We start from the raw sequence: 57,671 nt of genomic DNA on the forward strand, positions 1-57,671 counted from the left end.
ATCATTGCACCTCTTCAGCGGGATTCGTCCAACAGCGCGATCTGCTCCAGAATGGTCTCATAAAAGCTGCGCCGGTCTCGATCCATGCAGTTAAGCTCATTGAATATCCGTCCGTCTTTAAATATCAAGATTCGCTTAGCGAAGCTTGCCGCGTAAGCATCGTGAGTAACCATCATAATCGTTGTGCCCAATTCCTCGTTAGCTTCGCTTAAGGTACGCAGCAGTTCGGTTGCCGAACTGGAATCCAGCGCTCCAGTCGGTTCGTCCGCGAATAAGATCGCCGGTTTCTTGACGATGGCTCTTGCTGCCGCAACTCTCTGTCTCTGTCCGCCGGATAGTTCACTCGGATATTTCCCTAGCTGCTGGGTTATGCCGAAGCGCTCGGCCAAAGCTCGTATGGAGCGATCGATTTCAGAAGGGGGGAGCCCTTTCAAAGCAAGTGGAACAGCAATGTTTTCCATTACCGTTAGACTGTCCAGCAAGAAGTATTCCTGAAATATAAACCCTAGATGCTCATTTCGGAAATCGGCAGAACGAGTATCGTCCAGGTCGCTAATATCCATATCGTTAATGGTGATTTGTCCTCCGGTTGGCGTGTCGATGGTGGACAATACATTAAGCAGCGTAGTTTTTCCTGAGCCGGAAGCCCCCATGATACCGATGAACTCCCCCTCATGAACTTCAAAAGAAATCCCGTTCAAGGCAGGTCTCTGCGCGGGATTATAGAGTTTGGTCACGCCTTTCGCTTGTAACAGGCTGCGCATAACAATCTTCCTTTCTGTATGTTTGTTCAAATACACGATATCTTCTTTTTGACCAAAGGACATGAGCAATTAACGCAATCCTATGATGATCCGTTCATTATCTAATGTTGATATGCTTTTTAAGCCAATCGATAGGGTATTTTCGCTTCGTTGTTTGGGATATCATCAGACAAGGGGGAGTTTTGAAAGTAATAACATGCAACGAAAACCGAGCTCCGTATAGCTCCCAGGAAGCTATTTGAAGAAAGGTGCAGTGAAGAGGATGACAAAGACGAGCAAAACCGTATTGTTTCAAGGAGACTCCATAACGGACGGGAATTGGGGGCGCGACAACGACCTTAATCATATCCATGGACATGGCTATGTGTATCTGATTGCCGCAGAGCTGGGATTTGAACTAGCGGAAAACCAGCCAAAGTTCATAAATCGAGGGATCAGCGGCAATCGTGTCTCGGATTTGTACGCGCGTTGGAATGAAGATGCGATTAGTCTGCAACCTGACCTGATCAGTATGCTGGTTGGAGTTAACGACGCAGGTCGGATCATCGAAGGCTCGCCAAGCGGTGCTACCGACAGGTTCGAGAAAGCCTATCGGAACATACTGGAGGAAACGAAAGAAGTGCTACCACACACGGGGTTGGTTTTATGTGAGCCATTCGTGCTGGAAACGGGCGCAACTGTGCAAAATTGGGACAAATGGCGTCAACGGTTGAATGAATATAGCCAAATTGTCCAGCAATTGGCTCAAGAGTATGAAACGCTGTTTGTCCCTCTGCAAGAAGCGTTTGATCATGCAGCAAAAAGAGCAGGAGCCGAGTATTGGATATGGGACGGCATTCATCCCACGACAGCCGGGCATCGATTGATCTCACGTGAATGGCTGAGAGTCGTTCAGAATAGTCCATTGGCTATTCGTTGATACAGGTACATAATAAGGATCTTTGTCGTGAGTCCACAGATAACCCAGTCAGTTTTGTTCTCAGATGCAACTCTTTCGCCGTGAGGTTGGGGGAGTTTTTTCTTGCACTGAAGTGGCCTCAACAATGGGTTGGTAGACTATCTATAAATATATTTATGGAAACACCGTAATAATCTAATTTGTCTTATTGAAGAACGGATTGTAGAATAATCTCTGTAAACAGCCAACAAAATAAGGGAGGAAGAAAAATGGAGAAAAGCATACTGATTGTAGTTACCAATCATTCAGATATACAAGACGGAAGAAAAACGGGCATCTGGTTATCAGAGTTCGCTGAAGCTTATATTGAGTTTGTTAAAAATGGCTATCAGGTTGCAGTGGCAAGTCCTCTCGGCGGACAAAGTCCAATCGATCCGAACAGCGTGAATGAGGATACTTCGAAGGATATATGGGAAGCAGCAGTACACCTTGAAAACACGGTTCGCATCCGTGATGTTTTTGCAAATGATTTCGATGCTGTTTTCCTGCCGGGTGGTCATGGAACGATGTATGACCTGCCGGATGAACAAATGCTTCATCAATTAGTCCGTGACTTTTATGAAGCTGGAAAAATAGTCGCTGCAGTGTGTCATGGTCCTGCGGGATTGACAGGAGTCACATTATCGGATGGACAGCCCCTAGTTGCTGGGAAACGGGTGAATGCTTTCACAGATAGGGAAGAGGCGGAAACCGGACTAAGCGAAATTCTTCCTTTTCTACTTGAAAGTAAACTTCGGGAACTGGGAGCCGTTTTTGTGGCTGCGCCAAACTGGACTAAACATCATGAAGTTGACGGGAATTTGATTACAGGCCAGAATCCTCAGTCTACCCTGGCAGTGACCAAAGCTGTTATTGATAAACTCGGCTAAGAAGCATGGAGGCTGCTGCTTGTATAAAGTAGTGGCCTTCATGCTTTTCTTTTGTATAAAATGAGTAGGAAATCATTCATTACAGAAAACAAGCCGGTATCGAAAAGCACAGCATGGACCGTCATTGCGCTGATATTAGGGGCATTCACGATTGTATCTATATGCAAAGGGGTAAGAATAATGGTGGATTTTGAATGGTACCGAAGTTTTATCAGTATCTATAAACATAGATCCGTATCGGAAGCCGCCAAAACTCGGTTAATGACTCAACCCGCAATGAGCCAGCATCTTGCCGCATTGGAAGCCGAGCTGGGCGAAACATTGTTTACGAGAACCTCAAGAAAGATGGTTCCGACCGAGAAAGGAAAAGAACTTTATACTCAAGTGGTTCCGCTGATCGAAGCCTTGGAAGAAGCAACGCAAACATTCAAGATGAACACTTCTGCAACAGCTCCCGTCGTCCGAATTGGGACAGCCCACGAATACTTTCGGGAGAATCTTGCTCCCCGTTTGGGAAAGTTGCCGTTTCGAATGATTGCTCATTTTGGCGTTGCCTCACATATTTTGGAGTTATTATTGGAAGAAAAGGTCGACATAATCATAACGTCCCAAAAAATATCTGCCCCCGGCATTGAATATATCCATTATGTTCAAGAAGAGTTTGTGCTGGTTGCACCTTATACCTTTAAAGAAATCGACTTCGAAGATCCCGACCAGTTCGAAGCCTGGCTGTGCGCGCAAGATTGGATCAGCTATGGCAGTGATTTACCGATCATACGCAGATTATGGAGGGAACACTTCAAGAAAAGGCCGCATATGCAAATCATGCACGTTCTGCCGGACCTGCATTCCATATTAGCCGCCATAGAACACGGTTCGGGAATAAGTGTCCTCCCCACTTATATGCTGGAAAAATCATTACACAATCATCAGGTAAAGATCATCTATCCTTCGTTCAAGGTAAGCAACGAGCTGTATCTGGCTTATCCTATCAAATTTCGAAACCTTCCGATAGTGAAAGCGATGATTGAAGCATTGCGAAAAAATCACGATACGACGTGAAGAGACCCGGAACAAAAAAACACCATATAACTATCTAAACCGCTAATTCGATACGGAATTCAGTGGTTTTTTTGTTATGTCAAAAGGGGAAATCAATTACGATATCAAGTCTTACCGGAACGATGCTAATGCAATCTAAATTCAAATCCATGGAAATAATTGTTGACGATTACAAAATGCCATGCTATATTCTTTTCAGTTTTAATCGTAATAATTACGATTAAAACATTGGTCAAGCCAACTACCATAATTCGGCGTAGAGGGGAGCCCGTGTTACGTGATGAAGCAGAAGATCAATTTTGTGAAATGTAATCCGACGCAAAATATGACGATTCTAATTAACACCATGCTTCCGTCCGATGAACATAAACGCATTGCTTCTAAAATTATGTCATATGACAACGTTTATGCTGAACAAGTTGGTTTCATTGAGCCATCCATGAACCAGGAAGCTGACGTGTTACTGCAAATGGCGGGAGGTGAATTTTGCGGTAATGCCTGCATGGCCTTGGCGGCATACCTGGCTGAGCTGCAGGAGATGGATCGTCATGAAACAACCGAGTTTCGATTAGAGGTTTCAGGATCCGAGCAATTAGTGGCATGCCGCATAACAAAAAACAGGGAGGATTATCGCTGCCGGGTCAACATGCCGCTCCCGGTGAAAATGGATCAAACGGTTCTTCAGGAAGGGGGGGCCCCTGTTAACGCGTTTGCCGTCCGGTACAGTGATTTTATTCATTTCGTGATTGAAGTGGAACACATCGATGCAAATATGAAGAACCAAATGTTATCCTTGGCCAAGCGCATTGGACCCTTTCTAGATACAAGCATGCTTGGGATTTTGCTATACAACGCCAGCTCAAGTCAGCTAACACCGCTTATATACGTCCCGAAGTTGAATAGTGCGGTGTGGGAAAGAGGGTGTGGCTCCGGTACGGCTTCCATAGGCGCTTACTTAGCCTGGAAGAATAGGCGCAATATCGAAGCTCATATCCATCAACCCGGCGGGACGATGCTTGTAAAGGCACTGTATGACCAGGACCGACTGACCCATCTGGAAATCGAAGGTTCCGTTGGAATCGTAGCACAAGGCACAGCGTTTATTGATATGGATTTTAACCTGTCTGTGGGAGAGGATATTCATGAAATTAGCAACGTTTGAGCAATCCTTACGTGATTACTTAACTAGGTTTGAGTACTTCGCTGACCGATTCGATTATTCTCATCGTCACCGAACCGAGCTGGAACGTCTAATTGACCAATACTCGGGGTTTATAACAGACGAAACGAACATCAAAGTATGGGATGAACTGGAGCAACAGGGGATCGGCCGAATAAGCGATCTGATCGATGGACTAAGAAAAAATTCGGCGCGCTGCGTCGCGATCCTGGAGAAATATCGTGCGCTCAAATTGCAAAAGGGAGATACGGAGATCACCGATTATTTCAAAAATATCGAGGATTGCATCGAGAAAGAGTTTGGAAGTTTCCTGATCACTTCTAAATCGAGAGTATTGCTGGTTGGCTCTGGCTCTTTCCCGATGACGGCGCTATTGATCGCAAAGCGTACAGGAGCTCCGGTGGTCGGGATCGACATTGATGTTGAGGCAATTGAGCTTGGTGAGAAGGTTGTAGAGAAATTGGGTCAGGGGTTGAAGATCCGTTTGGAAAAGACATCGGTTGAATTCCTTGATGATTTGAAAGAGATCACCCACATCATTTTTAGCTCGACGGTGGCTGATAAGTACGCGTTGTTGGAACAGTTATATCCATTGACGAATGAACAGGTTGTTGTCGCCATGAGATATGGAAACCGATTGAAGTCTTTATTCAATTATCCAATGAAAGAGACGGATGATCGTAAATGGGAATTAGTGGATAACGTACTACGCCGAGACGATATATTTGACATTGCTTTATATAAAAAAATCATAGCTTAGCTAACGGTAACCGAAGTGAGGTGTCTAATGAGAGAGATGAAGCATGTCTTGTTGTTGGGAACAGGCCCTGCAGCCTTGCAGCTGGCAGTAACTCTTAAAAAGGGATTCCATTGTCGCCTGGGGATTGCCGGACGGGAATCGGTCCGGTCTGCTGAATTCTTCGACTCGCTTGCGGCAAATGATCAAAGGGTTCTCGCAAGCATCCAAAATGAAAAGCATCGTTCCATGGAAGGCGAGTGTCGCATTGACGATGTGTTTCGGGGGTTTGAAACCATTGAAGGCGAATGGGACACTTTATTTTTGGCGGTGACCACCGACGCTTATATGGAAGTCATGCGACAGATTCACCATAACGTTCTGCGTAAGATCAAATGTTTCGTACTGATATCACCGACTTTCGGTTCCAACAGCTTAATATCCGGTTATATTCGAAGCTTGAATCCGAATGCGGAAGTCATTAGTTTTTCTACATATTATGGAGACACAAGGTGGATGGGGGGCCGAGTTTCTAATCATGTCATCACCGCGGGGGTCAAGAAAAAGGTTTATATCGGCTCGACACGGGGGCGCTCCGGTCTAGTTGACAGTCTCTGCGGTCTCTATGAGCAATTGGATATTGCTCTGGAAGTCATGAAGACGCCGCTGGAAGCAGAGGCGAGAAATATTTCGTTATATGTTCATCCTGCTTTGTTCATGAATGACTTCTCATTAAACGCCATTTTTGATGAGTCGGGTTCGCGCAAGTACGTCTACAAGCTTTTCCCTGAAGGCCCGATTACGCAAGATCTGATCCGCAATATGTTATCCCAGTGGAAAGAGATGATGAACATCTTAGACCAATTAGGGATGACGGGCATCAATTTGCTAAAGTTCATGACGGATGACAACTATCCGGTGAGAATCGAGAGCTTACCGCGCCAGGATATCGATCGCTTTGATCAATTACAATCGATTCATCAGGAGTATTTATTGTATATACGTTACGCCTCATTGTTAATTGATCCTTTTTCCCAGCCGGATCCAGATGGAAAGTACTTTGATTTTTCGGCAGTTCCGATCAGGAGTTTGTTTATCAATCAGGAAGGCTGCTTGGATATCCCGAGAATGCCCAAGGAGGATTATTATCGGATCAAGATCATACAAGGGATAGCCGGATTCTTAAAGGTGGATTGTCCGACGATTGATCATTTCATACAAACGTATGAAGACAAAATCGTAAATGTTTCACTTGCTCACAAGAACCGGTTGTTATCCAATGCATTCACGGTTCAGAGCTTCAAGCATGATCTGGAGCTGATATGCACGGAATTATCAAACAGATGAACGAAACAATAAACAAGTGGGTAGCAGGAGGAAAACCGTGAACAGAAAAAGTGTCAAGCTATGGTTGTTGTTGATGATCTCGATCGCGCTTCTGGCAGGGTGCGGCGAGGCGAATCAGGGAAGTAAAGCCGAATCGGCAATCCAGAATGAACTCATCTATGCAACAGCAAAAGATATTCATGATATGAATCCTCATTTATACACCGGATCCATGCCAGCTCAGGGTATGGTATATGAATCGCTGGTGGAGAACACAAAAGAAGGGATCAAGCCTTTGCTGGCGGAATCCTGGGACATTTCGGAAGACGGGAAAACCTATACCTTTCATTTGAGGAAAGACGTGAAGTTTCATGACGGGGAACCGTTCAATGCCGAGGCTGTCAAACTGAATATCGACGCCGTACAGCATAACGCCGAAAAACACGCCTGGATTAAGCTGTCGACCAAAATCAAGAGCGTGAAGGTAGTAGATGCATACACCGTCCAATTGGTTTTAAGCGAAGCCTATTACCCTGCACTGGTCGAACTGTCCATGACGCGGCCGTATGTATTCCTCTCACCCAAGGATTTCATTCAAGGGGAAACGAAGGATGGCGTTAACGGACACCATGGTACGGGTCCTTACCAGTTTACGGAACATAAAATCGATGAGTACGCTACCTTTACCGCCAACGAGGAGTATTGGGGAGGTCCGCCAAAAATCAAAAAAATTACGGCCAAGGTACTGCCTGCAGGGGAGACGACATTTTTGGCTATGCAGAAAGGGGAGGTGAATTTTGTGTTTACTGATGATCGGGGGGCTGACAGCATCGATGTGCAAGCGATGAATCGCCTGGTTGAATCCGGAGCATACCAGCTGGTTCGCAGCGAAGCCATGAATACGAAAATGATTGTGGCCAACAGCAGCCAATCGGATAGTCCGGTAAGCGAAACCGCCGTGCGTGAAGCGATCTGGCATGCGATCGATCGCGAAACGATCAGCAAGGACATATTCGAGGGGAGCGAGGCGGAAGCGAATCAACTGTTCTCGTCCAACGTGAACTATGCGGATGTCCAATTGAAGGAACGCGAATATGACCCGGGAAGGGCTGAGCAACTTCTGGAGCAGGCCGGATGGGAGAAGGGCAGCGATGGCGAGACCAGGATCAAAGCCGGGAAGAAGCTGGCCATGAATTTATACTATGACAGTAATTCATCTTCGCAAAAAACACAGGCGGAATTCATCCAAAATGCGGTAAATGGGATCGGAATCAAGCTGGATATCATCGGCGAAGAGTCGAGTTCCATCGCGAATCGAAGATCCACGGGGGATTATGAGCTGTTGTTTAATCAAACCTGGGGATTGGCGTATGACCCTCAGAGCACCATCTCTGCCTTCACTTCCGAGGCTTCTTATCTACATACAACCAAAGGGATCGCGGAAGCGGATCATCTTTATGAGCATATTCAGGAGGTTATGGTATCCAAGGACGAGGAGACCCGCAAGTCGTTATACGCTGACATCATAACAATGGTTCACGATGAAGCGGTGTTTATCCCGATTTCAAGCGGAAGCGTCACGGTTTTGGCACCCAAGGATTTAAAAGGCATTGCATTCAAACAAACCCAGTTTGAGCTGCCCTTTGAGTTAATGCATTTTGAATAGGTCGCGAACTCAATATTGGATAAGGAGTCATTATGGGAAGTTATATCGTTAAACGGTTGTTGCTGTCAGTTCCGATTTTGCTCATCATTTCGTTTTTGACCTTTCTGTTGATCAATCTGTCCCCCATGGATCCTGCCGAAGTGGTGCTCCGCGCCCAGGAGGTTCCGGAAATCACGGAAGAGCTGATCGCACAGACGCGTGAAGAGCTTGGGCTGAATCAGCCGTTCTTAAAGCAGTATGCCGATTGGGTGATGGCCTGCCTTCGATTGAACTTTGGAGAATCCTACGTGACGGGACAGACGGTTTGGTCCATGATCAGCCCGGCATTTCTCAATACCTTAAAGCTGACTATGGTTTCGTCTATCATTATTATCGTCATGTCCATTATCTTGGGGGTTGTCTGTGCATTAAACCAAGGCAAAATATGGGATCGATCGGTGAGAGGCGTTTCCTTCTTTCTGACGGCGATGCCTTCCTATTGGCTGGCATCGATCATGATCTGGTATTTTTCCGTCCGATTGGACTTGCTGCCCACCAGTGGCATGGATTCCTATCGAAGCTATATCCTTCCCGTGACGGTCATATCGGTGAGTTATGTCGGGATATATTTCCGAAGCGTAAGAAGTTCGATGCTGAATAACTTACATGAAGACTATGTTGTATACGGGAGAGCCTGCGGTTTGCCCGAAAAGAAGATTACCCTGCGCATCCTGAGAAATTCGCTTCAAGTTGCCGTATCCATATTTTGCATGGCCATCCCCATTATTCTGGGCAGTACCGTCGTTATCGAAAATGTATTTGCATGGCCGGGACTTGGGCGGCTGAGCGTTAAATCCATTCTGAGCAGGGACTTTCCGGTCATCCAGGCGTATGTTCTTATTTTGGCGGTAGCCTTTGTACTATTTAACACCTTGTCTGACATGATCAATGCTGCATTGAATCCGAAACTAAGGAAGGAAATCTGATGAACGTACTTAAAAGTCTAAGCAGAGACAAGCTGGCCAGCCTGTCATTGGTCATCATTGCCGCCATCGTAATCGTCGGCCTGTTCGCCCCTGTATTTGCGCCGCACGATCCGAATCAAGTCGATATGAAGCTGCGTTATGCCGGGTCTTCCTGGTCGCATTGGTTCGGTAACGATCATCTGGGAAGATGCATCTTATCCCGGCTGATTTATGGCATACGTCCCAGTATTTTATGGGTTCTGGCAGCTTTGTTGGCGTCGGTAGGAGTTGGAGGGATCGTTGGTTTCATCGCAGGTTACTTCAGAGGAAAAACAGACGCAATCCTGATGCGAATTTGCGATATCATGCTTTCATTTCCCGGCTATGTCATGACGTTGGCGGTTGTCGGCATTCTGGGAGCAGGCCTTGAGAACATCCTGATTGCCTTTGTCGCGATGAAATGGGCGTGGTTTGCCCGCGTTATCCGAACGTCGGTCCTGCAGTACGCGGAAATGGATTATGTGAAATTTTCAAAAGCAGCCGGGATCAGCAATCGAAGGATCATTCTGAAGCATATCGTTCCCGTGACATTTTCGGATATTGCCGTCATTGCAAGCGGTTCAATGTGTTCCATGATTCTGCAGATCTCCGGATTATCATTCTTAGGGCTGGGCATCAAGGCTCCCAACGCCGAATGGGGGATGATGCTGAATGAAGCGAGAGAAGTGATGTTCTCACGCCCGGAGCTCATGTTAGCACCCGGCTTGGCTATCGTGATTGCCGTATCGGCTTTTAATTTTCTGGCGGATGGGCTTCAAGTCGTGCTTGATCCCAAACGGATGAACTCCGGTAAACAGCCGCGAACAACAGAGGTGGAGAAACCGACTTATGAATATGCTAGAGGTTAATCATCTGAGGGTATGGGATGCGAACGAGGGAAAAGAGATTATCCATGACAGCTCCTTTCAATTGAAGGCGGGAACCTGCCTGGCGATTGTGGGGGAAAGCGGGAGCGGAAAATCCCTGACGTGCCGATCGATCATAAGGCTGCATAAACCCTGGATTCGACAATCCGGGGAGATTATCTTCAAGGGAGAACATTTGAATCAGCTTTCAGAAAGGGACATGAGGAAAAGAAGGGGAAAGCAGATTGGCATGATCATGCAGAACGGCATGGGAGCATTCGATCCGTCCAGCGTCGTCGGCGTTCATTTCCAAGAAACGTTGAAGGCGCATTTCGGTTGGAGCAGGGGCGAGGCTGAAACCAACATGAAAAAAGCCATGGAAAGCGTCATGCTTCCCCATCCTATGGAGATCATGAATAAGTATCCTCACCAGCTATCAGGCGGCATGCTGCAGCGTTTGATGATCGCGCTCACGCTGGTGCTGGAACCCGATATCGTAATCGCTGACGAACCGACGACCGCACTGGATACAATCTCGCAATACGAGGTCGTGGAACAATTCATCCAGCTTCGCGAAAGAATGGGAGGCTCCATGATCTTTGTTTCGCATGACTTGGGTGTCGTGAAGAAAATCGCCGATGAAGTCTTGGTTATGAGAAGCGGTGTTATTGTAGAAAGCGGAAGTATTGAATCGGTATTTACGGAACCCCGGCATCCTTACACGCAATACTTGGTTTCTACGCGCCTAGAACTCAGCAGCCATTTCAATAAGATCATGAACGGGGGATTATAACGTGCTGAAAGTTGAGAACGTCCATAAATCCTACCGGGTAGGCGGCTTGTTTTCGGGGAAAAGGCAACGCATTTTGGAGGATGTAAGCTTTGAATGCGGAAGCGGGGAATGCCTCGGCATCATCGGTGAAAGCGGAAGCGGTAAATCAACCCTTGGACGACTGATCTTGGGAATAGAAAAACCGGACCTTGGACACGTCTTATTGGAAGGGAAACATGTCATGAATCGCCATGTGCGTTTTGGCAATATAAGTGCCGTATTTCAGGATTATACTTCGTCTATCAACCCGTTCTTTACTGTGGAAGAAGCGATCATGGAGCCTTTAACGGCGCAGGGGTCATTGAATAATGACCATAGGGCCAAAATCGATCTGCTGCTGAATCAGGTCGGGTTGGACGCTTCCTATAAAACGAAATATGCTCATGAGCTGTCCGGTGGTGAGGCCCAGCGAGTCTGCATTGCCAGGGCAATTGCCACAGAACCCAAGTGCATCGTACTCGACGAGGCGATCAGCTCTTTGGACGTGTCCGTCCAGATACAAGTCCTTCGATTATTGAAGGAGCTTAAAGACATTTATAAGATGAGTTACATCTTCATCACGCATGATATACAAGCTGCTGCTTATCTATGCGACAGGGTTCTGATTTTCAAAAGCGGCAGGGTTGAGGAAACGGTTCGAATGGAGCAATTAAAGCACGTCCAGTCGGACTATGCCAAAAAATTAATGGAGCATTTGATTACGTTTTAAGGATCAGTCGCTAGCAGGAGGAGAGAAATAGTGAGTGGAGCAATGTCTTGGCCATTTTTGCGTTTATATATGCTGGCACTGCTTTATTTCAGTGCGAATGCGTTACTCAATGTATTAATTCCGCTGCAAGGAGCCGCTTGGGGAGCCAGCAGCTCTACCATCGGTCTCGTCATGGGAGCTTACATGTTTACGACGATGTTCTTTCGGCCCTGGGCCGGACATTTGATTCAAAAGCATGGTCCGGTCAAGGTGCTGCGCCTGATCCTTTTGGTCAATGGCGCTGCCTTAATTCTGTACACATGTACGGGATTAGGAGGATATCTGATTGCTCGAATACTGCAAGGGGTATCAACGGCTTTTTTTTCGATGGCACTCCAGATCGGCATCATCGATGCGCTGCCCGAGAAGGAACGTTCGCAAGGAATCTCGTTCTATTCCTTGTTTTCCTATATTCCCGGCGTCATTGGTCCCGTTGTCGCATTAGGCCTCTGGCAGACCGGAGGCATGGATTCATTCACCATCATCTTCGTAGCTATTGCCATTTGTACCGGTGTATTCGGATATAGCGTCAAGATGGATAAAGAAACGATTCCAGCGGAGCAATCGGCAAACCGTTCAGGCATGTTTCATTCCTTCGGACAAATCGTAAAGAACCCGTTTCTGTTCAAATGCAGTGTCTTAATGTTGTCGGCATCGATCGTATTTGGAGCCGTAACAACGTTTATGCCTTTATACGGCTCGCAGTTACGCAGCGGCAGTGCCGGCATTTATTTGATGCTCCAGGCTGCTGTCGTTGTCGCTTCCCGGTTTCTTCTAAGAAAAAGAATCCCGTCGGATGGCAAATGGCATTCGTTTTTTATCATGGGTACCATGCTTCTGCTCACCCTCGCTGCAGTATGCATTAGCATTTCCTCAGAACAGGGAGCGGTTCTTCTATATACCGGCGCGATTCTTATGGGCATTGCGCAGGCGCTCCTATACCCGGCGTTAACTACTTATTTGTCCTTTGTACTTCCCCCATCAAACCGCAATGTGTTGATCGGACTGTTTATTGCAATGGCTGACCTTGGGGTATCCATGGGCGGGGTTGTGATGGGACCGATCGCCGATTATTATTCATACTCCGTCATGTATATGATTTGCGCTGTATTAAGCATGATTATGGTTGTTGTTGCGTACGAGCGAAGAGGAAGCTTGGCTGCTTCGAACCAAAACCATGCAAGGGAGAGTGAAGGGGATGCTTAGCTGTTTAGGCATGTTCAAGGCTGGCGGTGGGTGTCTGTGATTGAAGCATCAGTCAAGGCACGCCGGAAGGTTCATAAAATCTCTGCTCGTGGGTTGAGCAGAGATTTTTTTTATGAACATCATTTCTTTCATTATGATCCCTGAACAGGCGCGGAATAATGTTGGAGCTCATCCCAATGGGGTGTCGCCATGTTCGCGCGAATTTTCAATTGATCAAAAGCTTGCTGTAAAGCAGTCACCTCGTTTGCTGACACCGCCTTATCACTTAACAGGATTCTGCCAATGGGGTTCGACAGCATCATCTTCAACAGGATGTAGAACAGCTTTCTTTTTTTAAGGGCGAATTCCTTTTGAGCGGCAGGCGTAACCGTAAACCCGTTTTTCTCCAATACTTGATGTCCCTCATCAACAGCATGGATGACAAGATTCAGCAGCTGCTTGTCTTTTGCGGCTTTGCGCAAATCCCCGTGATAGGTAGAAGCAATGGAATTCAATGCCAAGATCATGACAAAATGACTTTTCAGCCATTCATTCATATTGTTCTGGTAGGTCCACTTATATTTGGTGTTAACCAAAGCCTGATCGATCACTGAACGCCAAGACAGCTCCTCACCTAAACCGCCGATATTGATTTTGGTTCTTGGTCCGCGTATGCTAATGACCCGGCCATTCTCTCTCCAGCCAGCGATCGTCTGAAAAGCGAAAGCAACCTTTTTCGCTACCGGGCTATGGGTTTGCAAATACTCCTCCATTTCCCCAGGACTCGCATTGTTGCCCATTATAACGATGTAGCTGCTATGGTTCGCTGCAAGTACAGGCAGTACCGCTTCGAAATCCGGATATTTCATCACAACAAAAATAAGATCATAAACATCGTCAGGCTGTAGTTCCCGGATCACCCTTACGTTATGAACCGTTGTTTGGAACTGAAAATAATGCCGAATGACATTGCCGCTCTTTTCCAACTCATCCGCTCGTTGTCCTCTGGCCAGCATCGAGACGTTGTGACCTCCACGCACCAGCTCGTGGGCTAAATAACTGCCAAGAACCCCAGCACCATAAACCAATATTTTCATAGTAGTTCCTCCATTCGAGTTATACGATTTGATCAAACCGTGTTCTCAAACACTTATTTTTGTTATTAATATAGTTTTTAAATAATCGTCGTGATATTTAAAAATTACAGCTTGATTCTATATGGACATCGGCCGGACTGTCAAGAAGTTTTTAAATATCGATCCCAAAATTAAAAAACCACTCTTTTTATGGTAAACTACTTGTAGCGACGAATACGGGAAGTGAGTGAAAACGGATGAATAAATTCGAAATCAGAACGCAGCAAAAGAAGGATGCGATCATTCATGCCGCGTTAAAGCTTTTTAAAGAAAAAGGCTTCGTCCATGTCAGCATCAAGGACATTGCCGAAGAATCCGGTGTATCGTCTGTATCGCTGTATAACTATTTCGGCAGCAAAGAAGGGGTGGTCAAAGAATGTGCGAACGTTCTGATGCAAAATACCATCCATATGGCCAAGGAGCTGTTGAAACAAAATATCGAGTTTAAAGACAAGCTGTCCCAAGTGCTGGAGATCTGTGCTGACCAAGACTATCAATTGCTGGGTACACCGGGTGCAGTTGAGGATCAGGTTCTGGCGAGCTTATATAGTGAAAACACCAATAAAATCAGAATGGAGCTTATTCGGGAACTTATTGAGCTGGGGAAGAAGGAAGGGGCGATTCATTCCTCTGTTTCTCTGGAGACTCTTTTGGAATTATTAAGTGTTGTCGGGACACTTCAAGCTTCCTGGGCAAAATCCGGGAATTATACCAATAAGATGGCTGAACTTAACCAGCTTCTCTTGTTTGGTTTTATTGGACGCCAATAAAATGAATCATAGAATGACCTCCGACGATCCAGGCAGGAGGTTATTTACGCTTAACGATGCTGACGGAAACAACGCAAAAAAGGAAATTAGCCTCCCAAGGAGAACCATATACTACTTGAAGGAGGATGCTTTTTATGCCTAAAACCATACTTGTTGTCGATGATGATCCGGATATTATAGATATGCTTAAACTTTATCTGGAGGCAGAAGGATATAGGACTTTGGAGGCTTTCGACGGGAAAGCAGCCCTGGAGCATCTACAAAGCAAGCATGTGGATCTCGCACTCCTCGATATCATGATGCCGTTCATCGACGGATTCCAGCTGCTCCGCATGATGCGGCAGGATTACAAAATCCCGGTCATTCTCATTTCGGCCAAAAATCAGGAACTTGATAAAATAACCGGGCTCAAGCTGGGGGCTGACGATTATGTGTCCAAGCCGTTCAGTCCGCTTGAAGTGATGGCGAGAATTCAGGCCCAGTTACGACGTTTCTATGAGTTCAACGAGCCTTCGGAAGCTCTGCCGTTATCCGAAACCTGCGTCGGGGACTTGCTGCTGAATCACCGCGAATGCATGTTGTACATCAAGGGAACACCGATTTCACTCAGCGCTATTGAGTACAAATTGTTAAAATTGTTTATGGGGGAACCGGGGCGCGTATTTACGAAAAAGCAAATTTTCGAACAAGCCTGGGACGTGCATTATCTGGCTGACGATAACGCCGTCATGGTACAAATCAGCAGGCTGCGCGATAAAATCGAAGTTTGTCCGAGGAAGCCTGTCTATATCAAGACCATTCGCGGACTCGGTTACCGATTTGCGAAGAAAGATGAGTTGCAGCCATGAAACCCCCTAATCGCCTGCAGCGTTCGCTGATTCGCCAATATATTTATTTTTTTGTTACCTTAGCACTCATCGCTGCGGCTTCTCTGTATATATTAAATGCGCAAATCTTGAATTATTTTATGGATATATCCGGACAGATCAAGGCAGAGGATACCGCCCTTGGCACTCCTACCGCCGTGCTTGACGTCGCCAGCGATCAGCACGAGTTGGTGTTTTATAGAATGGCTCTTCAAACCCTGCTTCTGTTTCTCGCTTTGTTTGCGATCACCGTGTACGCATTCGGAAGATGGACGGCTTCCCGGCTCACAACCCCGCTTCGATCGATTACGGACGGCATCCGAAACATCGCTCGTGGGCACTACCACCAAAGATTAAATTTTCAAGCGAGTTACGAACTGGCGCAAATCCAGGAAGATTTTAATGATATGGCGGAACGCCTTGAACGGATGGAGAAGGAAAATCGGGAGCTTGCGGAGAGCAAGCAGCGCATGCTGATCGACATTTCCCATGACCTGAAGACACCGATGACCACCATTAAGGGTTATATCGAAGCGATGGAAGTGGGGCTCGTTGATTCGGAGGAGAGAAGGCGGCAAATCCTGCGTATGATCTCCGACAAAGCCAGTCTGATGTCGGAGTTGATTGACGGCATCTTCGAACTGTCCAAGCTGGATAGTCCCGACTATCCTTTTGCCGTTGAGGCATCCGACCTTACGGAATTTATGAGGGAAATCGCAGCCGAGTATTACGAGGTTTTTGAAGAAAAAAAGTTTCTATTCCAGTATGATATTCCCGATCGTGTAATCATCGTCCCCTTCAACGCGACCTGGTTATACCGGGCGGTTTCCAATATTCTGTCCAATGCCATCCAATACAACCCGCCTGGCACAACCGTTGGATTGAAATTGGCAACGAGGGGAAATGGAGTCGAAATTCACGTTTCAGACGATGGCATCGGAATTCCGGATGTTATGAAGGAAACGATTTTTGATGCCTTTGTCCGCGGAGACCAAGCCCGTAAAAGCGATGGGGGTACGGGTCTAGGTCTTGCCATTGCCAAACAAGTGGTAGAAAAACATGGGGGTAACATCACGCTGACCACGAACGGGCAAACGAAATTCATTCTTTTTCTGCCCGATGATTTGTAAGATTACTGAAAGGTTCGGGAAAGTGCAGAGAAATAATGATCCGGTAACCTCAGAAGTAGAACCAATAACGATAAGGGTATACAGGAGGACTGGAGAGATTGGAAACACAAAAAGAGAAAGAATTTGAGAAGGGCGGTACCTTTTTTCGAGGAATCATTGCAAACCGGAAGCGCCGGGTGCCGTTATCCCCTGCATGGAAGGGTGCGTCACTGGGGCTTGGCGCCATCGCCTTTACCCTGATTATGATACAGGCCAATTATCTATTGACGGGGCATGGTTTCGGTAAATTCATCGTGGGTACATTCCTGTTTGTCTTAGCGGCAGCGCTTATAAGCGGCCTGGCTGCATTATTGCTGCACGGAGTCAAGAAACTGCCAAGCCGTTATATTTGGGTGTTGCTGAACTCCCTGATCATGCTTTTATTCTGTTTCATTGGGCCGCTGGAAGTATCGGTCGTTTTCATCGTGTTGTTTGCCGTTGTTTTTTCTATGTTTGGTGCATTGGTTTATAAATTTGCAACGGGAAGCTACAAGCAAGCGTCCAACACTAGGAAGATCGGCGCCGTGGCCTGTTTGTCCCTGATCACTGTCGTGATCGGAGCTGGCAGCTTCTGGTTGATTCGGGCCGGGGATGAAGCCGCTCCGGACGTGACCTTGAAACAGCTGAAGACTTCAGCCCGATATGATGGCGCCTCGATGAAAAACCCTGCCGAAGAAGGCGAGTATTCCGTCAAGGGCCTGTTATACGGAAGCCCCGACAACTACAGGAAAGAGTTTAACCAAAGCGGATCCCTGGCTACCAAAACGGTGGATGCCTCCGAGTTTGTGGCCAAATGGTCTTCTGTGCGAACGAAATCGCTTGGATTCGGACCGGATGCCATGCCGTTAAACGGTAAAGTGTGGTATCCCGAAGGGGAAGGCACCTTTCCGCTTGTCCTGATTGTACATGGAAACCACTTAATGAACGATTACTCCGATCCGGGTTATGAATACCTGGGCAAACTGATGGCGAGCAAAGGGTATATTTTCGTCTCCGTGGATGAAAATTTTCTTAATGTTTCCCCTTATGAAGATCTTTTCCTGATCAGCCCGCCGCAGAATGAAAATCCGGCAAGAGGCTTGCTGCTGCTGGAGCATTTGAAAACCTGGAAAGGCTGGAACAGTGAACCGGACCACCCGTTTTATCAAAAGGTCGATATGGAACGAATCGCCCTCATCGGGCATTCCAGAGGTGGGGAAGCGATCGCGATTGCGGCTGCCTTCAACAAACTCGGCAATCACCCAGATCACGGCCATGTCAAGTTTGACTATAACTTCTCGATCCGCTCGCTCATTTCCATAGCGGGCACGGACGGGCAGTATAAACCTCAAGGCAAACCGCTGCCGCTGCAGGACGTGAATTATCTGGCTTTGCATGGAGCTCATGATATGGATGTCAACAGCCTGGACAGCGCGAAGCAATATCACCGGATTCGTTATACTAAGGGCACAAATTACATGAAATCGCTGGTCTATATTTATGGAGCTAACCACGGCCAGTTTAACGGAGGCTGGGGCAGAGGGGATCTGGCAGGCATGGGGAACCAACTGTTTAACCTGCGTCAAATTATGCAACGGGATGAACAGGAAACGATTGCAAAAGTGTTCATATCTTCTTTTCTGGATGCCACGCTGAAGGACCAGCGGCAATATCGCGAGGTGTTCAGAGATTTGGGTTATGCCAAAGAATGGCTCCCCGATACCCTGTACATCGGCAATTATTACGGTTCGCAAACGATCTTACTCGCGGATTATCAAGAAGATATTGATTTACAGAGCACCACGATTCCCGGTGGCAGCCTGATGGGCGAGAACCTCCAGCAATGGAGGGAGGAAAAGGTGAAGGTCAAAATGGGTGAAGCGGCTTACAGTGCGGTTCGCTTAGGCTGGAATTCAAACGGATCGACTGAACCGGCATCCTATACCGTTACTTTGCCGGATCAGGGGGCAAAAACAGGGAAGGAAAGCTCCATCGTATTTTCGCTTGCGGATGCCCGCAGGAAAGAGGAAAACGGCAACCCGAAAGAGTTTATCAATTTTACGATTACCGTCGAAGACAAGAAGGGCCATCAGGCAAGTCTTCCCCTTAGCCATATATCCAAACTGCCGCCTGTCATTGAAGGTAAACTGCTGAAATGGCCATTTTCTAAAGCAGGGAATACCTCGGAACCCGTATTTCAAAGCTATGATTTTCAGCTAGGCGATTTCTACAAAATGAATCCGGATTTCAATCCGGAGCAGTTAAACAAGATCCGTATGGAGTTCAACCTGAACGAGCGGGGAACCATACTGCTTAGTGATGTGGGCATCCGATTATAAAAGGTAAAAAAGTCGCCATTTAGGGCGACTTTTTTTGGTTTATTGATATACATTCATGTGCAGGTTCAAACGGTTACAGCAAGCTGTGATACGTATCCGTTTTAGGAAAATGGATTGTGACCTTTGTATACGTTCCTGCCTCCGACTGGATAGACAAATTATGACCCAGCTTATGCGCCAATTGATTTGCAAGGTATAGTCCCATGCCGGTCGATTTGGGATGGCTTCTTCCGATAGATCCGGTAAATCCTTTCTCAAAGACGCGATGAAGATCCTCCGGCTGGACCCCGATCCCGGTATCTACAATGTTCAAGCGTTTTTCTTTACGGTCTTCTTCGACCGTGAATGTAATGTTCCCGCCTTCGTCCGTATATTTCAACGCATTTGCAACGATTTGATCCAGGATGAATCCGAGCCATTTGCGGTCGGTATGGATGGTTTGCCGAAAGTCCTCCATCTGTATCCGAATCTGTTTATTGATGAAGGTTTTGGCGAATTTTTTCGCGCAGGTTTTAATGATCGAGTCTAACGGTTCTTCCGTGATGAAATAATCCTTGGAGAACGAATCGATTCTAGAATAGTACAGTGCCTGCTCCACGTAATTTTCTATTTTATCCAGTTCATCCTCTAGCTTATCGGCAAGGGAATCTGCCGTTTCCCCCGTGCTGTTTTCCATGAGCAGACGACTTGCTGCAATCGGCAGCTTTACCTCATGAATCCAGGACATGATAAATTCCTGGTGATCTATTTTCTCTTCATTGAGTTTCCGGAGGTCTCGTTCATGTTGACGGCGCAATTTGGCAAAAAGCTCAAGGTACAGCCGTTGCTGCGAATTTTGCGGTTCAGGGGCAGCGACAGGCCAATCTTCGCGGTCAAGATCGATCAGCTCCTGCAGCTTGCGGTAATAGGATCTGCGATAAGCATAGCCAATCAGTAAGTAGGCTGTGGTGAAGGCAAAACAAACGATTTGAATATACAGAATGCTGCCTGCGACTTGACCCGGGGCGACCGACAGGGCAAGGATCATTGAAATAAAGCCCATCATCCCCGCGTACAGCAACAAAAAATAACGTTTGTCCTTTATGTATTGAATGAAACTCATGGGATCATATAACCTTGCCCTTTCTTGGTCACAATCCAGTTTTCCTTGCCGATGCCGGCCAGTTTTTTGCGCAAGCGGACGATGTTGACGGTTAACGTGTTTTCGTCCACGAAGCTTTCATCCTGCCAAAGATGACGCATGATTTTCTTGCGGTCTACAACGGTTCCTTTCTGCTGCATCAGAATCTTCAATATACTGACTTCGGTTTTGGTAAGCTCCGCTTGTTCGGTTTCATAAGTGAGCATCCCTTTGTCCGGAAGGAACATGACCCCCTCATGCTCGAACACATTGGAAAGCAGGTCCGAATAGGAATACGTTCGGCGCAGCAGCGCATTGACTTTAGCGGTCAACACATCCATATGGAACGGCTTCTGAATATAATCGTCCCCGCCCATATTCACCGACATGACAACATCCATGGGCGAATCGCGGGACGAGAGAAAGAGCACCGGTACATTGGAGATGTCCCTAATTTTTTGACACCAGTAAAATCCATCATACGATGGCAAGTTGATATCCATGATCACAAGATGGGGCTGGTCATGAATAAAGCACTGTGCAACATGGTCAAAGTTTTCGACGATGACCGTTTCCAGGCTCCATTTAGACAATGCTAACTGGATCATCCCGCGAATGGTCGGGTCATCCTCTACGATCATAATTTTCATAAACGATCCTCCCGGGCGTTACTAGCGGCAAATTAAACACATTGTATACGATCTTCCCGCGGCAGACAAGCAAGTTTCCGGGGCTGCTTCCTTTGTCTAATGTGACAGGAATGTAAGGTAGAGGGGGAAGTTGTAAGCTAAAGTAAAGGTGACCTGTATTAAGATTAGGATAAGAAATCATGATTTCGAAATCGTGCTGATATTGTTTCATATTGATAACCAGGAAGGATAGATCAACATGAAAATGGTAGTGAACGCGGCTCAGGTACGAAAGGTTTATGGCGTGAAAGGAAATGTCTATACCGCCTTGGATGATATCGATTTGACCGTGCAGGAGGGAGAGTTCGTGGGGATCATGGGGCCGTCGGGCGCAGGCAAATCGACGTTGCTCCATGTGATTGCTACGATCGATCAGCCTACCTCCGGAGACGTTGTCGTTGACGGGGTCGACGTGCTGAAGATGGATGAGGAACAACTATCCGCTTTTCGCCGGGATAAACTGGGATTCATTTTTCAAGATTACAATTTGCTGGACACTTTAACGGTGAAGGAGAACATCTTGCTGCCCTTGGCGCTGGCCAGGATGGATGTCAAAGAACTGGAGCAGAGGGTGGGGGAGATCGCGGACAAATTCGGCATCACCCCGATTTTGGACAAATACCCGTATCAGATTTCCGGAGGTCAAAAACAGCGGACGGCGGCTTCACGCGCCATGATATCCGGTCCCAGCCTGCTGCTGGCCGATGAGCCGACCGGCGCTCTGGACTCGAAATCGGCGACCGACCTGCTGGAGAGCCTGAAGGATCTGAATGAATATGATCAGGCAACGATTCTGATGGTCACTCATGACACGTTTGCGGCAAGCTATTGCAAGCGCGTGCTGTTTATTAAGGACGGTCGCATTTTCACGGAACTGACGAAAGGCGAAACATCCCGCAAACACTTTTTCAAAAAAATATTGGATGTATTGACCGCTCTGGGAGGGAATGCAAGTGACCTTGTTTGACATCGTGAAAAAGAACATGAAAGGGAACTTCAAAAACTACTCGATCTATTTCATTTCCATCCTGTTCAGCGTCATCATCTATTATACGTTTCTTTCTTTGCAATACAGCCAAGAAATTGCGAGTTCAATCGAATCGTCGCAGAGCATGCAATCCGTTTTCATGATAGCGTCCATCCTATTGATTGTGTTTGTTGCCGTCTTTATTCTTTACTCCAACCGTTTTTTTTCGAGACAGCGTAAAAAGGAAGTAGGCTTGTACGCGTTACTTGGTTTGCCCAAAAAAAAGATCGGAAAAATGCTGTTTTATGAAAACCTGATCATTGGGGTGACGGTTTTAATCATAGGAATCATGATCGGCACATTGTTGTCCAAGCTGTTTGCCATGATATTAATCAAGCTGCTGGGGACACCGGTACAGGTAGGCATGGCTTTCTCCCTTCGCGCGCTGGTTCATACGCTCATCGTGTTCATGGTGATTATTTTGGCGACATCGATCCAAGGCTATCGATTGATCTACAGCTTTAAACTCATCGAATTGTTTCGCGCGGAGCAGGAAGGGGAGCAGGAACCGAAAGCGTCATTTCTCTCGACGGTGGGTGCAGTCCTCTGTCTGGCTGCGGGATACGGATTCGCCTTCCGCGATTTTTCCGTCACCGAAGAAATCCTAGTCAATCTGAGCGTGATGACCGTCGGTATTGTAGCTGGAACGATTCTGCTCTTTTCCTCCTTGGTCATTGTCTTGTTAAGAACCGCCAAGAAGAGAAAACGAAGTTACTATAAAGGCATGAATCTGGTCATCACCTCTAATTTGGTGTACCGGATTAAAGGAAACGCTCGTTTGTTAAGCGTCATTTCCCTGTTATCCGCTGCGGCTTTGTGCGCCTTCAGCGTCGGATTAGGTGCGTATTTCACTTTTGACAAAACATCGAAGCTCACAGCACCGTTTAGCTACATGTATATTGCCCAGGACCATGCCTTTAATCAGAAGGTAGACGATGTCATACGCGGGGATGAAGCGCATCCGATTATAGCGCAAATGACGATTCCGGTGCTGGAGACGAAAGGGGAGGCTTCCGATCCCGAGATCTTTCCGGAGAGAATGATCGAAGCAGATAATACCCCGCTCAAAGTGGTTTCAATCGATCAATACAACCAGGTGGCCAAGGCACTGCGTCTCCCGAAAATGGATTCGATCGAACAGGATGAAGCTGTTGCGATCCGGCCCATGTATACGGACTATGAATGGTCGGATTATGAAGGCGAAACGATCGACATCGAATTGCCTGATCAACGGATAACCCTTGCTTTTGCGGGGATGACCGAAGAACGAATCATCCATTGGAGTTATCCGGATGTGATGATTGTTGTAAGTAACGGCACGTACGACAACATCGAGGCGCAAGTTTCGCCGACCCGCTATGTCGGTTATGCCGTGCAGGAACAGAAGACGACGAAGCACACGGCCGATGCGCTCGCGGCGCTGAAGACACCGGAATCGAACTTGTCTTCTTTTTATTCCGAATACCGGCTAGGAATCGAAGAAGCGGCCTTTAATGTGTTTATATTGGGATTTCTCGGGCTCGTTTTTGTCATGGCGACAGGAAGCATGATCTATTTCAAGCAATTGACCGAAGCGGCGGCAGACAAACCTCGGTTCGATATTCTTAAAAAAATCGGCGTAAGCGGAAAAGAAATCAGCATGGCCATTATCAAACAGAACGCCTTCATTTTTGCTCTGCCGCTCGCGATCGGGCTTGCTCACTACATGGTCATCCTGCAATTGTTGAAAAGGTTATTCAGCAATATGGCAGGCGCCAGTCTCATGCTGCCCATCCTGATCTGCGTCGCTGTGTTTGTCCTGATCTATTCGGTTTATTATGTGCTCACGGTCAACTCCATCAGCAGGATCGTCCATGGAAAAGCGGCCCCCGTGGTAAGAATTGCGGCTATTGCAATCATGGTCTGTCTACTGGTTCTGATTGGCATATTCTTAAGCACGGAAACCCCGACAACGCAGGATGAGAGGGGGCAGGCAGAGAAAATCCAGTTACAGCTTCCGAAACCTACTGGAGATTATTCTGTGGGGACGATGGAGATGCACTTCAAGGATGACAACAGGGTGGACCCATGGAAACAGGATAGAGACAGGGAGCTGATGGTCAGCATATGGTACCCTGCTTCGGGGAAAAGCGAGCAGAAGGCTTTGTACATGCAGCCCGGGGCAGCAAAGTATTACGATGAAAACACGATTTCAACGATCGGAGTGGATCCGGGGAGGGTCGATCTATCCGGTATCGGGACACATTCTTGGGTGAATGCACCTCCAGTGAACAACAGTGAGGGGTGGCCTATCCTCATCTACACACCTGGAGGATCTGTTCCAAGAAACTTCGGGACGGCTGTAGTTGAAGATTTGGCCAGCAGAGGTTATGTGGTTGTTGCCGTCGATCATACGTATGAAGCCTCTGCGGTCCAATTTCCCGATGGACGTGTGGCAACCGAGTTATTACCGTCTTTCAGCGCAGAAGTGATACTGAAGATGCTAGAGGTAAGAGTGGATGATATCCAATATGTGTTGGACCAACTTGAACTCATTAAGGAAGGCCGTCATCCAGGCGATCAACCTTTACCCGCTGGACTTCAAACAACATGGAACCTGTCAAAGATCGGAATATTCGGACATTCCGCCGGCGGGGCTACCGCTGCTCAGGTGATGTATGAGGATGACCGGGTTGACGCAGGCATCGATATGGATGGAACGATGGGCCACATGCCCGATAACCCGCTGCCGGTGGCGCAGCACGGATTGGATCGCCCGTTCATGCTCATGAATTCAGGCTACAATAAGGAGGGCGAGGTCGATTCCCATCTTACCGCGATGGACCGTCAATCGTTCTGGCAGCATTCGACCGGGTGGAAGCTCGATTTAAGCATACCCGAGGGAGCACATTATACGTTTACAGATTATCAGTCGCTTCTCCCACAGCTTCAAGAGAAGCTAAGTCTTTCGCCGCGAGTTGTCCAGCAGTTTATCGGAACAGCTGACCCACAGCAGACGATCGCTGCCCATCGAGATTATGTCGCTGCCTTTTTCGATTTCCATTTAAAGGGTGCTCCACAGCCACTGCTGGACTCCCCGTCTGCAGACTATCCTATGGTTGATTTTATTAAATAATGTCGAGCCTGAAGCGCCGTGGCGCTGCTGACCGCACAAATTAAACACACTTGCGAAGTCGCCATTTTGGCGGCTTTTTTTTATGAATTAAGAAAGTATAACTTCGGGGGCGTAACCATCCTTAACTCGCAAGAAAAGCTTCAGCTAAACGCGGTCTGTCTACTTATAGAATGTACGTCGATAGACGTTTTTCTTCTCGATATCAGTTCATGACCTAAACTAATAAGAATGATTACGATTTTCTGAAAATGATTGACATAAACGTATAATCGGGATAGAGTATATTTTGTTAATCGTAATAATTACGAATAATATTACCTCTGAAGACCAAACGCAAGATTGGTAGCTTAGAGACAAACTTATCATCGGGAGGGGAAGTAAATCCATGTACTTCAGATTCAACCAACGCAAGAAAACAGCTTATGTCGTAGCTGTCAGTTCATTTCTCTTATTCTTCGCATTCATCATGTCAGCTTGTGGGGGGAATGAGACTTCCAGCAGTCCGGAAACCAAGCAAAGTGACAATGCATCAATACCGGTACCGTCCGATACCGATACTTCCGCAGTTCAGGAAGATTACATAACATTCCAGGATGCGACGGATCGCACTATTACGCTTCAGCAGCAGCCTGAGCGCATCGTCGTGCTATCGCCCGAATTCCTTGATCTATTATACGAGGTCGGCGGAGAGGCAGTAGGACGGATGGAGGCTACCGGCGTTTCGATTCCTGAACAGGCTGAAGCGATATCGTCCGTTGGCAGCGTCAGCCAGATCAACCTGGAACAAGTTGTAGCGCTCAGACCCGATCTGGTTATCGGGCAGGTACGGTTTCATAAAGAGCTTGTACAATCGCTCGAGAGCAGCGGGATTCCTGTAGCCTTGATGAGTCTGTCCAGCTATGAGGATATGAAGTCCAAAGCCGAATGGATGGCGAAGATAGCGGGTACGGAAGAGCAGCTCCCGGAAAAGCTTGAAGCCCTGGATGTGCAGGTAAACGAAATACTGGCAAAATTGCCGGATGAGGATCGTACCTTTATCAATCTGAATGTCACGCCGGGTGGCATTTCGATTCAGAAGAATGGCACATCGGGTCTCGAAATTGCGAAGATGTTGGGTCTGACCAACGCTGCCGAGAATCTGGAATCGTCGCCTAACAGTCCAACCACGACGCCTTACAGCATGGAGACGCTTGTGAAGCAGAATCCGGATTATATCTTTTTGATTATCCACGGACAAAAGACCGTTGGCGAGAAGAAGATTAAAGAGGAGCTTGAGAACAATCCGGCATGGGCCTCCATCGGTGCCGTCAAGAAGCAGCACGTCATTGTCGTACCATCCGATCTGTTTCTTACCAATCCGGGGCTTCACTATGATGAGTCTTTGGCGTATTTAGCCAAGCTGGTGTATCCGGAGATTTTCGGTGATGGTGAATAAAAGGGTCCGTCATGTATCCCTGATCATTATTTTCACGATCGCCGCAGTTTCGGCGTGCTTGATCAGTATAGCTACAGGGGCCGTCATGATTCCGCTTCGGGACATTATCACGGGTATCCTGCATCATGAACTGCCTGGGATGAATCGGGATATTATCTGGAACATCCGGCTTCCGCGGACGCTTGTTGCGATGCTTGTAGGCGCGAACCTGGCGGTCTCCGGGGCGCTATTGCAAGGCGTCATGCGCAATCCTCTGGCTGACCCCCATATTATCGGGGTCTCCAGCGGAGCCGGATTATTCGGGATTTTCCTGCTTGTGGTTGTACCGCAGTATGATTACTTACTGACGCCCGCAGCATTTCTTGGAGCGACACTCGCCGCGTTCATTATCTATCTCTTGTCATGGAAGGATGGCGTAAGCCCTCTGCGAATCGTTCTGTCCGGGGTGGCTGTCTCAGCCTTTCTTGGATCCGGGATTTCGGCGATGCTTACCTTTTACAGCGATCGGGTGCATGGTGCCCTGATCTTCATGGTCGGCGGGCTTGCCGCCAAAAGCTGGCCGGATCTCTCGACCATACTGCCATACTCGCTTATCGGCCTTCTCCTGGCGATGATCTTCTCCAAGCAGATGAATATTATGATGCTGGGTGACGTCAACGCACGGAATTTGGGGACGCGGGTAGAACTGTCCCGTTTATTGATAACCGCAATAGCCACGCTGCTCGCAGCCAGCGCCGTCAGCATCGCGGGCTTGCTTGGATTCGTTGGGCTGATCATTCCACACATCGCCAAGCTGCTTGTTGGCGGAGATTACCGGATTCTCATCCCGTCCTCTGCTTTGCTAGGCGCTGCCGTCCTGACGTTTTGCGACACGCTGGCAAGAATGATGTTCACGCCGATTGAGCTTCCGGTTGGAATCATCATGGGGGTGTTAGGCGCACCCTTTTTCCTTTATCTGTTAAGGAGGAGGAAAGCATGACACGTATGGAGACTCGCGATCTTTCGCTGAAATATCAGGATAAGTTTATCATTCAACATCTGGACATCTCCTTTGAGGCGGGATCCGTATATAGCATTATCGGGCCGAACGGATGCGGAAAGAGCACATTGCTTAAAGCACTTGCGCGCCAGCTGAAGCCCGCAGGAGGGCAGGTTCTGCTTGATAGCAAGGCGTTATCCGAGTTGAACGGGAAGGATGTGGCCAGGCAGCTGTCCTATATGGCCCAATCGCAAGAGCCCATTGAAATCACCGTGAAGGAATTGGTCGGATACGGAAGAACGCCGCACCAGCCTTACTGGAATCATGTTAGCGCCAGGGACCGTGAGATCACGGATTGGGCATTGAAGGCAACCGCTCTTACGCCTTATGAGGATCGACTTCTGCATACGCTGTCTGGCGGGGAAAGACAGAGGGCGTGGATTGCCATGGCTCTGGCTCAGCAGCCCGGCGTGCTGCTTCTGGACGAGCCGACCACTTATCTGGACATTGCCCATCAGTTGGAGATTTTGGAGCTGGTACGGGGATTGAATCAACAATTAAAGATGACCGTCATCATGGTTCTGCATGATATGAATCACGCTTCGATCTACTCGGACTATATCCTGGCGATGAAATCAGGAAAGGTGGAAGGCTATGGCTCACCATCCGAGGTCTTGACGCCGGATCTGCTGGGCAGGGTGTTCGGTGTTGAAGCTTCCGTGGAAACCGACCCGGCTCGTGACAAGCCCATTTGCCGGATTACCGGATTAATCAAGAAATAAGGAGGCGAACGCAATGGAACATATAGATCAGCAATATCCCTTTACAGCCATTGTCGGCCAATCCAGAATGAAGCTGGCTCTCGTTCTGAATGTCGTGAATCCGAAGCTCGGGGGCGTTCTGATTCGAGGGGAGAAAGGAACGGCGAAATCAACCACAGTACGTGCCTTATCGGGGCTTGTGCCTGATCTGAACGTTGTCAATTTGCCGGTGAGTGCGACGGAAGACCGGGTAGTCGGTGCTTTAGACATCGAGCATGCGATCAAGCAGGGAGAAAAGAAATTTGAACCCGGATTGCTGGCTGCGGCCCACGGCCATATTTTATACGTCGATGAGATTAATCTGCTCGATGATCATATTGTGGATGTGCTTTTGGATGCAGCTGCCATGGGGGTTAATACCGTTGAGCGAGAAGGCATCTCCTATTCTCATCCGTCACGGTTCCTTTTGGTAGGGACGATGAATCCCGAAGAAGGGGACCTGCGTCCGCAGCTATTGGACCGTTTTGCGCTGTCGGTGGAGATCAGCGGGGAAAGGGACGTTCAAGAGCGCGCGCTTGTAATCCGCAGACGATTGGAATATGAACGTGACCCTGCTGCATTTGCTGCGCGATATGAGCCGGAGCAGAAGCGGGTGTTGAACCAGATCCTACAAGCCCGGGACCGTCTGGACCATATCCCGATCTCGGACGATGTGCTCGAGCTGGCAGCGAAAATCGGCATTGCACTGGAGGTGGAAGGACACCGTTCCGACATCACCCTTATCAAAACAGCGGTTACCCTGGCTGCCTGGCAAGGGAAGGGGACTGTAAGCAAGGAGCATATGCAAGAAGCGGCGTACTTGGTTTTGCCTCATCGCATGAGACGGCAGCCGTTTGAAGATACCGGCGGCATTGAACAGCGATTACAGGCGATGCTGACATCAGTCGAATGGGTACCGTCATGATAACGGAAGAGTTGAAGAGCGCCGCTCCAGTTTACCCATTCAGTGCGATTTTGGGCCAAGAGAGGGCCAAACGAGCGGTACTGCTATTTCTTGTCAATCCAGCGATCGGAGGCATTCTCATTAATGGCCATCCCGGGTCGGGTAAAAGCGCTCTGCTGCACGCGGCCTCTTCTTTGGTCAGGCCGCGACGAATGATATCCATACCTGTCAACGTTACGCCGGACCGGTTGCTCGGCGCTTTGGATATGGCAGCCGCCATGAAAAGCGGAAAGCTGGCGCTTGCTTCAGGATTGCTGGAAGATGCCGATGGACACCTTCTGCTTGCGGATCATATGAATCTAATACCTGAAGCGATTTTGAAGGAGATTGTCAGCGCGCTGTCTACGGGCTGGATATATCTGCAAAGAGAAGGGGTATCCGCGGTTCGGAGAAGCCGTTTCATGCTGCTTGCAGCTATGGATCCCAATGAAGGCAGCGTATCGCCTCCCCTACTGGACCATTTTGGTTATAGCGTTACGTTGGACGATATCCGCGATCCCATATCTAGAGCAGAAATTATTCGCCGAAGTCTTCAGTTTGAGCGTGATCCATCGGCGTTCCAGAACCGATATCGGCCACAAGATGAAACGCTGCGTCTTCGCGTCGAAGCCTCCGCACAATCTCTTACTCAGGTCCAGGTGTGCGCTGACATGATTCAATTGTCAGCCTCCATCGCTAGAGAAGCTGGCATCAGCAGCTCCCGAGCTGAACTTAGTCTCATTGAAGGGGCAAAGGCTGCCGCCGCATGGGATGGTCGTACCGAGGTCACTTCGGCCGACATCCGGGAGATAGCAGAATTTGTGCTTCCCCACAGAATGAGACATGCAATGGAGAAACCCCGTGCTTCTAGCAGCGGCTCGCCTGACCAGGGTAACAGTAAGCAGCCGGAGCAATCGCTTGAGGATCATGCTCGCTCTTCTCACATGCCTCCGCAGAAAAGTCCTGAACAAAAATGGAATCCCCATAATCCCGGCAACGATTCTTCTGCCAGCCACTACGCAAATAGCCGTACGACAGATCAGCAAGCGGATGATCGACAGCGCGTATCAGAGGGTTTGGAGGAATGGGTTCTCCTGCCTGACGAAACGTATAAAATTAAGCCGTTGCAGCTCGAAGGGATGCGTAAGATCGATCACGAGGGATCGGGTAAACGAAATAAATCCCGGGCCAACCAGAAGAAAGGCAGAGCTATGGGATATATGTACCCGAGCAGGAACCTGCGAACCGACGTGGCTTTTGATGCCACGATCCGCGCGGCGGCTCCCTATCAGACGATCCGAACCAAAAGAAAGGGAGTGGCGTTTGCCATTGAGTTTGATGATTTGCGTCAAAAGAAAAGGGAGAATCGGGTTGGGGCAACCTTACTGTTCGTTGTTGACGCCAGCGGCTCCATGGCGGCTCGAAAGCGAATGACCGCCGTCAAAGGTGCTATTCTGTCTCTGCTGCAGGATGCTTATGAGAAGAGAGATCGAATTGGCATGATCGCCTTCAGAAATAACGGAGCCGAGCTCATTCTCCCGGTAACGCGCAGCATCGAAGCCGCGTCCAAGCAACTTCGGGAAATTCCCACAGGTGGAAAGACGCCTCTGGCAGACGGGCTTGTCCATGCGTACAAGGTGCTCCATACGGAGAAACGCAGAAATAACGATACGCTGCCGGTCATGATTATCGTAACGGATGGCCGAGCCAATGAAAGCTCCATCGGATTAACCGCGTATGCTGATATTTGGAACGAATGTCTGGAGGCAGCAAAGCTGATCCACGCTGCCGGGATTCGGTGTCTGGTGCTTGATACAGAGCAGGGATTTGTCAAATTGGGACGTTCGAGAGAACTGGCTGATGCTTTAGGTGCGGAATACAGATTCCTTGACCACATAGATGACAAAGGGATTGCAAGGGCCGTCCGCGCCACCATGAAATGAACCGAAATCGCGTTAAGTATAGAGGGGAGGCGACAGGAGTGAAGATCGCTGTTTTGACGACATCGCATGCAGCGATGAGGGATTTGTCGCAGCTAGATAAGAAATGGGACGCATCTCTTCGCAGTCGTCTATCGTTATCCGTGTTTAATATAGAAGGAACGTTATCGGAAGAAGAATGGAAACGGCTGAAAGCAAAGGTAGAAGAAGCGGAGTTCATTATTCATGATCCGCACGGCACGCCGACTCTAACCCTTTCCCGCATTCATGATCTTTGTGCAGGTCTTGAGGCCGAGCAGGTGATTCTAGGAGGAAATGCGGATGGGATTCAAGATTTGTTCCGATTGGGCTCGCTGCGTTATGAAGATATTGCCGGCAGCGGTCATCGGGGGGATCCGTCGGCTTCTTTCGTTCAGGTTGATAAAAGACAAGATCTTGAGCATTACCAAACCTTACTCGAATACTGGAGACATTCAGGTATCGACAATTTGGAGCATATGCTTGGCTACATCGCTACAACCATTGGCAAGGTAACGGATTGGCCACCGGTGGAACGGCCCTTTGTTCTAGAGACGTTAGGTATTTACGACCCCTTCTTGAAGCGATCGTATGAATCTTTGAAGGCGTATCAGACCTTCGCACCCGTTCGGAACAATGTGCCGACGGTAGCCGTACTTTTTATGGGGTACAGCTATCCGCTCCATACCGGGGAAATCGTTGGCGGAATCATACAGGACCTTCGAAAATTTGCGAACGTCCTACCCATCGCACTCACTTCCTTGGTACGCGTTGATCCCCAACGGCTGCGAAATTTACTGATGCAAGGAGGCGCCGAGGGCAGGAAGATCGATCTGATCGTAAATTTTGTTCCGTTTCGGCTTGGCGCGGGACCAACCGGAGGGAAGAGCGATGAGATCCTATCCTTATTAAAGGATGTTGAAGCGCCGATGTTCCATCCGTTCTTCTTAACACGAAGGGAACGGGAAGAATGGGAAGGCTCGCTGCAGGGTTTATCGCCTTCCGAATTTTTGGTCCAAATGATGCTGCCCGAACTTGACGGGAGCATCGACATGCTTCCGGTTGCCGCATTATCCGGCCGTGAATACGATGAGGAAATGCAGCTGCATACGAAGGAACTGCAGGTCATAGAGGAACGAGCGCAGCGATTGATCAGCCGGGTTAAGCGATATCTGGACCTTCGAACCAAGCAGCCATCCGAAAAGCGTATTGCCATCATCGGCTATAACTATCCTCCCGGGGAGGGGCATTTATTTCAGGCATCGTTTCTGGATACGTTCGAATCCATATCCCGAATCGCGACAGCGATGAAAGATCACGGATACACGACAGAGGTTTTTACCGGAGCTGAATTAAGGGAGCGCTTCATTCGGGAGGGAGCAGTCAATTCCGGAGTCTGGACGGACGAGCGTTGGTCCGTTGAGCTTCCTAAGTTCGACAATAAGGCCTATGAGCAGAATAATAAGGTGTTTGCCAATCGAAGGAACGCGCTTATTTCGCAGTGGGGTGAGGCGCCGGGCAATATCATGACAACGGAGGATGGCGCATTCAAAATCCCTGGTTTGCTCACCGGAAACCTGTTTATCGGGGTTCAGCCCAGCCGGGGCGTTCACGAGCATCCCGAGGCTGCTTATCATGATAAGAGCCTCCTTCCGCACCATCAGTATTTAGCCTTTTATCAATACATTCGGGACGAATTCAAGGCGGATGCCATCCTGCATGTGGGAACCCACGGTACCATTGAGTTTCTAGAGGGGAAAGAGAGCGGAATGTCCGGTGATTGTTTGCCGGATGCCCTAATTCAAGATCTTCCGCATTTTTATGCGTATTATGTTGGCAATCCGTCCGAGGCAATGATTGCGAAGCGAAGATCGCATGCGGCCTTGATCGGCTATCAATCCCCGCCCTTCGCGACAAGTGGATTATATGGCGAATATGCCGGGCTTGAAGCGATGCTGCATGAGTACCGGGAAACGGAACGGCTGAATCCAATGCGTCTTCCCGACGTAAAGAAGAGGATACAGGACCAAGCTGCATCGCTTTCGATGGAAACGGCTGATCTGGAAGAGCTCGAAATCGAGCTGTATCGGATTCGAAGATCCATGATCCCGAACGGCCTGCATGTTGTCGGTGAGGGCTACGACCATGAACAAGCGGCAGGGCATATGAAAATGGTTGTGAGCCATGATCAGGGAACGCTTGGTTCACTGCAAAGAGTATTTGCAGCTTCCATGGCATGGGATTATGATGACCTGCTGGAAAACCGGGACATTGAAAGACTGCAACAACTGGATGCGTGTGTGGAAAATGCCGTGTTATCCTTCATTCAAAATGAAATGATCCCAGAGCCTCCGCCGCTGCCGGATGAAATGATGGCACGTTGGAAGGACATTTGGAATACTGGCTTAACGGCTTATCATTCCACCAAAGCGGATATGGAGCTTAAGAACCTGCTGCGGGCACTGGATGGGGCATATTTACCGGTTAGTCTAGCCGGCGATAGCATTCGCAATCCGGAGGTCTTGCCGTCCGGGAACAATCTGGTCCAGTTTGATCCGAGATCCATTCCAAGCCGGACGGCGGCTGCAAGCGGTTCGAAAATCGCCGAGAATACCCTGAAGCTGTATTATAAAGCCCATCAGACATATCCTAAAACGACGGCACTCGTGATGTGGGGGCTGGAAACTTCGCGAACCCAAGGGGAGACGCTAGGCCAGATTCTGGCTTATCTCGGCGTCAGGATCAAGGAACGGGGACATTCCATGCATATGGGATATGAAATCATTCCACTTTCCGAGCTGAACCGACCACGAATCAATGTAGTCGTGCATATCTGCGGATTTTTCCGCGATATGTTTCCGGACCAGCTGTCAACGCTACATCGCATTTTTAGAGAAGTATCCGAGCTGGAGGAGCCGCTGGATCAAAATGGGTTTAAACAGCACTCGGAGTTACTGTACCGACAGCTGCGCAATGCCGGCGCCGGGCACGACGAGGCTTGGGACTTGGCATGCGCCCGTATTTACGGTCCTGCCGAAGGGGAATACGGAACGTCTGTAACCAAGCTGATCGAGACCAAACAGTGGGAAGAGGAAAGGCAGCTTGGGACGGCATTTATGAGCAGCCTGAAGCATGTGTACAGTTCCAACCACAGAGGCAAGGAAATGCTTGAGCTGTATCAGTCCAACTTGGCTGCCGTGGATATCGTTTCGCAAATCCGGAGCAATCATGAACACGAAATTACGGATTTGGACCATTATTACGAATTTTTCGGAGGGCTGGCGAAATCGGTTGAGATCGTCAAGGGCAGTCGAGCGGAAATGTATATCACCGATACCACGCGCGAGCAGGCATTAACGGAGGAAGTGCGCAAATCGATACAGCGAGGCGTTCGAACCCGCTTGCTCAATCCCAAGTGGATGGACGGATTGCTGAAGCATGAATATCACGGTGTACAGAACATAGCCGACCGGACGGAAAATTTGCTCGGTCTGGCAGCAACAACGAACCAGGTGGACTCCTGGATTTTCTCATCGGTTCACAAGGAATATGTTGCGGACGAACAGCGCAGCAAGCAAATGCGGGACAATAACCGTTCGGCATATCACCATATGCTGGAAACTCTGCTGGAGAGCCATCAACGGAACTATTGGAACGCATCGGAGGATGAATTGGGTGTGTTGCGGGATCGTTATTTGGAGCTTGAAGGAGATCTGGAAGGCGGTACCTAGGTCGTAAAGTTGAAGATAAACTATGTCACAACCGGGTTAGCAGGGATGATATCATCCCTGTTTTTTCTTTTTTTGATTCAAGATTAGCATCATCCTTATATTCGGCTATTGTTATGTTTTTGCCACAATTGTTCTCGAATATCAATAGAAAAAACAGTATAATAAAAACAAACAAAACTAAACAAAAACATTCGGATAAGGCGGTGGCAGGGATGAATCAGAATTTTTTGCATCCGGCAGATCAGCTCCTTCAATTTATCAATCGTATTTACAACCATGGCATGACGACCACGTCCGGGGGCAATCTGTCAATCAGGGACCAGAACGGAGATATTTGGATCACGCCGGCCGGGGTGGACAAAGGCTCTTTAACCCGGATGGATATGGTATGCGTGAAGGAGAACGGCACGGTCCTGGGCATTCACAAGCCGTCCAGCGAGTTTCCGTTTCACAGGCTTATCTATCAAGCCCGTCCGGACTTGAAAGCGATCATTCACGCCCATCCGCCCGCACTGGTTTCGTTCAGTATCGTCCGGCGCATTCCGGATACCAGGCTGCTTCCGAACGAACGGCAGATTTGTGGCAAGATCGGGATCGCGCCTTACGCCCTGCCTGGAAGCGAGCAGCTCGGGGAGAACATTGCGGCTGTTTTCAAGCGCGGGATCGACACGGTTATGCTGGAGAACCATGGCGTTGTGGTCGGAGCTGGGGACCTTTCTCAAGCGTTTAACCGGTTTGAAACCCTGGACTTCTGTGCGCGGCTGGAGATCGAGGCGCGTCGACTCGGAAATCCCGTCCTGCTGACCGATGAGGATTACGATACCGTCCGCAACAAAAGCACGCTGCAGCTGGATACGTATATCTACGACACCTGCACGTCGGAGGAAAAAGAAATCCGCCGAGAGATGTGCGCACTCATGCGGCGTGCGTATAAACAAGGTTTGTTCACAAGCACGCAGGGGACCTTTTCCCATCGATTGTTTGGAAATGATTTTGTCATCACACCCTACGGCAAAGACCGCAACGATCTGGAACCGGGTGACCTTGTCCGTATTGAGAACGGTAAAGTCGAGGCTGGCAAACAGCCGAGCAAGTCTGTCTTTCTCCATGAAGCGATCTACCAAATGCAGCCGCATGTCCATTCGGTCATTATCGCGCATCCTCCCAACATCATGGCATTTGCCGTAACCGATACCGCATTCGATTCAAGAACGATTCCGGAGAGTTATATCTTGCTTCGCGGAATGCCAAAGCTTCCTTTTCATGCGGTTTACAATGAACCTGAGCGTACCGCTTCGCTGTTTAAAGCCGATACGCCGATTGCCATTGTAAATAATAATTGTGTAATTGTTACCGGTCAGAGCCTGCTCAACGCGTTTGACCGATTGGAAGTTGCCGAGTACAGCGCCAAGTCCATTCTGTCGGCAAGAACGCTCGGCAATGTTATACACATCGATGACGACCGGATTCGCGAGCTTGAAGCAGCGTTTCATCTAGAATAGGAAGATCATGGGATACCTCAGCTGTACCAAGGCTGCCGCGGGAATAGAGCGGCAGCCTTTCGTTTGTTCTGGCTTGAAGCATGGAAGTTGGTATTTACAATAATAGCGAATATGTCTATTATATATATAGACAAAACGCAAATGCGTTTATAAAAGATTAGAAATGAGGAGAGACCATGGAAAACCCTGCTTCTACAAATCATAAACCCGTGATGATGTCGGATAACTATGGGAAAGTGGATGGACGTTTCGCATATAAGACAGATGTAAGAGCCCTATCTTTGGGATTGAGCGGGCAGAATGAGGATGGCAAGGCGCATATTGCCGCCAAAGTATGGAGAACTGCCGAGGGACAAGGGATTGGATCTTCGGATGAGATCCCCATCCATCGAATTCTAGATTTGTCCATTCTCATTTGCAGTGCCCTGACCCATTTTAGCGAAGCCTATAGATATGAACATTTATATGATCCACAACATCCTGTGATCGACCGGATCGGATTGCAGGGGAACGCCATGACGGTGGCTGTTTGTACGGATAACGAAGAGATTCATGAGGATATCAAGCTGTTCAACGAGTCATTGAGCGATAACGGTGAGATGATTGGAGAACGTCTGCGCACTTTAACGAGAATGTTAGAGGAATTGGGTTATGCACGATGAGAAACCTGTCGAACGGGGAGTTAAGAGGCTTTTCCCGTGTTCAGAGTTAACGAGAGTTTGGAGGTGAGCGGTCATGAACGACCAGAATGACAATGAATCTTGCGTGCTGTCTCCTGGGAGAGAATGGACTGACGAAGAAAAGAGCCTTGTCTGGAAAAAACCATTAACGCATAAAGTAAGCGAGGAAGAACGCCGAATCACGAATGAAATTAAGCGTAATTGGCATCGCGGCGAGATGAAAATCGTCAATATTCTATTGGAGGGAGATGCCGGCTCCGGAAAAACACAGCTCGCCAAGGCGCTGTCTGCAAACTTCAGGTTACCCTATACCAAAGTAACCTGTTTTGCCGATATGGATAAATCGGATATTCTTGGCGCCATTTTACCGGTTATTTCATCGGATCGAATGAAGCAGCTGGAAACCGCGGACCAAGCGGCCTTGAAAGCATTATACGAAAGCGATGGCTTTCGAAGCTCGACGGAGATTTTAATGGAGGCGCTGGAGATTCCACAAGAGATGGCTGCCGCCAAGATGAAGCAATTATTGAAGCTGGCTGCGAAAAACGCTCAGGATGGAGCTGTAGAGTATCGATTTTACGCTTCCGAGATCGTCAGAGCTTTTCAAAAGGGATATCTGCTGGAAATACAGGAACCGAACGTGATTCGGGATGCTGGCGTATTGATGGCATTAAATTCCGCATTGGAGCCGGGCGGCAGTCTTAATCTCCCAACGGAGATCGTGCACCGGCATCCGGATTTCATAGCCGTGATCACGGCAAACCGCAGTTATGCGGGATCCAGGCCGCTTAACGAGGCATTGCGCGACCGAGTGCAGCATACGGAGAAGATGGACCTGCCGACCAAAGAGATCATGATGGAGCGGGCAATGGCCAAAACCGGTTATCGGAACGAAGAAATGCTGGACGTGCTGGCAAGTGTCATTATTCTATTGGATAAAACGGCCCGGGCTAATGCCATTAAAGGCGTGGCTGGCATGCGCTCCTACTTCTATTGGGTGGATGCCGTTGCTCAAGGTGCGCCTGCGAGGGAGGCACTTTACCATAAAGTGATCTACAAGATAACTACCGATTCGGAAGAGATCAAACTGCTGGAAGAAGCGCTGGTAGGCGAAGGCTTATTGGATATGTTGGAGGAAGTCCCGATTGAAAATAATAAAAAACGGAATGCAGATGCAGTGGAGATCACGACATGGGGCAGCGATATAGGCCCGGACTCCACTTCTGATGGGGAAGCCGAGGAAGAAGGGCTCCGGTTAATAAAGTCCGCTGAAAGCGAAAACAGCACAACCATCCTCGCGGATGAGTCAGCGGATATGGAGAGTACGGATTCAGGGGAGGACGGATCACCGCTATATCATCAGGCCAATCCCGCACCCATGTCGGAGGAGGAGAAGCAGAGGGAGCGGGACTTCCGCAAAAAATTGAATCAAGTCTCCAGAGCCATCGTGTCCGACTCGATTCATCAGGCTGTTAAGCTGATCGTTCACCGTCCTGAATACGAACCGAATCAGCAGGAGGAATATTCGAGTCTGAGTATGGGCCTTATGCCCATCGTTCGGGAAATCGCCAGAAAGACGCTGCCGCTATTGGAGCATGAGATCACCGCGGAATATGCCAAAAACCATTACTATGGTTCTAAATTTCAGGCTGACAGCGTGGCCTATCGCGATTTCAAGTATTTTGCCAAGAAACGTCCTCCGACGGAATCCCCTGGTCTTGTGGTCGGTTTGAGGGTGGATGAATCCGCATCGATGGCTGCTTTCGGTAGATTAGAGGCTGCCAAGCGGGCGGTCATTGCTGTCTATGAATTCTGCCAAATTTGCCATATTCCTGTTTTAATTTACGGGGATACTGCGGATGTTTCCCGTTTGGAACAAATGTCCATCTTCGCATATGCCGATTATGATCAACCGGATGTTCGGGATCGGTTCAGGTTGATGGGGATCCGTGCCAGAAGTAATAATCGGGATGGTATGGCTTTAAGAATTATGGCGGAACGGTTAGCAGCTTCACCGAAGCAAACCAAGCTGTTGATCAGCATCAGCGACGGGCAGCCTAAAGCCATGGAAGACTATACAGGAAATCTGGCTATTCAGGACATGCAGCAGACGCTATCCGAATACGAAAGAAAAGGAGTCAAATTTTTGGCGGCCGCCATCGGTCAAGACAAGGATGTCATTAGTCAGATCTATGGTGCCGAGAGGTTTTTGGATATGACCAACCTGAATGAGCTGCCAGCGAAATTGGTGCGCATCATTTCCCGGTACTTGTAAGATCATACTGAACAGCTTCCGCCTGCGTGTCCTTGTGACATGCGGGCTTGTTCCCGTATTTATGTCAGTGAATACCTGAAATGCCTTCTTGGTAAACTGGACATGTGCCCCGTTCAAACATTATAGTTAAAAGAATGAAGATCACGTCATTTTGTCGGATTTTTTCGTTGTCGTGAATCAATAATCAGCTTTACATCTTGAATATGTATACATAAGTAAGGGAGGACATGTATGGAGCAACCCCGTATTTGGCCGGATCGGTTCAAGCGCTTTTTTCTGAACAATAAGTTTGTGCTTCTTTTGCTTGTTCTGTTGCTGGTTGGACTCAATGTGTTGGTTCTAAGCAAGATTTCGTTTGTGCTGCATCCGCTCGCCGTGTTAATCAAGACGATCGTGTTGCCGATCATTTTATCAGGAATTCTCTATTATTTGCTGAACCCTCTGGTAGATGTAATGGAAAAATGGAAGATCAAGCGCGGATGGTCCATCCTGATCCTGTATCTGGTTATTGCCGGTATTCTAACGATCGTGGTGCTCGCGGTCATTCCGGTGCTGCGCAACCAGATTATGGGGCTGATTGATAATTTTCCGACATATAGCGAAAAGGCTAGACAGCAGTTTGAAGATCTAACGGGCAGCGAGTTGTATAATCAGATTCAAGAAACCATGAACATTAACTCCCAAGAGTGGTGGACAACCGTCACGCAGAAGGCAACGGAAATTCTGAACCATACATGGAGCAGAGTGGGCGGGTTTCTGGGTGCTTTTACGGAGGTTGTGCTGTCGATTGTGACCGTACCCTTTGTGCTGTTTTATATGCTGAAAGACGGCAAAAAGCTACCTCTGAAAATATTGTCTTTCCTGCCGACGAAGAGTCGTTCCGGAATTTTGCATGTGCTTCAGGATATCAATCATCAGATCAGCTCGTTTATCCGCGGGCAGATTATTGTGAGCTTCTGCATTGGGATTCTGCTCTATATCGGTTACATGATCATCGGTCTGGATTACGCGTTGATTCTTGCGATTATTGCATCGTTCACCAGCGTGGTGCCCTATCTGGGACCCGCAATTGCGATTACGCCTGCGCTCATTGTGGCTTTGGTCACTTCTCCGATGATGCTGCTGAAGATGGTGGCGGTATGGACGATCGTGCAGTTAATCGAAGGGAAGTTCATCTCACCGCAAATCATGGGCAAAACGCTTAAGATTCACCCCATTACGATTATCTTCGTCATTCTGACGGCCGGTAATCTGTTCGGTGTGGTTGGCATTCTGTTAGCCGTTCCCGGTTATGCGGTCCTTAAGGTTTGTGTATCCCATATCTTCGAATGGTTCAAGGACACATCGGGATTATATGATCCTCGGAATAACAACACGCTGAAATAGTCCATTAAATTTCGGCGGTTGCAATACCCGTTGGACCGTAAGGCTTAAGGCTATCATATGAATTTGCTTGCGAAGTCGCCATGTTGGCGGCTTTTTTTGCGGACAATTCCCCTCAAAGAATCAGAAGGTAAATGTAACCAAGACCCACCCTATAACCTGGGTTCATTGCAAAAACGAATCCGAGTTAATATAATGGATATCATAGGTCTATGTAATTCGAAATTAAAGGAGGAAACCGCCATACAGTTTTCCAAAAGCGTTGATTATGCTCTCCACGCCTTAATCCATTTGGCTCATTCGGAGCGTGACCAGAACATCGGAATCAAGGAGTTATCTGCGACGCTGGGCGTTTCAGAAAGCTATTTGTCCAAAATCATGTCCAAGCTGAGGCAGGATGGAATCGTGCGGGCAGTGCCGGGAGTGAACGGAGGCTACGAGCTTGCAAAGACGGCCGAGCAGATTACATTCCTTGAAGTGATACAGGTGATCGAAGGAAGGCAGCAGCTCTTTGAATGCTCAAATATGAATTCGCGGCAGCATCGTTTGCTGACCGAAGAGAAGGCTGCCGAGAAACAAGAGGACCATCCCCGTGAGTGCGTATGCCTGGTCAAACAGGTGATGGACGGTGCCGAACGGCAATTGAATCGATACTTGGAGGAGCAAACGATCCAGTCGGTATTGGACGCGGCATCAAAACGTGGCAGCTGTGCTGAGAACAAGAAGTGATGAACTTCTTGCATTCCGAATGTGGATACATTAAGTCTATAATACATGTGCACATGAAATTAAGGTAACTTCTCATCAAGCCGAAAGTTTGGGAGGGATTGTAATCGATAAACTCTTTGAGAAATTAAGCGGGTTTGGAGAAAGAGAGCATTGGCTTTTACTTCGTCAGTTGGTGAATACAGCGATACACGATTCTACGCATGGTGAGCACGAAGATAGAATGTTCGGTCAAAGATTGTATAATCTGATGGAAATGCACATAGATACCGTTAGCTACCAGAGACTGCAAGAAGAGAAACTTCAAACTCGCGTCCATATTGTGTTCAGTCTCTCTGAAGCCGGTTCATTAAAAGTTGCGCTCAGTAAAGTTGGTAAACGGGAGGAATCTCGGGTAGTAGCATTTAATGATTGGTTTTCAGTTGGTCCCATCACGGAATTAAGCACAAAGGAGGGGCAGCTCCGAAGGCAAATGTGGTTGATGGAACATGACAGGGACTCATATTATTCAGACAGTATAAACCAGGAACACCAAATCGAGCGTATGATCGATACGCTGAAGAATATACCGGAGAGCAAGACCGTTGTGATATGGTGCGGGGATAATGCCCATGATCAAACGGGACTTCGATTTGCAATGTATATGCTGAGGGAGCGGAAGAGTCCAGTCCATATGGTCAATGTGACACAAATACTCACAGAAACGGCGCAGGGGAATGCTCCAGTATCGCAGGCATTGGTCGAACGAGATAAATACATCGATATTGTTAGAAATTATGGTGAGGGGATCCCTCTGAATTCTGATCTGAGGAAGCGATATGAATCAGAATGGTTGGAGTTGGCAGGACAGGAGGATGTGCTCCGACTCTGGGAAGAGGGAACAATCATAGGCTGCCAAGAGGATAAACTGGACGAGGTTATCGTCAAATCGGTCATGGAGCTGCAAGATAAACTCAGTCCCGGTAATTTTGTTAAAGCTGGAGACGTCGTGGCTAAAATACTGGAAAGCTCACAGCAGCGTATAAGCTATTCCTTTATCATCTACAGAATCTGGAGTTTGGTCAGTGATGGAGTCCTGACGTTCAAGGGATTACCGGGTTTTCCTCATCAATTCTCGCTAGGTCTATCGCATGTTTAAGAAGCCGCCATGGGCGGCTTTTTGTGTTGATTTGGACAGTTCTTACCCTATGTAAGGAAAGGCACTTGGATTTCATGCGTTTTTCTATTGACCGAATGTTCAGTCTTAAATTATATTAGAAGCATAATCTGAATCATCATCCATAGGAGAGAGGAGTTTTCAAATGGATTTAGCTTATCAGACTCAAGGCAGTGGGACACCCGTTGTGTTGGTACACAGCCCAGGTGTAGATTCAAGAGAATGGAAGTATATTGCTCCGCAGTTAGCCCGGAATCATCAAGTCATCACGTATGATGGTCGCGGAACGGGAAAATCCCCTGCGCCGCAATTGCCAACCAGCTTGGTTGAAGACCTATGGTCATTGCTTGATCATCTGGAAATTGACCGCGTTTCGCTTGTCGGTCATTCCATGGGAGGGCAGGCAGTTACGGATTTTGCCTTGACTTACCCTTCTAGAGTCGACCAGTTGGTATTAATCGCACCATCGCTAACCGGATTCGAGCACTCCCAGCCCTTCATCGATTGGATGGCCCAAGTTAATGCTTGTGCACCCGATGTCAACCGTCTGGTTGAACAATCGTTAAGCGGGCCGAATTATCGGGTGACGATGTCCAGCTCTGAACGGGATTTTATGCGCGAGATGCATGCGTTGTATATGACCAGAGTGTTTAGTGAGTGGAAGAGCTTCGAGGTGGTATGGCCGATGCCGCTAGCGATCGAGCGGTTGGAGGAGCTTGTTGCAAACACGCTGTTTATTCAGGGGACGGTCGAATGGGAGGATATGCAGCGAATTGCGGAACAGTTCAAGCGAGCTCAAGACGTCCGTTTCGAGGTAGTCGAGGGGGCTGACCATATGATCACGCTGACGCACGCAGAAGAACTGGCTGGTTTGATTCTTACATTTTTAGCGAGAGGATAAAGGGACTCATCCGGCAGAACTACAAAAATAGGCGCTTTGCTTGGTAGAGTGACTAAAGATTGCACTTAAAAAAGCCGCACAAAATGCGGCTTTTTTGATGAATTCACGCGATTTTTCTCAACGAGTAAGTGAAACGACTTCTATTCATTGCGACTGTTATTGTCCAATAAACGGAAGATGAGAGAGAGACGGTTCCACGCTCCCCGATTGCTCCGCTCTTCACTTATCGGCTTTTTTCTCCGGTGCAGCCGGGGGTGCTTTTTTAGATGTTTCCTGGCTCGTCTCAAAGCTAATCGGCGTTATGCCTTTTGCCTGCCATACTGTACCTCTACGCTCGTATTCGAATAACTGCTCAATGGCATTCGCAATCTGCGGCCCGACTTCGCGCTCAACCAAATACAAGGCCACATCAAGTCCGGAAGTAACACCTCCGCCAGTCACCAAGCGCGGACCATCTTCCACGATTCTTGCTTCAACCGGAACTGCACCGAGAGCTCCTAGCGCCCCCATGCCGATCTGATTGGTGACAGCATATCTGTCTTTCAACAAGCCATCCATAGCCAGCAGCAATGAACCTCCGCACACGGTAGCCACCGTGACTTCTTTATTATTCATCGCTTGTTTCATCAAACTTGTTAAACCAGTATCCTTAGCCTGTCTTAAAATGTTGGGAATAGCATCTTGGGAATTCCCCGCCGGCTTTCCCGAGGCTCCAGGAACCACTATAATTCCGGAACGGTTAGGGTCTAATACGGCTTGCGCTTCGAGGGTAGGCCCATTCAGCCCGCTCGGGACCGAACGTTTACCTTCTGCAGATACCAATTCAACCGTGATTTTGCCACCAGTATACATGCCAGCGGCAGCAAATACTTCATATGGCGCTAATGCGTCCAGCAGATCAAACCCATCGAATAATACGATTTGTACATGTACGCTTTTGTCCTTGAATGGATCTTGCTTCTTAGTGCTTTCCGCGCTTGCTGCGGGGGCTAACAGACTTAGAATGAGCGTGAACGACATGAGTAAGCTAAGTATTTTTTTCATCCTTACATCAATTCCTTTCGATTCGTTCTGATGATCATTTCAGGAATAACTAGCAGCAGCGCAATCGAACCGTAAACGCCGATGGTGTAGCTGGTAGCGTAAACGTACCCAAACCCCTGATGAAAAAGGGAAGTAATGAGATGAATCAACATGTTCGTGAAGCAAAAGGCGTAACTACGAATCATCCAGTTGCGATGACGATTGATCCGTTTCCTCTTGATCTGGACGAGCGCCGTAATGGTGATAACCAGCCAGATCATATTCAGCAGATTGAATCCCATGCTGCTTATTTTTCCGCCGGTGGCGTAGGGGGCCATATAGCCGGAAGTCAGCACAACTAGCAGTACGGATACGATATATACATAGCCGTTTATGCGATGGAGCCTGAGGCTTTTTTCAAAAATCCGATTCGAAAAGTTAATCAGCCCCGATGCCATGGCCATACATGCGAATGCAACATGAACGTACATGACATTTAACCAAACCGGGAGATTAAGCTCGCGCTTCAGCCCGGTTTTATGGCTTAAAAACCCCGCAGCACCGGGATCGATCCAGTAGTTTTTAACCAAGGCGTATAGTATAAATAGAATGCTGACACAGGCCAGCAGTAGGTATAACGATTTCCGTTTCTTCATCCGTTCCCAACTCCCGAAGCGACATATTAGATAGATTCCATTCCTGAAAAAAACTCGATCGATGTACATTCTTGGAAGCCAGACCGCGTGTAGGCCGCCGCGGTTTTTCTAGGATTAGAAAACCCGTTTTCCTGTTAATTTGGATGCAGGCAGGAGGCCGGCTTTGGCCATACCGATCATGTGATCTCCATCGACGACAACTTCAAATTTGAGATTCAAGCGCATGGGTTTCGTGATTCGCAGCGACCAGGTCAGCTTGTTATTCAGAAGCACGGGGTTTATAAACTCGATGGTTTCATCTCCCTGCGTTGCGGTGCCATGGATCATCTCATGTCTTGTCGCAATGGAGAGCTTGACCTCCAGCTTCCCGACAGGCGTAGCGAGGGTGGTATCCCAATCCCCGTCGAAGACCGATGTCTGTGTGCTATTGCTATGCACGGAGCTGGGCGTGGTTGTCATCGATGTTTTGTTCACCGCGGTGCTTGGTTCCTCACTCGTCAATGGTTTGTGAACGCTAGGCGCAATCCCTTTATCCTTCCAAACCGTTCCTCTTCGTTCATATTCAAACAACTGCTCTACCGCGTGAGCGATACGAGGCCCAAGTTCACGCTCCACCAGATATAGCGCAACATCGAGTCCTGAAGTCACGCCGCCGCCGGTAACCAGATTGCCGTCGTCCACGACGCGAGCCGAGACGGGAATTGCACCGGTTGCACCAAGTAGATCCATGCCCAGGTGATTGGTTACCGCCGGCCTGCCTTCCAAGAGGCCTCCCATGGCAAGCACCAGGGAACCGCCGCAGACCGTAGCGACGATGATGTCTTTGTGCTGGAGCGCCTGCTTGATCATATCGGTCAATCCCGTACTCATGGCCCGGCTTAGAATAGCCGGAATCGAATCGGGCCCATCATCTACGACATCGCCGGATGCGCCAGGTACGAGAATGATGCCCGCACGTTCCGGGTTCAGTCTGCCACTCGCTTCAATCTTCAACCCGTTGATGCCGCTAGGCACGGATCTTGGACCTTCGGCGGTGACCAGTTCTACGCTTAACGCGTTTTCAGCATTCATGGCTGCGGCGCAAAAGACCTCGTAAGGTGCTATTGCATCCAGAAGGTCGAAGCCGTCAAACAACACGATTTGAACGTTTAGCATTCCATAATTCCTCCTAGTCTCTATTTGATCAGAAGATCTTTCAGCAAGCGATATTCCTTCTCATCAATTTCACCTTTGGCCATTCGACTCTTTAGAATCATAGCGATGTCATCCTTTTGATGATCGCTTTTGTAACGTTGACGAATCGCGTATACTCGAACCGCCAGGAAAGCAAACAGCGTGAGACAAAACAAAGCGCCGAAAGGGAAGAACGAGAAAGCGTTATTTTCCAAACCCATATGTAAACCTCCTTTATCGATGACTGCGCCCGACAATCACCCGAAATATGGGCTGTCCGTGTGCGCAAGTAGAAGCATAACAAACGAATATCTCAAACGAAGATGTAGAAAGGTCACAAAAGTATAAACAAACCATCACAATACATAAGCTTGCGTTGGTTCTTGCTAAAAAAATGATAAACTAGGATAGCAAAGGTGGGATAAACATGATAGGATCAAAGACGATACTGGTTGTAGACGATGACCAAAGTATCGTTGAGCTATTAAGGGATTTTCTAGAGAATGACAACTTTCAAGTAATGACTGCTTGCGATACCGCTCAAGCGTGGGACATATTCAAGCAAAACTCCATTCATTGTATGGTTCTTGACATCATGATGCCGGGACAAAATGGATTTGAGTTTTGCCGCCGGATTCGTGGGGAGAGCAATGTTCCCATCCTCTTTTTGAGTGCTCGCAGCGATGATGTGGATAAGATTCGCGGCCTAACTCTCGGAGGCGATGATTACATCGTCAAAACGGCTTCGCCGGGAGAGATCGTTGCCAGAGTGAAAGCCGTATTGCGGCGTTCCGCTTCCCCGCAGCCAATGGATAGTAGGGTCTTGGATTACGGCCGCATCAAGTTAAACCTGTCCACAAGAGAAGTACTAGTGGATGGAAATAACGTCGTGCTCACACCCAAGGAATATGAGTTGCTTCGATTATTTGCCGAACACCCGAGACATGTTTTCTCCTATGAACAATTACTTGCGAAATTTTGGGATGGGGTGGGGGATAGGCATACGATTCGGGTCCATCTCAGCCGGCTTCGCGAGAAAATCGAAGCCGATCCGAACCAACCGATATTCCTGGTCAACGTATGGGGAGTAGGGTATCGCTTTGAGGGAGGGTAACATGAGGTCACTCCGCATTCGTACGTTTACAATGCTTTGCTTCTTCTTTATCCTCTTATTGCCTTGGATCTTCTTTGTTGCCGCACACTTTATGGAAACCAAGACGCTCAGCTTCGAAAAAGGTCGGCTGCAAAACGAAACGCTGCAACGAAATATATCGGAAATAACTCAGCGAATTGAAACGGACACAGACCAATGGTCGGATCCGAACTGGCAAAACCAATTGTATACAGCGCTGCGCGAAGCGAAGATGGATGTTCTCATTCAATCCGCAGCAGATCAGGAAATTTATCGTTCCAATCCGGAACGACGAGGAACTACGTTATCGACCGAGCGGTTCTCTGTCATAGAGGACGGCCAATTGCTGGGAAGGGTTATTCTGTATTTGCCTCAAACCAATCAAGTTCAAGTCATGTCGGCTTTTATCGGGCTCCTGCTTGCGATCTTTGTTGTCGGAATGGAAATGAGAAGATTCGTTCTTAAACCACTCGAGAAGATGGGAATCGCAGCTAGGCAAATTGCAACAGGGGATTGGGAGGTTCGATTACCCATGTCCAGGGTCACCGAAATTGCTGAAGTCCGCGACGGATTCGATGTTATGGTGAAGGGACTGGAGCAGTCCTATCGGAAACAGGCCGAATTGGAGGAGGAACGCCGATTCGTCATTGCTGCTGTTGCGCATGATTTACGGACACCGTTGTTCGCTTTGCGTGGCTATTTGGATGGACTCGAGCAAGGGATCGCACAATCCCCGGAGAAAATGGCCCACTATGTGGCGGTTTGCAAGGATAAATCGGCACAATTGGATCGTTTGGTAGAGGACCTTTTCACCTTTACAAAAATGGAGTATGTGGAGTCGGAATCGGAACTGAACCATAAAACGGTTGATTTTAACCAGGTAATTCGGAATTCAAGGGACAGTCTAAGTCCGCTGGCTCGGCAAAAAGGCATCTCGATCTCATACCATGTAACAGATGGCTGCACTATCAATGGAGATATGCATTTATTAGAACGTGCCATGAACAATCTTTTGGATAATGCCGTCAGACACACGCCAGCGGGTGGTGAAATCCAAGTCCAGTGTAACAAGGATGGCAATAAGGTTAAGTTTACGATACGCGATACCGGGCCGGGTTTCTCTCCGGAAGAACTTGAGCGCGTATTCGAACCTCTATATCGGGGGGAAGCATCCAGAAGTCGTTCAACCGGTGGCAGCGGATTAGGTTTAACCATTTCACGAAGAATTGTTAGGCAGCACGGAGGCGAACTTGCTGCAGGCAATCATCCGGAAGGAGGAGCACTGCTTGAAGGATGGTTACCTGCAGCAGCATCTGAGCAGATGGGTGTTGTGGATGTTCTTTAGTACACACGATTTGTTACACGCTAAAAAAGCCGCGACAACGCGGCTTTTTGGTTTGCATGAAAGTGTCGTTGTGGACAATGCTAATCACCCGGGCTTGGATGAACTAGATCCTTTGACTAGAATAATCAACGCTAGAATCAGCGGTATCCAGATCTGAAAAATAGGAAAATGATATTTCAAATTTTGATTAAATCCGATCCAGATATGATATATAAAGTTGGGGGAAAGAAACGAAATGGTATAAATGAAGGCACCCACGATCACTGTTAATTTTTTATGGCTCACTTTGATTAAACTCGAAAGTCCAAGCACGGCTCCAAGGTAGAATGCCGTCATTTTAACGAAAATTCCAATATAAATCAGCATGATAATCAAAGGATCCAAACGTTCAAGGAAATTGGCGATTTGGATGAGACGGACAGAACGAAGCAGCGGAAAAGTCGAAATACTTGTAATCGAAGGGTCCAGAATAGCAAGGTTTAAAATGTTGAATAGCAATAAAAAGATGCCGACGAAAATATAAGCAGAAACAGATGCTTTGGACAGCGTTTTCTTGTCGTCGAGATGACTCCAAAACATGAGAAATACCACGATTTGTCCAAAGGGAAAGCTAATCACCTCTGGTAAGGAAGCACGCAACACCGGCAGAATGCCATTCTCTAATATGGGCATAAGACGCTCAAGATGAATGATGTTCGAGCCGATGAACATGATGATGATGAGGATATAGCCTATTAGAGTGAAAGGAAGCATGAATTCGACGACACGAAAGAAAACCTCAATGCCTTTTGATACCGCGTAGCCGGACAGCACGACCATCAAAAGAATAAGGATGTACAGCGGCGTACTGGGGAGAAAGGAGATATTGATAATGTCCGAGAACTCCCGGGTATTCCTCATGGATTCATACGAAAAATAAACGATGTAGGCTACAGTAATGAATGAGCCTAGATACTTGCCCAAGTGTTGATTCAATATTCGGGGGAGACTAAGATCCGAATTTCTGTTTTGAATATATAGATAGACATATAGCAACAATGATCCCGCGATCATTCCAGCCAACATGACAAGCCATGCATCTTGCTTAGCTTCGATCCCCAGTTCATACAACGGGGAACTGCCAATCATAAACAAGATGGTCATGGCAATGATTTGGTATTTACCGATTTTCTCCATGTTGAACCTCCTTATTCATGGGATCGAATGCCGGTTAATTCTTCGGTTCAATCAAATTCGAGAATGGTTTATTGATCATATTCGTGTGCTCAATGGTCACTTTGATGTTCAGGTTAAGTTCCAGTTCCTGAAGCGGTTGTTCGGACGTTGATAATCGTCTGCTTACTGAAGGGTACCTTCTATGAATCATATCCATGAAGCCTACCGGATCGCTATTCAATTCCTGCATCCTCTTCCAAGCTGTCCCTATCTCGTCCTTGATTTGTTCGGTAATCGTCTCCTCAAGTTTCGTTATGACATCCGGCTTTGTTAAATCCATCGTACAGCTGGTTTCATCAAGGGCACCTTTCGTTTCAATGTGTACCCGCATATTTATAGATCCGTTTACCATGACTGGCTCCACCTGGGTCGATGAATGGACTACCCGATAGCTCGATAGTTGAGTATTTTCTCGATCACTGCAAGGAAAAACAATGATCAAGTTTTTGACGCTGTTCGACAGCCAAGCAACCCCTCTGCTTTCTTCCCGCTTCATCCATCCAACCAGCTTGTCCCCTCGAAAGACCCCCAGATCCCCAAGTTTGATTACCGCTTTATTCCGAGTTGACTTGAGGGCATCCAGGGTGGATTGTTCCTCTTGATCGCCGGAAACCTTTAGCTCTGGAACGACGGCACTTCGGTAAGGATTTGCGATCATCGATGCAAAATCGATCAATTTAATATTTTTAACCTGGGACAGATTCTCTTGACCTTGCGTAATGACTCGTTGAATCGCGTTTCCCGTTATTTTCTCTAATGGAATTAGTACTTCTAATAGATTTGAGGCTTTGCCCTTGGTCAGGAGAACAGACATCGTTTCCCTGCTTTCCAAGGGCCGGAGGAAAAAATCAAGAATTTGCCGTACTCCTTCCTTACGCGCGACCTGCTCATTCAATATCAAAATGGAGTTATGGGCAAAAAAGAGCGTTCGAGGTGCTTCTAAATTGGCATTCTGCATGGCTTCACGAATCGTCTTTCCCCTCGTCGAAAAGATGGTGATCGGAGATTGGCTGCCGCCGGCTCCACCGCCTGTCTGGGTAGCAATGGACTGCGGGATGACGACTTGGAAGGAAATGACCCATTCGTCATTGCTTCGGTCAATGGATGTCGCAGATACAATGCTGAGCGAGTTAAGCTCCCGGCTATCCCAGCAACCGTTTAGCAATAACGGGAGGATCAAGGTGAGAATCAGGAGATTAAGTTTACGGTTCATCTAATTCTTCACCTCCTAGTTTACCGGTTGTTGACTACTTCCTGTCTTCGGTAGGCGATGGTCGCGGACTCATTTTTTGACGTTTCCGGTTATTCTGACTGATTAAGGTCGGTCTTGCCAGCATGGCCCACCATGGAACACGAACCAACACGTCTTTTTGGTCTGACGGGATAAATGGAGCGAACGGGGCAAGGTAGGGCAAGCCGAATGAACGTAAACCGCATAAATGAATTAACATCGCGATTAATCCAGCCATAATGCCAAACAGCCCTAATGTCGCCGCCAGTATCATAAAACCAAAACGAAGCAATCTTGCCGAGTTCGATATGCTCACGGACGGGGCCACAAAGCTGGCAATGGCCGTGAATGCAACAATGATCACCATGGCAGCAGATACTAAACCGGCCTGGACTGCCGCCTGCCCCAGCACCAAAGCGCCTACAATGGATATCGCAGAACCCATAGCTCTCGGCATTCGAACGCCGGCTTCCCTTAATACTTCGAATGTAATTTCCATAGCCAGCGCTTCGACAACGGCCGGAAAGGGGATGCCTTCCCGCTGGGCAGCAAGGCTAATCAGCAAAGTTGTTGGCAGCATTTCTTGATGAAACGTTGAGATAGCAATATAAAGCGAAGGAAGAAGCATCGATACAACAAAGGAGATGATGCGTAAGAGACGCAAAAAGGTGGCGATATCGAATTTTTGATAGTAATCCTCACTCGATTGAAAAAGCTTAAAAATGGTGATGGGGGCGAGCAGCGCAAAGGGAGTTCCATCAACCAATATGGCCACTTTCCCTTCCAGAATCGCACCGGCGATCGCATCGGGGCGCTCCGTGTTAGTAATGGTAGGAAAGGGGGTGAACGTATTGTCTTGAATGAATTCTTCGATATAGCCGCTCTCCAGAATACTGTCGGTATCAATTCGGTCTAATCGATTCAGTATTTCTTGTACTACCTTATCATTGGCGATACCATGCAAATACATGACGGAAACATGCGTTTGGGTGACCCGGCCAATCTTTCGATCTACAATCCAGAGATTCGGGCTTTTAATCTTCCGACGGATTAAAGCCGTATTGGTGCGGATATTTTCCGTGAACCCTTCCTTTGGACCGCGAACCACGGTTTGAGATTGGGGCTCCTCTACGCCCCGCTCTTCGCCTCCTGTAGAGCTTGCCATAATGCCGTGGCATGATCCGTCTATGAGAATGACGGTATTGCCTTCAAGCACGGCGGAGATGAGTTGACCCAGATCATTCAAATCGCTAATGCTGCCGATGGATAAGAAGCGGTTTTTGATCATAGAGAGGATCTCAGTTGGGTCGGATGTATGAAGCTTTTCATGGTAGTCTTTTGGTGTTAAAGATTGCATGATCGAGTTATTAATCGTAAGCGTATTAACCAGCCCATCGATATAAATGACCGCAATGGTATGGTCGCTTCCGAAACTATGTTGTAACGTACGAATAATGATATCTCGGCTGTTACCGGTCTGCTCCCTGAGCTTATGCAAATTCTGGTCCAAGCGATCAGAGAGGGGAGAGGGGGACGGCATTTGATTCGTTTGATGATTTTGTTGAGATCGATCTGGTTTGGATTTTGTTTGCTTTGATTTTTTGAACAATGGCATGTGATCAGCTCGCTTTAACAATGATTCATACGATCTAATCGTTCCCTAATTCTGGTTTAATATTCGGTTGGTTTGAGCACCTAGCGTATTGATTTATTGTGTATATCTATAAGTGTTATTCAAACTATATATTGGACCTATAAGCGCCTTAATTCTATGATCTTTGTATAAAAAGCAAGAAGGAGTGTGACCGATGTCCATTTATCAATTTCAAGCCAAGTCCATTCTCGGCCAACCCGTAGAATTATCCACCTACCACGACAAGGTTCTTCTTATCGTTAATACTGCCAGCAGATGCGGCTATTCCCGTCAATTTGCTGATCTTGAGCAGCTTTATGAGTTTCACCGTGAACAGGGCTTTGAAGTACTCGGTTTTCCGTGCAACCAATTCAATGAAAAAGAGCCTGGGAGCAACGCGGAGATTCAACAATATTGCGAGGGGCAATATGGAGTGACGTTTCCTTTGTTTGAAAAAGTCGAGGTTCGCGGACCGTCGGCTCACCCGTTGTTTCCATATCTTACGCATCGAGCGCCTTTTCAAGGCTTCGACACACAAACCTCGAGCGGGCGCTGGATGCAGGATTTCCTGCTGGATAAATACCCGGATATATACGCCGGTGACGATATCAAGTGGAATTTCACAAAATTTTTGATCGACCGTAACGGTAACGTAGCGGGGCGATATGAAACTGTGACGGATCCGTTAGAGATCGAGCCGACTATCATATCGCTTCTCTGAAGAAGTTCATTTCCTTCATGAATGGCGCCGAGGAGCCATCCTTATAGGTCTCAGCCCTACCAGAAATATCAAGCTGTATGCCCAGAATAGCCAGGCAGCCAGAACGTGGATGCTCTGCTCTGAAATAACCGGGAATACGACAGAGTGGAAGAGTAGCGACAGAATGTCCAGCAGCATACCAGGCAAAGCGATGTAGACGGAAAGACGAGGGCGATCTGAATTCGGAATATCCAGATAGGAGAACAAAGGAGCGATACATCCATAAATCAAGGGGATCGCGATTAGAAAGCTGACGGCGGTTCTCATGGGATGCCTGACATCAATCAACCAATCACCCCAGAAATGAAAGATAACTGTCGCTGCCAGCCAAAGGACAAAACCCCATGCCAGAAAAAATCCATGACGCTGCCTGTTTATAGGAATGCTGTTCATTTCTTCACCTCGCTGGACATGAAGTCAAAAAACAGTTGTAATGCATGAAAGATTTCGTCTTTTGGAAATTCTTCATTAAGCAAAGCTTGCACGGCCAGCCCATCCATTAATGCGTTCATTAAAATGCCCCAGTGCTCCATGGACATTTCCTCTATTGGTGATTCACCCCACCGAGCAGTAAGAATTTGAGTCAGGTATTTGTTTTCTTCTTGAATCATGGCGCCCATTCGGCTGCGATTCTCTTGGATCTGAAAGCTTGCAGCTAATGACGAAAAAAATAATCGGTGATAAACAGAATGATAATCGCATCTTTCCTTGGCTTCTTGTATGGCTTCTTCAATTGATCGATTGTTTTGCTCCAGCGAAACCCATGAAGCATTACATAGACTCTCAACAAGTTCGATTATTAATTGCTCTTTCGTTCGAAAATGATAATAGACCGTTCCCTGGCTGACATTAGCCTGATCGGCCACTGCTTTCAAAGTTAATTTATCCATACCTTTTTCTGAAACACACTTTTGGGCAGCCTCGAGCAGCTCTTGTTTGCTAATTACATTTGGTTTCGCCATGACCGTTTCACCTTCCTATAAAGTAAGTTATTCAAACAACTAACTCTAATGTAAAAAAATAAACTCCATTTGTCAAACAGAAGAAAAAAGGCACAACGATCAATATTGTCAGCAATATTCATGGTTTTGATGTATAATAACGTCTCATATTAACAATTACAATTCATAGTAGCTAAAGGAGCCCTATATATGAAGTCTTACACCTCTGACCAAATTAAAATCCCGCCGGGATTTTGGGAAGGATTACATCAATTAGGGATTGCCGCCCATGACGTAGCTCGACAAGCACAATTACCGCTTACCATCATTACGGAATCTATAGTTACTACCGCCCAATATTTCGCGATCTGGGAGGCTTATTCCGATCTCATTGGGGACACTGCCCAAGCCATCATCGAACTTGCGACGGTCTTTGAAACGGCGAAGTACCCACCGACCGTCTTAGCGCCTTACCACGCTCGTGACTACCGCGATGCTCTAAACCGGATGGCTCGGTATAAACAACTATGTCCGCCCGAAGGCTTGCTTATCAACGAGGATGGCGAACGCTGTACCATCGACCTGGAATGGCTGAATCTAGGCGAGCAGCCCGGTCCATCGCTGCTTGTTGGTATCACACTGGCATGTCTTTTGGAGCTTGGACGCCGGGGCACAGATCAACCTTTGACCGCGCAGTTGGTCGAATTTTCGGAGCCCATGGGCGATGTACAGGCGCTTGAAGCTTATTTTGGCTGTCGGATCCGGACGGGCGCAAAACGTAACCGGTTGACGCTCTTTCGAAGAGATCTGGACCGACCTTTTCTCTCGTACAACGAAGAATTGCTGGAGATTCTGACTCCCGCACTGGACCGATCGCTTGATGAACTTCAGAGTAATCGCTCCATTACCGAGACGGTCAAGTGGATCATCAAACGCTGTCTCACAGCAGGACGCCCTGACATTCAGTCTGTGGCGAAGGAGCTCAATGTGAGCGATCGCACCTTACAGCGCAGGCTAACGGATGAAAACACGAGCTTCAAGCAACTGTTGACACAAGCTAGACATGAACAGGCCATCGAGTACTTGGCAGACCCTTCGCTCGATATCAAAGAAGTTGCCTTTTTGATCGGATATGAGGATCAGAACTCGTTCTACCGTGCCTTCCGTCTTTGGGAAGGAGATACTCCATCGAATTGGCGAACTGAACATTTCAGTACCGGTTAGAGGTTGCAGGTTCCTTGGTATTCACAATTGGCGTGTTGTACAAGTACTTTGGCGTTATATGCTAGTTACTCTTCATTCCTGACAAAGTAATATAATCACTATCCGGATCGCAAAGGAGTAATGATTATTTTATGGATATGGGATTAAACAATAAAACGGCTCTAGTAACTGGGTCATCAAAAGGAATAGGTAAGGCCATTGCCTTTGAACTAGCTAAAGAAGGTGTTCATGTACTCATTAATGGACGAAATCATGAAGAGGTCGAGCAAACCGTGAATGACATCAAGTCCAAGTTCCCGGCGACTTCTCCTCAAAATGCTACCGCCGATATCGTGGATTCGAAGCAAAGAGAAGCACTGTTTGAAAAATATCCCACAGTGGATATTTTAGTTAACAACATGGGGATTTATGAGATTATGCAGTATGAGGATGTGGATGATGAGGTATGGGAGAAATATTTCCGTACGAATGTTCTTGCTGCTAATGGACTAACTAAATTTTACTTGCCTCAGATGTTGAAGCGTGATGATGGGCGGATTATTTTTATAGCAAGCGAAGAAGCCGTTATGCCATCCGGACAAATGCCTCAGTACTGCATGACAAAATCAATGCTGTTATCCTTGTCAAAGAGTTTGTCCAAATTAACCATTGGAACGGAAGTAACGGTCAATACGATCATGCCAGGACCCACCATCTCTGAGAATGTGTACGGAATCATTGAAGGGATGTACCCTGATAAAGATATGACTTTTGCTGAAAAAGAAAAAGAATTTATGGTTACGAATCTGCCTCAATCCGAAATACAGCGATTTATCAAGCCTAACGAAATAGGTAGGCTGGCTGCATTCCTAAGCAGTCCGTACGCATCCGCGTTTAAAGGTTCTCCAATCCGGATGGATGGGGGAATGGTGCCTACGATTTTCTAACGTTTATTTAAATAGGTCTGCACATAGTTAAAGCTTGGGATCTAAAACAGATCTCCAAGCTTTTTTTAGTATCCGTAAGCAGCGTCCCTGATGTGAACCGGGTTTTATTCGCCTATCAATTCCAGCTTGGTCTGCCTTTTGTGATATACAATGCGAGACAATCCAACGCTAATCTCATATAGAAGGAACAGGGGCACAATAACGAGGATGTCCGACACGATATCCGGCGGTGTAATGGTAACGGCTGCTATCGTCAGCAGCAAATAGGCGATTTTCCGCATTTTAGCTAAGCGGAGCGGGTTCAGAATGCCAATCGAGGTCAAGAACATGATGACAACGGGCATCTCGAACAGCACACCGAACGGTACGGTCATGTGCACCATAAAACGGAAGTATCTCTCGGCGGTATATGCTGTTATGAAATGGTGCGACAGCGAATCCAGGAAGGACAGGACCATGGGATAAATGACAAAGTAGCCAAAGGCCAAGCCCAATAGAAAAAGGGCACCGATTGCGGGGATATACGCCAGTGAAGCACGCCGCTCAATGGTACTCAAG

51 protein-coding genes (2 of these 51 running past the window's edge) are annotated in these 57,671 nt (G+C 47.8%); 36 read left to right on the plus strand and 15 right to left on the minus strand.

Translation table 11 applies throughout. The features are described 5' to 3' along the window. Together PAEVO_RS07135 and PAEVO_RS07140 are read right to left on the minus strand one after the other, a co-directional pair. Positions 1 to 2: a 2-nt sliver of an FtsX-like permease family protein gene (locus PAEVO_RS07135; RefSeq protein WP_100536932.1), read on the minus strand. Its footprint begins 1,963 nt before the window's first position; only 2 of the gene's 1,965 nt are visible here; the start codon is cut by the window's left edge — 2 of its three bases fall inside, at positions 1 to 2; its stop codon lies beyond the left edge, outside the window. Positions 3 to 14: 12 nt separating this feature from the next. After that, positions 15 to 764, minus strand: coding sequence for an ABC transporter ATP-binding protein (locus PAEVO_RS07140; protein ID WP_100539351.1), 750 nt, complete (start codon positions 762 to 764; stop codon positions 15 to 17). A 262-nt stretch (positions 765 to 1,026) separates the two neighbouring features. Here PAEVO_RS07140 and PAEVO_RS07145 point away from each other — a divergent pair, with 262 nt between their 5' ends. From PAEVO_RS07145 to cntE, 12 genes are all read left to right on the plus strand, one after another. Further along, a complete protein-coding gene (locus PAEVO_RS07145; RefSeq protein WP_100539352.1) occupies positions 1,027 to 1,683 on the plus strand; it encodes an SGNH/GDSL hydrolase family protein in 657 nt (218 codons plus the stop codon). Positions 1,684 to 1,931: 248 nt separating this feature from the next. Further along, entirely contained in the window at positions 1,932 to 2,591 is a 660-nt protein-coding gene (locus PAEVO_RS07150) for a type 1 glutamine amidotransferase domain-containing protein (RefSeq protein ID WP_100536933.1), read from the plus strand. Between the two features lie 180 nt (positions 2,592 to 2,771). Then, positions 2,772 to 3,653, plus strand: a complete 882-nt coding sequence (locus tag PAEVO_RS07155) for a LysR family transcriptional regulator (protein WP_100536934.1) — start codon at positions 2,772 to 2,774, stop codon at positions 3,651 to 3,653. 280 nt (positions 3,654 to 3,933) lie between these two features. After that, on the plus strand, positions 3,934 to 4,815 hold the full coding sequence (locus PAEVO_RS07160) for a histidine racemase CntK family protein (RefSeq protein ID WP_100536935.1): 882 nt from the start codon (positions 3,934 to 3,936) through the stop codon (positions 4,813 to 4,815). Further along, positions 4,796 to 5,593 carry a nicotianamine synthase family protein gene (locus PAEVO_RS07165; RefSeq protein WP_100536936.1) on the plus strand — a complete coding sequence of 266 codons (798 nt, stop codon included), beginning with the start codon at positions 4,796 to 4,798 and terminating at the stop codon, positions 5,591 to 5,593. Before PAEVO_RS07160 ends, PAEVO_RS07165 begins: the two co-directional genes overlap by 20 nt. A gap of 27 nt (positions 5,594 to 5,620) precedes the next feature. After that, a complete protein-coding gene (locus tag PAEVO_RS07170; protein WP_100536937.1) occupies positions 5,621 to 6,916 on the plus strand; it encodes an opine metallophore biosynthesis dehydrogenase in 1,296 nt (431 codons plus the stop codon). Between the two features lie 37 nt (positions 6,917 to 6,953). After that, positions 6,954 to 8,561, plus strand: coding sequence for a staphylopine-dependent metal ABC transporter substrate-binding lipoprotein (gene cntA, locus PAEVO_RS07175; protein WP_100536938.1), 1,608 nt, complete (start codon positions 6,954 to 6,956; stop codon positions 8,559 to 8,561). A gap of 32 nt (positions 8,562 to 8,593) precedes the next feature. Continuing rightward, positions 8,594 to 9,526, plus strand: coding sequence for a nickel/cobalt ABC transporter permease (gene opp1B, locus PAEVO_RS07180; protein ID WP_100536939.1), 933 nt, complete (start codon positions 8,594 to 8,596; stop codon positions 9,524 to 9,526). Next, on the plus strand, positions 9,526 to 10,413 hold the full coding sequence (cntC, locus tag PAEVO_RS07185) for a staphylopine uptake ABC transporter permease subunit CntC (RefSeq protein WP_100536940.1): 888 nt from the start codon (positions 9,526 to 9,528) through the stop codon (positions 10,411 to 10,413). The genes opp1B and cntC overlap by 1 nt, the downstream gene beginning before the upstream one ends. Beyond that, entirely contained in the window at positions 10,394 to 11,203 is an 810-nt protein-coding gene (gene cntD, locus PAEVO_RS07190) for a staphylopine uptake ABC transporter ATP-binding protein CntD (protein WP_100536941.1), read from the plus strand. The genes cntC and cntD overlap by 20 nt, the downstream gene beginning before the upstream one ends. A 1-nt stretch (position 11,204) precedes the next feature. Continuing rightward, complete coding sequence (locus PAEVO_RS07195) at positions 11,205 to 11,951, plus strand: ABC transporter ATP-binding protein (RefSeq protein ID WP_100536942.1); 747 nt, start codon at positions 11,205 to 11,207, stop codon at positions 11,949 to 11,951. A gap of 30 nt (positions 11,952 to 11,981) precedes the next feature. Then, a complete protein-coding gene (cntE, locus tag PAEVO_RS07200; RefSeq protein WP_100536943.1) occupies positions 11,982 to 13,196 on the plus strand; it encodes a staphylopine family metallophore export MFS transporter CntE in 1,215 nt (404 codons plus the stop codon). 131 nt (positions 13,197 to 13,327) lie between these two features. On the opposite strand, the gene PAEVO_RS07205 is transcribed toward cntE, so the two are convergent. Further along, on the minus strand, positions 13,328 to 14,272 hold the full coding sequence (locus PAEVO_RS07205) for a ketopantoate reductase family protein (protein WP_100536944.1): 945 nt from the start codon (positions 14,270 to 14,272) through the stop codon (positions 13,328 to 13,330). A 236-nt stretch (positions 14,273 to 14,508) separates the two neighbouring features. Between PAEVO_RS07205 and PAEVO_RS07210 the strand changes: the two genes are divergently transcribed. The 4 genes from PAEVO_RS07210 to bahA all read left to right on the plus strand — a co-directional run bounded on the left by PAEVO_RS07210 (position 14,509) and on the right by bahA (position 19,434). Further along, positions 14,509 to 15,081: a TetR/AcrR family transcriptional regulator gene (locus PAEVO_RS07210; protein WP_100536945.1), complete on the plus strand. Its 573-nt coding sequence runs from the start codon at positions 14,509 to 14,511 to the stop codon at positions 15,079 to 15,081. Between the two features lie 134 nt (positions 15,082 to 15,215). Further along, the gene (locus PAEVO_RS07215; RefSeq protein WP_100536946.1) at positions 15,216 to 15,929 is read left to right on the plus strand and encodes a response regulator transcription factor; all 714 of its coding nucleotides are present in this window, start codon (positions 15,216 to 15,218) and stop codon (positions 15,927 to 15,929) included. Beyond that, complete coding sequence (locus tag PAEVO_RS07220) at positions 15,926 to 17,077, plus strand: HAMP domain-containing sensor histidine kinase (protein ID WP_100536947.1); 1,152 nt, start codon at positions 15,926 to 15,928, stop codon at positions 17,075 to 17,077. The genes PAEVO_RS07215 and PAEVO_RS07220 overlap by 4 nt, the downstream gene beginning before the upstream one ends. A 98-nt stretch (positions 17,078 to 17,175) precedes the next feature. Further along, entirely contained in the window at positions 17,176 to 19,434 is a 2,259-nt protein-coding gene (gene bahA, locus PAEVO_RS07225) for a bacitracin amidohydrolase BahA (RefSeq protein WP_100536948.1), read from the plus strand. A gap of 73 nt (positions 19,435 to 19,507) precedes the next feature. Here the strand turns inward: bahA and PAEVO_RS07230 are convergent, their stop codons facing one another. Together PAEVO_RS07230 and PAEVO_RS07235 are read right to left on the minus strand one after the other, a co-directional pair. Beyond that, positions 19,508 to 20,536 carry a sensor histidine kinase gene (locus PAEVO_RS07230; RefSeq protein ID WP_100536949.1) on the minus strand — a complete coding sequence of 343 codons (1,029 nt, stop codon included), beginning with the start codon at positions 20,534 to 20,536 and terminating at the stop codon, positions 19,508 to 19,510. Further along, complete coding sequence (locus PAEVO_RS07235) at positions 20,533 to 21,204, minus strand: response regulator transcription factor (protein ID WP_100536950.1); 672 nt, start codon at positions 21,202 to 21,204, stop codon at positions 20,533 to 20,535. The genes PAEVO_RS07230 and PAEVO_RS07235 overlap by 4 nt, the downstream gene beginning before the upstream one ends. Positions 21,205 to 21,442: 238 nt before the next feature. Between PAEVO_RS07235 and PAEVO_RS07240 the strand changes: the two genes are divergently transcribed. From PAEVO_RS07240 to PAEVO_RS07310, 15 genes are all read left to right on the plus strand, one after another. Continuing rightward, complete coding sequence (locus PAEVO_RS07240; protein ID WP_100536951.1) at positions 21,443 to 22,210, plus strand: ABC transporter ATP-binding protein; 768 nt, start codon at positions 21,443 to 21,445, stop codon at positions 22,208 to 22,210. Between the two features lie 4 nt (positions 22,211 to 22,214). Beyond that, positions 22,215 to 25,385, plus strand: coding sequence for an FtsX-like permease family protein (locus PAEVO_RS07245; RefSeq protein ID WP_243390661.1), 3,171 nt, complete (start codon positions 22,215 to 22,217; stop codon positions 25,383 to 25,385). 385 nt (positions 25,386 to 25,770) lie between these two features. Continuing rightward, positions 25,771 to 26,820, plus strand: a complete 1,050-nt coding sequence (locus PAEVO_RS07250; RefSeq protein ID WP_100536953.1) for an ABC transporter substrate-binding protein — start codon at positions 25,771 to 25,773, stop codon at positions 26,818 to 26,820. Continuing rightward, entirely contained in the window at positions 26,810 to 27,799 is a 990-nt protein-coding gene (locus tag PAEVO_RS07255) for a FecCD family ABC transporter permease (RefSeq protein WP_100536954.1), read from the plus strand. The genes PAEVO_RS07250 and PAEVO_RS07255 overlap by 11 nt, the downstream gene beginning before the upstream one ends. Then, positions 27,796 to 28,581: an ABC transporter ATP-binding protein gene (locus tag PAEVO_RS07260; RefSeq protein ID WP_100536955.1), complete on the plus strand. Its 786-nt coding sequence runs from the start codon at positions 27,796 to 27,798 to the stop codon at positions 28,579 to 28,581. The genes PAEVO_RS07255 and PAEVO_RS07260 overlap by 4 nt, the downstream gene beginning before the upstream one ends. A gap of 13 nt (positions 28,582 to 28,594) precedes the next feature. Beyond that, entirely contained in the window at positions 28,595 to 29,524 is a 930-nt protein-coding gene (locus tag PAEVO_RS07265; RefSeq protein WP_100536956.1) for a magnesium chelatase ATPase subunit I, read from the plus strand. Continuing rightward, positions 29,521 to 31,485: a VWA domain-containing protein gene (locus tag PAEVO_RS07270; RefSeq protein WP_100536957.1), complete on the plus strand. Its 1,965-nt coding sequence runs from the start codon at positions 29,521 to 29,523 to the stop codon at positions 31,483 to 31,485. The genes PAEVO_RS07265 and PAEVO_RS07270 overlap by 4 nt, the downstream gene beginning before the upstream one ends. A 38-nt stretch (positions 31,486 to 31,523) precedes the next feature. After that, entirely contained in the window at positions 31,524 to 35,231 is a 3,708-nt protein-coding gene (locus tag PAEVO_RS07275; protein WP_165789628.1) for a cobaltochelatase subunit CobN, read from the plus strand. 212 nt (positions 35,232 to 35,443) lie between these two features. Then, positions 35,444 to 36,733, plus strand: coding sequence for a class II aldolase/adducin family protein (locus PAEVO_RS07280; protein WP_100536959.1), 1,290 nt, complete (start codon positions 35,444 to 35,446; stop codon positions 36,731 to 36,733). 176 nt (positions 36,734 to 36,909) lie between these two features. After that, on the plus strand, positions 36,910 to 37,395 hold the full coding sequence (locus tag PAEVO_RS07285) for a DUF6530 family protein (protein ID WP_100536960.1): 486 nt from the start codon (positions 36,910 to 36,912) through the stop codon (positions 37,393 to 37,395). Positions 37,396 to 37,468: 73 nt separating this feature from the next. After that, positions 37,469 to 39,688, plus strand: coding sequence for an AAA family ATPase (locus PAEVO_RS07290; RefSeq protein WP_100536961.1), 2,220 nt, complete (start codon positions 37,469 to 37,471; stop codon positions 39,686 to 39,688). Positions 39,689 to 39,919: 231 nt separating this feature from the next. Further along, positions 39,920 to 41,074: an AI-2E family transporter gene (locus PAEVO_RS07295; protein ID WP_100536962.1), complete on the plus strand. Its 1,155-nt coding sequence runs from the start codon at positions 39,920 to 39,922 to the stop codon at positions 41,072 to 41,074. Positions 41,075 to 41,314: 240 nt separating this feature from the next. Continuing rightward, positions 41,315 to 41,800, plus strand: a complete 486-nt coding sequence (locus PAEVO_RS07300; RefSeq protein ID WP_100539353.1) for an RrF2 family transcriptional regulator — start codon at positions 41,315 to 41,317, stop codon at positions 41,798 to 41,800. A gap of 88 nt (positions 41,801 to 41,888) precedes the next feature. After that, positions 41,889 to 42,935 carry a DUF1835 domain-containing protein gene (locus PAEVO_RS07305; protein ID WP_243390662.1) on the plus strand — a complete coding sequence of 349 codons (1,047 nt, stop codon included), beginning with the start codon at positions 41,889 to 41,891 and terminating at the stop codon, positions 42,933 to 42,935. Positions 42,936 to 43,098: 163 nt separating this feature from the next. After that, a complete protein-coding gene (locus PAEVO_RS07310; RefSeq protein ID WP_100536963.1) occupies positions 43,099 to 43,854 on the plus strand; it encodes an alpha/beta fold hydrolase in 756 nt (251 codons plus the stop codon). Positions 43,855 to 44,073: 219 nt separating this feature from the next. Here the strand turns inward: PAEVO_RS07310 and PAEVO_RS07315 are convergent, their stop codons facing one another. The 4 genes from PAEVO_RS07315 to PAEVO_RS07330 form a co-directional block, all read right to left on the minus strand. Continuing rightward, positions 44,074 to 44,898, minus strand: a complete 825-nt coding sequence (locus PAEVO_RS07315; RefSeq protein ID WP_100536964.1) for a DJ-1/PfpI family protein — start codon at positions 44,896 to 44,898, stop codon at positions 44,074 to 44,076. A 2-nt stretch (positions 44,899 to 44,900) separates the two neighbouring features. Next, positions 44,901 to 45,533, minus strand: coding sequence for a DUF2306 domain-containing protein (locus PAEVO_RS07320; protein WP_100536965.1), 633 nt, complete (start codon positions 45,531 to 45,533; stop codon positions 44,901 to 44,903). Positions 45,534 to 45,647: 114 nt separating this feature from the next. Then, entirely contained in the window at positions 45,648 to 46,688 is a 1,041-nt protein-coding gene (locus PAEVO_RS07325) for a DJ-1/PfpI family protein (protein ID WP_100536966.1), read from the minus strand. Between the two features lie 20 nt (positions 46,689 to 46,708). Continuing rightward, positions 46,709 to 46,927, minus strand: coding sequence for an SHOCT domain-containing protein (locus PAEVO_RS07330; RefSeq protein WP_100536967.1), 219 nt, complete (start codon positions 46,925 to 46,927; stop codon positions 46,709 to 46,711). 206 nt (positions 46,928 to 47,133) lie between these two features. Here PAEVO_RS07330 and PAEVO_RS07335 point away from each other — a divergent pair, with 206 nt between their 5' ends. Next, positions 47,134 to 47,820 (plus strand): response regulator transcription factor, encoded by a 687-nt coding sequence (locus tag PAEVO_RS07335; RefSeq protein WP_100536968.1) that lies wholly within the window; start codon positions 47,134 to 47,136, stop codon positions 47,818 to 47,820. Position 47,821: 1 nt separating this feature from the next. Continuing rightward, positions 47,822 to 49,183 (plus strand): sensor histidine kinase, encoded by a 1,362-nt coding sequence (locus PAEVO_RS07340; RefSeq protein WP_100536969.1) that lies wholly within the window; start codon positions 47,822 to 47,824, stop codon positions 49,181 to 49,183. Between the two features lie 84 nt (positions 49,184 to 49,267). On the opposite strand, the gene PAEVO_RS07345 is transcribed toward PAEVO_RS07340, so the two are convergent. Genes PAEVO_RS07345 through PAEVO_RS07355 form a run of 3 tightly spaced genes read right to left on the minus strand, consistent with a single transcriptional unit; the run spans position 49,268 to position 53,244 of the window. Beyond that, a complete protein-coding gene (locus PAEVO_RS07345) occupies positions 49,268 to 50,359 on the minus strand; it encodes a GerAB/ArcD/ProY family transporter (RefSeq protein ID WP_100536970.1) in 1,092 nt (363 codons plus the stop codon). Between the two features lie 34 nt (positions 50,360 to 50,393). Then, entirely contained in the window at positions 50,394 to 51,611 is a 1,218-nt protein-coding gene (locus PAEVO_RS07350) for a Ger(x)C family spore germination protein (protein ID WP_100536971.1), read from the minus strand. Between the two features lie 34 nt (positions 51,612 to 51,645). Continuing rightward, a complete protein-coding gene (locus PAEVO_RS07355; RefSeq protein WP_481856487.1) occupies positions 51,646 to 53,244 on the minus strand; it encodes a spore germination protein in 1,599 nt (532 codons plus the stop codon). Positions 53,245 to 53,437: 193 nt separating this feature from the next. Between PAEVO_RS07355 and PAEVO_RS07360 the strand changes: the two genes are divergently transcribed. Beyond that, the gene (locus PAEVO_RS07360; protein ID WP_100536972.1) at positions 53,438 to 53,983 is read left to right on the plus strand and encodes a glutathione peroxidase; all 546 of its coding nucleotides are present in this window, start codon (positions 53,438 to 53,440) and stop codon (positions 53,981 to 53,983) included. Positions 53,984 to 53,998: 15 nt separating this feature from the next. Here the strand turns inward: PAEVO_RS07360 and PAEVO_RS07365 are convergent, their stop codons facing one another. Together PAEVO_RS07365 and PAEVO_RS07370 are read right to left on the minus strand one after the other, a co-directional pair. Continuing rightward, positions 53,999 to 54,415, minus strand: coding sequence for a DUF5367 family protein (locus PAEVO_RS07365; protein WP_100536973.1), 417 nt, complete (start codon positions 54,413 to 54,415; stop codon positions 53,999 to 54,001). Beyond that, a complete protein-coding gene (locus tag PAEVO_RS07370) occupies positions 54,412 to 54,984 on the minus strand; it encodes a TetR/AcrR family transcriptional regulator (protein WP_100536974.1) in 573 nt (190 codons plus the stop codon). The genes PAEVO_RS07365 and PAEVO_RS07370 overlap by 4 nt, the downstream gene beginning before the upstream one ends. Before the next feature lie 189 nt (positions 54,985 to 55,173). Between PAEVO_RS07370 and PAEVO_RS07375 the strand changes: the two genes are divergently transcribed. Both PAEVO_RS07375 and PAEVO_RS07380 read left to right on the plus strand, forming a co-directional pair. After that, positions 55,174 to 56,187 carry a helix-turn-helix transcriptional regulator gene (locus PAEVO_RS07375; protein WP_100536975.1) on the plus strand — a complete coding sequence of 338 codons (1,014 nt, stop codon included), beginning with the start codon at positions 55,174 to 55,176 and terminating at the stop codon, positions 56,185 to 56,187. Positions 56,188 to 56,318: 131 nt separating this feature from the next. Next, complete coding sequence (locus PAEVO_RS07380) at positions 56,319 to 57,113, plus strand: SDR family NAD(P)-dependent oxidoreductase (RefSeq protein WP_100536976.1); 795 nt, start codon at positions 56,319 to 56,321, stop codon at positions 57,111 to 57,113. A gap of 104 nt (positions 57,114 to 57,217) precedes the next feature. Here the strand turns inward: PAEVO_RS07380 and tatC are convergent, their stop codons facing one another. Then, positions 57,218 to 57,671, minus strand: partial view of a twin-arginine translocase subunit TatC gene (tatC, locus tag PAEVO_RS07385; protein ID WP_100536977.1) — the 3' portion only. Its footprint extends 290 nt past the window's final position; only the last 454 of its 744 coding nucleotides appear in the window; the start codon falls outside the window, past its right edge; the stop codon is at positions 57,218 to 57,220.

This window comes from Paenibacillus sp. GM2FR, from assembly GCF_002803325.1.
Lineage (GTDB): Bacteria > Bacillota > Bacilli > Paenibacillales > Paenibacillaceae > Paenibacillus_AQ > Paenibacillus_AQ lautus.

What these genes read in the sequence shown, in the direction of transcription:
- PAEVO_RS07140 (WP_100539351.1), bottom strand. Translation starts at nt 764, where the DNA reads ATGCGCAGCCTGTTACAAGCGAAAGGCGTGACCAAACTCTATAATCCC.
- PAEVO_RS07145 (WP_100539352.1), top strand. Translation starts at nt 1,027, where the DNA reads ATGACAAAGACGAGCAAAACCGTATTGTTTCAAGGAGACTCCATAACG.
- PAEVO_RS07150 (WP_100536933.1), top strand. Translation starts at nt 1,932, where the DNA reads ATGGAGAAAAGCATACTGATTGTAGTTACCAATCATTCAGATATACAA.
- PAEVO_RS07155 (WP_100536934.1), top strand. Translation starts at nt 2,772, where the DNA reads ATGGTGGATTTTGAATGGTACCGAAGTTTTATCAGTATCTATAAACAT.
- PAEVO_RS07160 (WP_100536935.1), top strand. Translation starts at nt 3,934, where the DNA reads ATGAAGCAGAAGATCAATTTTGTGAAATGTAATCCGACGCAAAATATG.
- PAEVO_RS07165 (WP_100536936.1), top strand. Translation starts at nt 4,796, where the DNA reads ATGAAATTAGCAACGTTTGAGCAATCCTTACGTGATTACTTAACTAGG.
- PAEVO_RS07170 (WP_100536937.1), top strand. Translation starts at nt 5,621, where the DNA reads ATGAGAGAGATGAAGCATGTCTTGTTGTTGGGAACAGGCCCTGCAGCC.
- opp1B (WP_100536939.1), top strand. Translation starts at nt 8,594, where the DNA reads ATGGGAAGTTATATCGTTAAACGGTTGTTGCTGTCAGTTCCGATTTTG.
- cntC (WP_100536940.1), top strand. Translation starts at nt 9,526, where the DNA reads ATGAACGTACTTAAAAGTCTAAGCAGAGACAAGCTGGCCAGCCTGTCA.
- cntD (WP_100536941.1), top strand. Translation starts at nt 10,394, where the DNA reads ATGAATATGCTAGAGGTTAATCATCTGAGGGTATGGGATGCGAACGAG.
- PAEVO_RS07205 (WP_100536944.1), bottom strand. Translation starts at nt 14,272, where the DNA reads ATGAAAATATTGGTTTATGGTGCTGGGGTTCTTGGCAGTTATTTAGCC.
- PAEVO_RS07210 (WP_100536945.1), top strand. Translation starts at nt 14,509, where the DNA reads ATGAATAAATTCGAAATCAGAACGCAGCAAAAGAAGGATGCGATCATT.
- PAEVO_RS07215 (WP_100536946.1), top strand. Translation starts at nt 15,216, where the DNA reads ATGCCTAAAACCATACTTGTTGTCGATGATGATCCGGATATTATAGAT.
- PAEVO_RS07220 (WP_100536947.1), top strand. Translation starts at nt 15,926, where the DNA reads ATGAAACCCCCTAATCGCCTGCAGCGTTCGCTGATTCGCCAATATATT.
- PAEVO_RS07230 (WP_100536949.1), bottom strand. Translation starts at nt 20,536, where the DNA reads ATGAGTTTCATTCAATACATAAAGGACAAACGTTATTTTTTGTTGCTG.
- PAEVO_RS07235 (WP_100536950.1), bottom strand. Translation starts at nt 21,204, where the DNA reads ATGAAAATTATGATCGTAGAGGATGACCCGACCATTCGCGGGATGATC.
- PAEVO_RS07240 (WP_100536951.1), top strand. Translation starts at nt 21,443, where the DNA reads ATGAAAATGGTAGTGAACGCGGCTCAGGTACGAAAGGTTTATGGCGTG.
- PAEVO_RS07250 (WP_100536953.1), top strand. Translation starts at nt 25,771, where the DNA reads ATGTACTTCAGATTCAACCAACGCAAGAAAACAGCTTATGTCGTAGCT.
- PAEVO_RS07255 (WP_100536954.1), top strand. Translation starts at nt 26,810, where the DNA reads ATGGTGAATAAAAGGGTCCGTCATGTATCCCTGATCATTATTTTCACG.
- PAEVO_RS07260 (WP_100536955.1), top strand. Translation starts at nt 27,796, where the DNA reads ATGACACGTATGGAGACTCGCGATCTTTCGCTGAAATATCAGGATAAG.
- PAEVO_RS07265 (WP_100536956.1), top strand. Translation starts at nt 28,595, where the DNA reads ATGGAACATATAGATCAGCAATATCCCTTTACAGCCATTGTCGGCCAA.
- PAEVO_RS07270 (WP_100536957.1), top strand. Translation starts at nt 29,521, where the DNA reads ATGATAACGGAAGAGTTGAAGAGCGCCGCTCCAGTTTACCCATTCAGT.
- PAEVO_RS07280 (WP_100536959.1), top strand. Translation starts at nt 35,444, where the DNA reads ATGAATCAGAATTTTTTGCATCCGGCAGATCAGCTCCTTCAATTTATC.
- PAEVO_RS07285 (WP_100536960.1), top strand. Translation starts at nt 36,910, where the DNA reads ATGGAAAACCCTGCTTCTACAAATCATAAACCCGTGATGATGTCGGAT.
- PAEVO_RS07290 (WP_100536961.1), top strand. Translation starts at nt 37,469, where the DNA reads ATGAACGACCAGAATGACAATGAATCTTGCGTGCTGTCTCCTGGGAGA.
- PAEVO_RS07295 (WP_100536962.1), top strand. Translation starts at nt 39,920, where the DNA reads ATGGAGCAACCCCGTATTTGGCCGGATCGGTTCAAGCGCTTTTTTCTG.
- PAEVO_RS07310 (WP_100536963.1), top strand. Translation starts at nt 43,099, where the DNA reads ATGGATTTAGCTTATCAGACTCAAGGCAGTGGGACACCCGTTGTGTTG.
- PAEVO_RS07315 (WP_100536964.1), bottom strand. Translation starts at nt 44,898, where the DNA reads ATGAAAAAAATACTTAGCTTACTCATGTCGTTCACGCTCATTCTAAGT.
- PAEVO_RS07320 (WP_100536965.1), bottom strand. Translation starts at nt 45,533, where the DNA reads ATGAAGAAACGGAAATCGTTATACCTACTGCTGGCCTGTGTCAGCATT.
- PAEVO_RS07325 (WP_100536966.1), bottom strand. Translation starts at nt 46,688, where the DNA reads ATGCTAAACGTTCAAATCGTGTTGTTTGACGGCTTCGACCTTCTGGAT.
- PAEVO_RS07330 (WP_100536967.1), bottom strand. Translation starts at nt 46,927, where the DNA reads ATGGGTTTGGAAAATAACGCTTTCTCGTTCTTCCCTTTCGGCGCTTTG.
- PAEVO_RS07335 (WP_100536968.1), top strand. Translation starts at nt 47,134, where the DNA reads ATGATAGGATCAAAGACGATACTGGTTGTAGACGATGACCAAAGTATC.
- PAEVO_RS07340 (WP_100536969.1), top strand. Translation starts at nt 47,822, where the DNA reads ATGAGGTCACTCCGCATTCGTACGTTTACAATGCTTTGCTTCTTCTTT.
- PAEVO_RS07345 (WP_100536970.1), bottom strand. Translation starts at nt 50,359, where the DNA reads ATGGAGAAAATCGGTAAATACCAAATCATTGCCATGACCATCTTGTTT.
- PAEVO_RS07350 (WP_100536971.1), bottom strand. Translation starts at nt 51,611, where the DNA reads ATGAACCGTAAACTTAATCTCCTGATTCTCACCTTGATCCTCCCGTTA.
- PAEVO_RS07355 (WP_481856487.1), bottom strand. Translation starts at nt 53,244, where the DNA reads ATGCCATTGTTCAAAAAATCAAAGCAAACAAAATCCAAACCAGATCGA.
- PAEVO_RS07360 (WP_100536972.1), top strand. Translation starts at nt 53,438, where the DNA reads ATGTCCATTTATCAATTTCAAGCCAAGTCCATTCTCGGCCAACCCGTA.
- PAEVO_RS07365 (WP_100536973.1), bottom strand. Translation starts at nt 54,415, where the DNA reads ATGAACAGCATTCCTATAAACAGGCAGCGTCATGGATTTTTTCTGGCA.
- PAEVO_RS07370 (WP_100536974.1), bottom strand. Translation starts at nt 54,984, where the DNA reads ATGGCGAAACCAAATGTAATTAGCAAACAAGAGCTGCTCGAGGCTGCC.
- PAEVO_RS07375 (WP_100536975.1), top strand. Translation starts at nt 55,174, where the DNA reads ATGAAGTCTTACACCTCTGACCAAATTAAAATCCCGCCGGGATTTTGG.
- PAEVO_RS07380 (WP_100536976.1), top strand. Translation starts at nt 56,319, where the DNA reads ATGGATATGGGATTAAACAATAAAACGGCTCTAGTAACTGGGTCATCA.